At 58.0% G+C, this 55,420-nt stretch carries 57 protein-coding genes and 5 pseudogenes (1 of these 62 running past the window's edge); 30 read left to right on the top strand and 32 right to left on the bottom strand.

Going from position 1 to position 55,420, the window contains the following annotated elements; genetic code table 11:
• The 8 genes and pseudogenes from ACQZ5K_RS21950 to arsK form a co-directional block, all read left to right on the top strand.
• Positions 1–142, top strand: partial view of a putative bifunctional diguanylate cyclase/phosphodiesterase gene (locus tag ACQZ5K_RS21950; protein WP_448741396.1) — the 3' end only. It extends 2,084 nt beyond the left edge of the window; 142 of the gene's 2,226 nt are visible here — the last part of the coding sequence; its start codon lies off the left edge, out of view; the stop codon is at positions 140–142.
• Between the two features lie 605 nt (positions 143–747).
• Positions 748–981: pseudogene (locus ACQZ5K_RS21945) on the top strand (hypothetical protein).
• 247 nt (positions 982–1,228) lie between these two features.
• A pseudogene (locus tag ACQZ5K_RS21940) lies at positions 1,229–1,489 on the top strand (MFS transporter); the annotation flags it as partial.
• A 190-nt stretch (positions 1,490–1,679) separates the two neighbouring features.
• Positions 1,680–2,360 (top strand): YoaK family protein, encoded by a 681-nt coding sequence (locus ACQZ5K_RS21935; protein WP_374997392.1) that lies wholly within the window; start codon positions 1,680–1,682, stop codon positions 2,358–2,360.
• Positions 2,361–2,382: 22 nt separating this feature from the next.
• Positions 2,383–2,778 carry a DUF1622 domain-containing protein gene (locus ACQZ5K_RS21930; protein ID WP_374997391.1) on the top strand — a complete coding sequence of 132 codons (396 nt, stop codon included), beginning with the start codon at positions 2,383–2,385 and terminating at the stop codon, positions 2,776–2,778.
• A 71-nt stretch (positions 2,779–2,849) separates the two neighbouring features.
• A pseudogene (locus tag ACQZ5K_RS21925) lies at positions 2,850–3,920 on the top strand (LLM class flavin-dependent oxidoreductase).
• 520 nt (positions 3,921–4,440) lie between these two features.
• Complete coding sequence (locus ACQZ5K_RS21920) at positions 4,441–4,797, top strand: ArsR/SmtB family transcription factor (protein WP_374997390.1); 357 nt, start codon at positions 4,441–4,443, stop codon at positions 4,795–4,797.
• Entirely contained in the window at positions 4,790–5,998 is a 1,209-nt protein-coding gene (arsK, locus tag ACQZ5K_RS21915; protein WP_448741395.1) for an arsenite efflux MFS transporter ArsK, read from the top strand. The genes ACQZ5K_RS21920 and arsK overlap by 8 nt, the downstream gene beginning before the upstream one ends.
• A 4-nt stretch (positions 5,999–6,002) precedes the next feature.
• Here the strand turns inward: arsK and arsH are convergent, their stop codons facing one another.
• The 9 genes from arsH to ACQZ5K_RS21870 all read right to left on the bottom strand — a co-directional run bounded on the left by arsH (position 6,003) and on the right by ACQZ5K_RS21870 (position 10,830).
• Positions 6,003–6,779, bottom strand: a complete 777-nt coding sequence (gene arsH / locus ACQZ5K_RS21910) for an arsenical resistance protein ArsH (protein WP_448741394.1) — start codon at positions 6,777–6,779, stop codon at positions 6,003–6,005.
• Positions 6,706–7,131, bottom strand: coding sequence for an arsenate reductase (glutaredoxin) (arsC, locus tag ACQZ5K_RS21905; protein ID WP_374997387.1), 426 nt, complete (start codon positions 7,129–7,131; stop codon positions 6,706–6,708). The genes arsH and arsC overlap by 74 nt, the downstream gene beginning before the upstream one ends.
• A 2-nt stretch (positions 7,132–7,133) precedes the next feature.
• Positions 7,134–8,192 carry an ACR3 family arsenite efflux transporter gene (gene arsB, locus ACQZ5K_RS21900; protein WP_448741393.1) on the bottom strand — a complete coding sequence of 353 codons (1,059 nt, stop codon included), beginning with the start codon at positions 8,190–8,192 and terminating at the stop codon, positions 7,134–7,136.
• 1 nt (position 8,193) lies between these two features.
• Complete coding sequence (locus tag ACQZ5K_RS21895) at positions 8,194–8,721, bottom strand: arsenate reductase ArsC (protein ID WP_374997385.1); 528 nt, start codon at positions 8,719–8,721, stop codon at positions 8,194–8,196.
• A gap of 15 nt (positions 8,722–8,736) precedes the next feature.
• On the bottom strand, positions 8,737–9,174 hold the full coding sequence (arsN2, locus tag ACQZ5K_RS21890) for an arsenic resistance N-acetyltransferase ArsN2 (RefSeq protein WP_448741392.1): 438 nt from the start codon (positions 9,172–9,174) through the stop codon (positions 8,737–8,739).
• On the bottom strand, positions 9,168–9,521 hold the full coding sequence (locus ACQZ5K_RS21885) for an ArsR/SmtB family transcription factor (RefSeq protein WP_374997383.1): 354 nt from the start codon (positions 9,519–9,521) through the stop codon (positions 9,168–9,170). Before ACQZ5K_RS21885 ends, arsN2 begins: the two co-directional genes overlap by 7 nt.
• 241 nt (positions 9,522–9,762) lie before the next feature.
• Entirely contained in the window at positions 9,763–10,041 is a 279-nt protein-coding gene (locus ACQZ5K_RS21880; protein WP_374997382.1) for a hypothetical protein, read from the bottom strand.
• A gap of 146 nt (positions 10,042–10,187) precedes the next feature.
• Positions 10,188–10,349 carry a hypothetical protein gene (locus ACQZ5K_RS21875; protein ID WP_448741391.1) on the bottom strand — a complete coding sequence of 54 codons (162 nt, stop codon included), beginning with the start codon at positions 10,347–10,349 and terminating at the stop codon, positions 10,188–10,190.
• A 220-nt stretch (positions 10,350–10,569) separates the two neighbouring features.
• Entirely contained in the window at positions 10,570–10,830 is a 261-nt protein-coding gene (locus ACQZ5K_RS21870; RefSeq protein WP_374997380.1) for a hypothetical protein, read from the bottom strand.
• A gap of 924 nt (positions 10,831–11,754) precedes the next feature.
• Between ACQZ5K_RS21870 and ACQZ5K_RS21865 the strand changes: the two genes are divergently transcribed.
• From ACQZ5K_RS21865 to ACQZ5K_RS21855, 3 genes and pseudogenes are all read left to right on the top strand, one after another.
• A complete protein-coding gene (locus ACQZ5K_RS21865) occupies positions 11,755–12,210 on the top strand; it encodes a ParB N-terminal domain-containing protein (RefSeq protein ID WP_374997379.1) in 456 nt (151 codons plus the stop codon).
• Positions 12,211–12,705: 495 nt separating this feature from the next.
• On the top strand, positions 12,706–14,649 hold the full coding sequence (locus ACQZ5K_RS21860; RefSeq protein ID WP_374997378.1) for a methyl-accepting chemotaxis protein: 1,944 nt from the start codon (positions 12,706–12,708) through the stop codon (positions 14,647–14,649).
• A gap of 225 nt (positions 14,650–14,874) precedes the next feature.
• Positions 14,875–15,097, top strand: a pseudogene (locus ACQZ5K_RS21855) (type II toxin-antitoxin system RelE/ParE family toxin); the annotation flags it as partial.
• 206 nt (positions 15,098–15,303) lie between these two features.
• Here ACQZ5K_RS21855 and ACQZ5K_RS21850 read toward each other — a convergent pair.
• Positions 15,304–16,161: a LysR family transcriptional regulator gene (locus ACQZ5K_RS21850; RefSeq protein WP_448741390.1), complete on the bottom strand. Its 858-nt coding sequence runs from the start codon at positions 16,159–16,161 to the stop codon at positions 15,304–15,306.
• A gap of 99 nt (positions 16,162–16,260) precedes the next feature.
• Here ACQZ5K_RS21850 and gstA point away from each other — a divergent pair, with 99 nt between their 5' ends.
• Positions 16,261–16,893, top strand: coding sequence for a glutathione transferase GstA (gene gstA, locus ACQZ5K_RS21845; RefSeq protein ID WP_374997376.1), 633 nt, complete (start codon positions 16,261–16,263; stop codon positions 16,891–16,893).
• A gap of 348 nt (positions 16,894–17,241) precedes the next feature.
• Here the strand turns inward: gstA and ACQZ5K_RS21840 are convergent, their stop codons facing one another.
• Entirely contained in the window at positions 17,242–17,841 is a 600-nt protein-coding gene (locus tag ACQZ5K_RS21840; RefSeq protein WP_374997375.1) for a gamma carbonic anhydrase family protein, read from the bottom strand.
• 28 nt (positions 17,842–17,869) lie between these two features.
• Positions 17,870–18,253 (bottom strand): nuclear transport factor 2 family protein, encoded by a 384-nt coding sequence (locus ACQZ5K_RS21835; protein ID WP_448741389.1) that lies wholly within the window; start codon positions 18,251–18,253, stop codon positions 17,870–17,872.
• Positions 18,254–18,325: 72 nt separating this feature from the next.
• On the opposite strand from ACQZ5K_RS21835, the gene ftrA reads away from it, so the two are divergent.
• On the top strand, positions 18,326–19,333 hold the full coding sequence (gene ftrA, locus ACQZ5K_RS21830; RefSeq protein WP_448741401.1) for a transcriptional regulator FtrA: 1,008 nt from the start codon (positions 18,326–18,328) through the stop codon (positions 19,331–19,333).
• A gap of 80 nt (positions 19,334–19,413) precedes the next feature.
• On the opposite strand, the gene ACQZ5K_RS21825 is transcribed toward ftrA, so the two are convergent.
• Positions 19,414–20,673 carry an MFS transporter gene (locus ACQZ5K_RS21825; RefSeq protein ID WP_448741388.1) on the bottom strand — a complete coding sequence of 420 codons (1,260 nt, stop codon included), beginning with the start codon at positions 20,671–20,673 and terminating at the stop codon, positions 19,414–19,416.
• A gap of 127 nt (positions 20,674–20,800) precedes the next feature.
• Positions 20,801–22,006, bottom strand: a complete 1,206-nt coding sequence (locus ACQZ5K_RS21820; RefSeq protein WP_374997371.1) for an MFS transporter — start codon at positions 22,004–22,006, stop codon at positions 20,801–20,803.
• Between the two features lie 46 nt (positions 22,007–22,052).
• Between ACQZ5K_RS21820 and ACQZ5K_RS21815 the strand changes: the two genes are divergently transcribed.
• Together ACQZ5K_RS21815 and ACQZ5K_RS21810 are read left to right on the top strand one after the other, a co-directional pair.
• On the top strand, positions 22,053–22,682 hold the full coding sequence (locus ACQZ5K_RS21815; protein WP_374997370.1) for a GNAT family N-acetyltransferase: 630 nt from the start codon (positions 22,053–22,055) through the stop codon (positions 22,680–22,682).
• Positions 22,683–22,814: 132 nt separating this feature from the next.
• Entirely contained in the window at positions 22,815–23,840 is a 1,026-nt protein-coding gene (locus ACQZ5K_RS21810) for an alpha/beta fold hydrolase (protein WP_448741387.1), read from the top strand.
• Positions 23,841–23,959: 119 nt separating this feature from the next.
• On the opposite strand, the gene ACQZ5K_RS21805 is transcribed toward ACQZ5K_RS21810, so the two are convergent.
• From ACQZ5K_RS21805 to ACQZ5K_RS21790, 4 genes are all read right to left on the bottom strand, one after another.
• Entirely contained in the window at positions 23,960–24,364 is a 405-nt protein-coding gene (locus ACQZ5K_RS21805) for a c-type cytochrome (protein WP_448741386.1), read from the bottom strand.
• 78 nt (positions 24,365–24,442) lie between these two features.
• Positions 24,443–24,961 (bottom strand): MarR family winged helix-turn-helix transcriptional regulator, encoded by a 519-nt coding sequence (locus tag ACQZ5K_RS21800; protein ID WP_374997368.1) that lies wholly within the window; start codon positions 24,959–24,961, stop codon positions 24,443–24,445.
• A 48-nt stretch (positions 24,962–25,009) separates the two neighbouring features.
• Positions 25,010–25,489 (bottom strand): hypothetical protein, encoded by a 480-nt coding sequence (locus ACQZ5K_RS21795; protein WP_374997367.1) that lies wholly within the window; start codon positions 25,487–25,489, stop codon positions 25,010–25,012.
• A 381-nt stretch (positions 25,490–25,870) separates the two neighbouring features.
• The gene (locus ACQZ5K_RS21790; RefSeq protein ID WP_374997416.1) at positions 25,871–26,344 is read right to left on the bottom strand and encodes a nucleotidyl transferase AbiEii/AbiGii toxin family protein; all 474 of its coding nucleotides are present in this window, start codon (positions 26,342–26,344) and stop codon (positions 25,871–25,873) included.
• A 469-nt stretch (positions 26,345–26,813) separates the two neighbouring features.
• On the opposite strand from ACQZ5K_RS21790, the gene ACQZ5K_RS21785 reads away from it, so the two are divergent.
• A complete protein-coding gene (locus ACQZ5K_RS21785) occupies positions 26,814–27,200 on the top strand; it encodes a RidA family protein (RefSeq protein ID WP_060726621.1) in 387 nt (128 codons plus the stop codon).
• A gap of 36 nt (positions 27,201–27,236) precedes the next feature.
• Here the strand turns inward: ACQZ5K_RS21785 and ACQZ5K_RS21780 are convergent, their stop codons facing one another.
• The 6 genes from ACQZ5K_RS21780 to ACQZ5K_RS21755 form a co-directional block, all read right to left on the bottom strand.
• Positions 27,237–27,827, bottom strand: a complete 591-nt coding sequence (locus tag ACQZ5K_RS21780; protein ID WP_374997365.1) for an NAD(P)H-dependent oxidoreductase — start codon at positions 27,825–27,827, stop codon at positions 27,237–27,239.
• A complete protein-coding gene (locus tag ACQZ5K_RS21775; protein WP_374997364.1) occupies positions 27,827–29,233 on the bottom strand; it encodes an FAD-binding oxidoreductase in 1,407 nt (468 codons plus the stop codon). The genes ACQZ5K_RS21780 and ACQZ5K_RS21775 overlap by 1 nt, the downstream gene beginning before the upstream one ends.
• Before the next feature lie 3 nt (positions 29,234–29,236).
• Positions 29,237–30,553, bottom strand: a complete 1,317-nt coding sequence (locus tag ACQZ5K_RS21770) for a cytosine deaminase (RefSeq protein ID WP_375021721.1) — start codon at positions 30,551–30,553, stop codon at positions 29,237–29,239.
• The gene (locus ACQZ5K_RS21765; protein WP_374997362.1) at positions 30,553–31,347 is read right to left on the bottom strand and encodes an ABC transporter permease; all 795 of its coding nucleotides are present in this window, start codon (positions 31,345–31,347) and stop codon (positions 30,553–30,555) included. Before ACQZ5K_RS21765 ends, ACQZ5K_RS21770 begins: the two co-directional genes overlap by 1 nt.
• A complete protein-coding gene (locus ACQZ5K_RS21760) occupies positions 31,344–32,171 on the bottom strand; it encodes an ABC transporter ATP-binding protein (RefSeq protein ID WP_374997415.1) in 828 nt (275 codons plus the stop codon). The genes ACQZ5K_RS21765 and ACQZ5K_RS21760 overlap by 4 nt, the downstream gene beginning before the upstream one ends.
• 98 nt (positions 32,172–32,269) lie before the next feature.
• Complete coding sequence (locus tag ACQZ5K_RS21755; RefSeq protein ID WP_374997361.1) at positions 32,270–33,286, bottom strand: ABC transporter substrate-binding protein; 1,017 nt, start codon at positions 33,284–33,286, stop codon at positions 32,270–32,272.
• Positions 33,287–33,470: 184 nt separating this feature from the next.
• Here ACQZ5K_RS21755 and ACQZ5K_RS21750 point away from each other — a divergent pair, with 184 nt between their 5' ends.
• Complete coding sequence (locus ACQZ5K_RS21750; RefSeq protein ID WP_374997414.1) at positions 33,471–34,442, top strand: LysR family transcriptional regulator; 972 nt, start codon at positions 33,471–33,473, stop codon at positions 34,440–34,442.
• Here the strand turns inward: ACQZ5K_RS21750 and ACQZ5K_RS21745 are convergent.
• On the bottom strand, positions 34,430–35,227 hold the full coding sequence (locus ACQZ5K_RS21745) for a creatininase family protein (protein ID WP_374997360.1): 798 nt from the start codon (positions 35,225–35,227) through the stop codon (positions 34,430–34,432). The two genes, ACQZ5K_RS21750 and ACQZ5K_RS21745, sit on opposite strands and share 13 nt — an antisense overlap.
• A gap of 642 nt (positions 35,228–35,869) precedes the next feature.
• The gene (locus ACQZ5K_RS21740) at positions 35,870–36,769 is read right to left on the bottom strand and encodes a LysR family transcriptional regulator (protein WP_374997359.1); all 900 of its coding nucleotides are present in this window, start codon (positions 36,767–36,769) and stop codon (positions 35,870–35,872) included.
• A gap of 151 nt (positions 36,770–36,920) precedes the next feature.
• Here ACQZ5K_RS21740 and ACQZ5K_RS21735 point away from each other — a divergent pair, with 151 nt between their 5' ends.
• Positions 36,921–37,250: a nuclear transport factor 2 family protein gene (locus ACQZ5K_RS21735; protein ID WP_374997358.1), complete on the top strand. Its 330-nt coding sequence runs from the start codon at positions 36,921–36,923 to the stop codon at positions 37,248–37,250.
• The gene (locus ACQZ5K_RS21730; protein ID WP_374997357.1) at positions 37,247–38,026 is read left to right on the top strand and encodes an SDR family oxidoreductase; all 780 of its coding nucleotides are present in this window, start codon (positions 37,247–37,249) and stop codon (positions 38,024–38,026) included. Before ACQZ5K_RS21735 ends, ACQZ5K_RS21730 begins: the two co-directional genes overlap by 4 nt.
• 50 nt (positions 38,027–38,076) lie before the next feature.
• Here the strand turns inward: ACQZ5K_RS21730 and ACQZ5K_RS21725 are convergent, their stop codons facing one another.
• On the bottom strand, positions 38,077–38,538 hold the full coding sequence (locus ACQZ5K_RS21725; RefSeq protein ID WP_448741385.1) for a MarR family winged helix-turn-helix transcriptional regulator: 462 nt from the start codon (positions 38,536–38,538) through the stop codon (positions 38,077–38,079).
• 143 nt (positions 38,539–38,681) lie between these two features.
• On the opposite strand from ACQZ5K_RS21725, the gene ACQZ5K_RS21720 reads away from it, so the two are divergent.
• Positions 38,682–39,476, top strand: coding sequence for an alpha/beta fold hydrolase (locus ACQZ5K_RS21720; RefSeq protein ID WP_374997355.1), 795 nt, complete (start codon positions 38,682–38,684; stop codon positions 39,474–39,476).
• A 314-nt stretch (positions 39,477–39,790) separates the two neighbouring features.
• Here ACQZ5K_RS21720 and ACQZ5K_RS21715 read toward each other — a convergent pair whose 3' ends face one another.
• From ACQZ5K_RS21715 to ACQZ5K_RS21695, 5 genes are all read right to left on the bottom strand, one after another.
• Positions 39,791–40,993, bottom strand: a complete 1,203-nt coding sequence (locus tag ACQZ5K_RS21715; protein WP_374997354.1) for an alpha-hydroxy acid oxidase — start codon at positions 40,991–40,993, stop codon at positions 39,791–39,793.
• An 82-nt stretch (positions 40,994–41,075) separates the two neighbouring features.
• The gene (locus ACQZ5K_RS21710) at positions 41,076–42,584 is read right to left on the bottom strand and encodes a tripartite tricarboxylate transporter permease (RefSeq protein ID WP_375021723.1); all 1,509 of its coding nucleotides are present in this window, start codon (positions 42,582–42,584) and stop codon (positions 41,076–41,078) included.
• A 30-nt stretch (positions 42,585–42,614) separates the two neighbouring features.
• Entirely contained in the window at positions 42,615–43,076 is a 462-nt protein-coding gene (locus tag ACQZ5K_RS21705) for a tripartite tricarboxylate transporter TctB family protein (RefSeq protein ID WP_448741384.1), read from the bottom strand.
• Positions 43,073–44,035 (bottom strand): tripartite tricarboxylate transporter substrate binding protein, encoded by a 963-nt coding sequence (locus ACQZ5K_RS21700; protein WP_448741383.1) that lies wholly within the window; start codon positions 44,033–44,035, stop codon positions 43,073–43,075. Before ACQZ5K_RS21700 ends, ACQZ5K_RS21705 begins: the two co-directional genes overlap by 4 nt.
• Before the next feature lie 233 nt (positions 44,036–44,268).
• Positions 44,269–45,279 carry an ABC transporter substrate-binding protein gene (locus tag ACQZ5K_RS21695; protein WP_374997350.1) on the bottom strand — a complete coding sequence of 337 codons (1,011 nt, stop codon included), beginning with the start codon at positions 45,277–45,279 and terminating at the stop codon, positions 44,269–44,271.
• Between the two features lie 126 nt (positions 45,280–45,405).
• Here ACQZ5K_RS21695 and ACQZ5K_RS21690 point away from each other — a divergent pair, with 126 nt between their 5' ends.
• From ACQZ5K_RS21690 to ACQZ5K_RS21645, 10 genes and pseudogenes are all read left to right on the top strand, one after another.
• On the top strand, positions 45,406–46,455 hold the full coding sequence (locus ACQZ5K_RS21690; protein WP_374997349.1) for an amidohydrolase family protein: 1,050 nt from the start codon (positions 45,406–45,408) through the stop codon (positions 46,453–46,455).
• Positions 46,452–47,372 (top strand): SMP-30/gluconolactonase/LRE family protein, encoded by a 921-nt coding sequence (locus ACQZ5K_RS21685; RefSeq protein WP_374997413.1) that lies wholly within the window; start codon positions 46,452–46,454, stop codon positions 47,370–47,372. The genes ACQZ5K_RS21690 and ACQZ5K_RS21685 overlap by 4 nt, the downstream gene beginning before the upstream one ends.
• 41 nt (positions 47,373–47,413) lie before the next feature.
• Positions 47,414–48,121, top strand: a complete 708-nt coding sequence (locus tag ACQZ5K_RS21680) for an IclR family transcriptional regulator (RefSeq protein ID WP_374997348.1) — start codon at positions 47,414–47,416, stop codon at positions 48,119–48,121.
• Positions 48,122–48,267: 146 nt separating this feature from the next.
• Positions 48,268–49,281, top strand: coding sequence for an ABC transporter substrate-binding protein (locus ACQZ5K_RS21675; protein WP_374997347.1), 1,014 nt, complete (start codon positions 48,268–48,270; stop codon positions 49,279–49,281).
• Positions 49,281–50,102: an ABC transporter ATP-binding protein gene (locus ACQZ5K_RS21670; protein ID WP_374997346.1), complete on the top strand. Its 822-nt coding sequence runs from the start codon at positions 49,281–49,283 to the stop codon at positions 50,100–50,102. Before ACQZ5K_RS21675 ends, ACQZ5K_RS21670 begins: the two co-directional genes overlap by 1 nt.
• Positions 50,095–50,985, top strand: a complete 891-nt coding sequence (locus tag ACQZ5K_RS21665; protein WP_374997345.1) for an ABC transporter permease — start codon at positions 50,095–50,097, stop codon at positions 50,983–50,985. Before ACQZ5K_RS21670 ends, ACQZ5K_RS21665 begins: the two co-directional genes overlap by 8 nt.
• Before the next feature lie 188 nt (positions 50,986–51,173).
• Positions 51,174–52,130, top strand: a complete 957-nt coding sequence (locus ACQZ5K_RS21660; protein WP_374997344.1) for a hydroxyacid dehydrogenase — start codon at positions 51,174–51,176, stop codon at positions 52,128–52,130.
• A 24-nt stretch (positions 52,131–52,154) separates the two neighbouring features.
• Positions 52,155–52,826: an RraA family protein gene (locus ACQZ5K_RS21655; protein WP_374997343.1), complete on the top strand. Its 672-nt coding sequence runs from the start codon at positions 52,155–52,157 to the stop codon at positions 52,824–52,826.
• Between the two features lie 471 nt (positions 52,827–53,297).
• Positions 53,298–53,795 (top strand): annotated as a pseudogene (locus ACQZ5K_RS21650) (transposase); the annotation flags it as partial.
• 343 nt (positions 53,796–54,138) lie between these two features.
• On the top strand, positions 54,139–55,302 hold the full coding sequence (locus ACQZ5K_RS21645; protein WP_374997342.1) for an efflux RND transporter periplasmic adaptor subunit: 1,164 nt from the start codon (positions 54,139–54,141) through the stop codon (positions 55,300–55,302).
• Positions 55,303–55,420: the final 118 nt, after the last annotated feature.

The raw sequence follows: 55,420 nt of genomic DNA, 5'->3' as shown, positions 1-55,420 counted from the left end.
TCATCTTCAGGGCTTCCTGCTCTCACGGCCTCTGTCGCCGGATGCAACTCGCGCGCTGCTCTCGGCCCCTGATCCCGCGTGGACACTTCGAGGTCACGCGGATTTCCGGCCTGACCGACAGCAGTATACGGGAAGCCCTTGATCAACTGGCGCAATTAGTGGCATCGCCAGGGGTGGTCACGTCCTGCAAATCCTCGCCCCTCACTCCGAGCCGGGGCGGAGAGGAGGGGAGCCAGACGAGTCTGCTCCCCCGCTTGGGTCCGCCGCACTGATATGACAAAAGACGTTCTGCTTCTGGCGAAATGGCTTCGTTCGCCTCAAGATCTGTTAGCCAGCGTTGCGGGGTCTGATGTCCATCAAGAGAACCATGGCTGTTGGTTTCCGCGCGGAACTGAACCGGCTCAGTTCCGCGTAAAACCAACACATCATGTCTTCAGTCGTCGTTCCGAGGTCGGATAATGTCCGCGCGGGCAGACGCGTAACTGGCGAAGATCCTTTTGCCGCAGCCCAAGGTGCAGGCCAAACCGCCGCAGCAGGAATGATCTGACGGCTTCGGCCGCCGGCGGGGGATATCTGTTCCTGAGCCTGGCGACCGGTCTGGGGTTGTGGTCGAGCGGAGGTAGATAGGGGGCGTCTTCTTCTTAGAAATAGCAAATCCCTCCAAGCGACATCGGATCAGAGGTATCGGCCGTGGCCACATATCCACATAAGTGTAATGCGGGTTTTCCTGGTTCAGGAGCACGTCAGATGAGCGGATTGACGATCGACATAACGGATCAACAACATTAGAGCCTAAAGGTGCTGCTGGCCGCTTTGCAGGGCAAGACAATCAAGCAGTATGCACTTGAGCGCCTCTTTCCCGAGCCACAATTTTCCGTGAAACGGTGCTCTGAAGTTTGGAGCCACTATTGCCCAAACCCAACCGCCGCCGCGTCGCTTCACCGGGCGGCGCTTCAATGCGTTCGGCGGGAACGGCCATAGCGGTGAGCAATGTGGGCGTTCAGTGCAAGTGCAATATGGTTGATGAGTGAGCTGTCCGCCTGGTCCATTTCGATGAGAGGGAGGAGGGCGGCGCCGATGTCCCGCACCGTCGGGTCGGCCATGCCTCTACAGGTCGCCAAATCGTCAACGGGAGGTCCTCTCGTGTAATCTGCAAGTTCTGACAGGTGCTCTCTGGGAAGATGGATCACAAGTGCTTCGAGTGTGCCTCGAACGGCAATGGCTGCCCTTCCTGCATGCACTGGATGAGCTTTCGCAGGAACGTCGCCGCGATGGCGCCTATGGCTGGGGCGTGACGGAGGACTCCGCCGATCCGCAGAAGATCGTCGAATGGTTCATGGTGGAATCCTGGGCCGAGCATCTGCGCCAGCACAAGCGGGTTTCCCACGCGGATGCGGATTTGCAGGGCAAGGTGCTGGCTTATCATTCCGGGCTGGAAAAGCCGGTGGTGCGGCACTTCCTCACAATCAACCGGCCGGGAAAGGCGTAATCAATCCGCAACGGGCGACCTCATGGTCGTCCATTGTTTCATTTGTGGCAATTATATCGAAATTATTGATGCAATTGTTGGGTCGGGTCTTTCAAGCGAATATCACGTCATCCGATGGACATCAGGTCGCCGACGATACCGAGGCTGATGTCGAGCTCATCACCTGCTGCAAAAATCGAGAGAGATCCCCATGAAATTCCCCTCCCTTCCGATGCTCCTGAGTTTCAACGGCGGCTATGTCGACACGCTCGGCTTCCTGGCCCTGTCGGGCCTCTTCACCGCCCATGTGACGGGAAATTTCGTCACGCTGGGCGCCACGGCGGCGCTCGGTCTTGGCGGCGCGCTGTCCAAGCTGCTGGCGCTTCCGGTGTTCTGCCTCGTCGTCTTCCTCTCGCGCCTCATCTGCCTGAAGCTTCAGGGCGCTGGTCGCTCGCCGATCCGGCCGATGCTTCTGGTGAAGCTCGCCCTGTTTACAGGCGTGGCGATCTACGCGCTTTATCACGGGCCGTTTCATGCCGAGGAAAGCACGGTCACCCTCTTCGTCGGCATGGCGCTGGTTTCGGCGATGGCAATTCAGAACGGTCTCCACAAGTCCCACCTGGCCAAGGCACCGCCCTCGACCCTGATGACCGGAACCACGACCCAGATCATGCTTGATCTCGCGGATCTTCTGGCAGACCCGAAGGCTGAGGAAGTCGTCGCCGCCAAGGCGCGGATCAAAAAGATGGCCGGCGCGGTCGTTACCTTTGCGCTGGGCTGTGGTGTTGGCGCTGCGGGTTACATTTTCGCGCCCGCCGCCGCCTTCAGCCTGCCCGTCATCATCGCCGTCGCCGCTCTCTTCGCCAGCACGGCCGGCGCCGAAGCTAACTAGGTCAACCAGAGGGAACAGTGCAATGGATATCGGAAGCGAAACCGGTGGCCTGGCCAGTCTGATCGCCCCCATCCTGAAGCCGCTCGCATCGGGCCTCGAATTCTTCGGCGTCGGTGTCATCCTCATCGGCGTGGCCGTCGCCACCGTGGGCTATGTCAGGGATCTTGCGACCGATGACAGGCGAGAGGCTTATGATCGCTATCGCGCCAATCTCGGACGCGGGATCCTGCTCGGCCTCGAAATCCTGATCGGGGCCGATATCATCGCCACGATCATCGCGCCGCTCACCTGGGAAAGCGTCGGTCTTCTCGGATTGATCGTCCTGATCCGCACCTTCCTCAGCTTCTCGCTCGAAGCCGAGATCGACGGCCAGTGGCCGTGGTCGCGCAACGCACGGCGCGGCGCCAAGGGCGGCTGACGTCTTTCACACAGCCCCATCGCATATCCATCTCACACTTAACGAAATGCACAGATCAGACAGGTCACCCGATGACGGTAACTCTCGAATTCGGCCTCGACACGTTCGGGGATGTCACCACCGGAGGGGATGGGCAGCTTCTTGCCCAGCCGCAGGTCATTCGCAACGTGGTCGAGGAGGCCGTTCTGGCCGACCGGTATAGCATCGACTTCTTCGGGATCGGCGAACACCATCGCAAGGATTTCGCCGTATCGGCTCCGGAGGTCGTGCTCTCAGCCATCGCCGCCAGAACCGGGCGCATAAGATTGGGATCAGCGGTCACGGTGCTGAGCTCCGATGATCCGATCCGCGTGTTCCAGCGTTTCTCGACGCTCGACGCGCTGTCGAACGGGCGCGCCGAGGTCATTCTCGGGCGCGGTTCGTTCATCGAATCCTTCCCGCTCTTCGGCTACGATCTGTCGAAATACGAAGAGCTGTTCGAGGATAAGCTCGACCTCTTCTCCGAGCTCGCGACCAAGGATGTGATCAATTACGACGGTGATTGGCGCCCGCCGCTGGAGGATCAGATCGTCTATCCTCCGGTCGCAGGCGGGTAGCTGAAGACCTGGATCGGCGTCGGCGGCAGCCCGGAATCCGTGCTTCGGGCCGTCAGGCACGACATGCGACTGATGCTGGCCATCATCGGCGGCGATCCGCGCCGCTTCGCGCCTTATGTCGAGCTTTATCGGAAGGCGTCGGAGCAGGCGGGCCGCCCCGCCCGCGAGATCGGCGTGCACTCGCCCGGCTATGTTGCCGAGAGCGACCAGCAGGCCCGCCGTGACCTCTTTCCGCATTTCAAGAAGGTTCGTGACCGCCTTGGCCAGGAGCGTGGTTGGCCGCCTGTCACGGAAAAGGATTTCCAAAACGAGATCGAACATGGATCGCTTTACGCCGGCTCCCCGGAGACGGTTGCGAGGAAGATTGCGCAGCTTGTGGGAACGCTCGGGATTTCGCGCTTCCAGATGAAATATTCAGCTGGCCCGATGGAGCACGAGAAGCTGATGAACAGTATCGAACTCTACGGTACAAAGGTCATTCCGATGGTCCGTTCGCTGCTCTCTCGGCCTGAAGTCCAGGCATCGCCCGGGAACGAACACGTCTGAGGAATTTTCGCGGAAGATCCAGACCGAAAGCTGCAGATCGTCGATTCAGAGGATAAGGCCAGGATACAGTTGTCGGCGATTGAGGGAACGCCATCGGTCGAGCTTCTGAAGCCCGACGGCGCTGGTGCCGCCTTGCTCAAGCTCCGACGATGACGGCCGGCCATCGTTTTCTCTCAGCAACGTGGCACCCAGCGGCCCGACGGCCATTCTCGAGATCGATGAAAAGGGCGCTCATATCAAGTTCATCGAGAGGACGGGGCTTCGACCTGTCTCTTCCTGAACGGCAGATCGCCAACAGAATTTGAAACCCAACTCGCCCAGCAGGCGGCTTAGTTCGAAGCGCATCGCTGGACCAGCCCGGGGGGCTTACTCCATAACCGGCTCATCAGTTCTGCGTGGTAACCAACACCACCGCAAGCACATCGAGGAGATTGCCGAGACTGATATCTGTCGAAAGTGTCTTGTCGATCGCGTTCATTTGGGGTATCCCTACATACAATAGTTCAAGGATTATTGAAATATGGATGAGCGTCAAGCCCTTTCGTCATTCGCAGCACTGTCCCAGGAGACGCGCCTTGCCATCGTCCGGGCGCTGGTCGTCGCTGGGCCTGAAGGACTGGCCGCAGGGGTGATCGCCGAGCGCATGGGCGTTTCCGCAACGAATGTCTCATTCCATCTGAAAGAACTGGAGCGGTCGGGTTTGATCTCTCAGCGAAGGGAGTCTCGCTCGATCATCTACAGCGCCAGCTACGAGAGCCTTGCCGATCTGGTGAAGTTCCTGATGGAGGATTGCTGCGCCGGGCACCCTGCGATCCGGGAGAGTGTCGAGAAGGGCGACGGATGCTGCAATCCGGCTGGTGAGGTAGCAGGTGCATAGTCGACAGGTTCTCGCGGGCATCGTCTCCGCCCTCGGTATCACGCAGATCATCGGCTACGGCACTCTCTATTACAGCTTCAGCATCCTCGCTCCCGGCATGGCGGCCGATCTTGGCCTGTCGCTTTCCCAGGTATTTGGGGTCTTCTCCGTCTCGCTGTTCATAGGCGGCCTGTCAGCCACCTGTCTCGGCAAGCAGATGGATCGGGTCGGCGCGGCCACCATCATGACGATCGGCTCGGTTCTTGCCGCCCTGACGCTCACCTTATGCGCCTGGTCGCCCTCGGTCGCGGTGTTCGCCATCGCCATCATTCTACTCGAGGTCTCATCGGGGATGGTGCAGTATCAGGCGGCATTCGCGGCATTGGTCGAGAGCGATCCCCGCACCGCATCCCGGAGCATCACCTATTTGACGCTGATCGGCGGATTCGCATCGACAATCTTCTGGCCGATCTCGGCCGCGCTTTCCGGATGGATGTCGTGGCGTGAGATCTATCTGGTCTTTGCAGCGCTGAACCTGTTCCTCTGCATGCCCCTGCATGTCTGGGTCATGCGCGTCGGCAAGACGGGATCGAATGCGGAAGCAGCCGCCCGGCCTCGCGAAACCATAATCGGAGCAATCCCCCACGATGCCCGCCGCCGAAGCATGATCATGGTGTCGTTCGCCTTCGCGCTTCTCGGGTTTACGCTTGCCGCGATCCTCGCGCATATGGTGCCGATGCTCGGTTCCATCGGGCTGGATGCCGCGGCCGTAGTTATCGGATCTCTGTTCGGTCCGGCACAGGTCGCGAGCCGCCTGATCAACATGGTCTTCGGAAAGAACCTGTCGCCGCCGGTACTCGCGGTGGTGTCCGCAGTGCTGATCGTGTTCGGCATCCTGATCCTGCTGGCAACGGGAGACTGGCTGCCGGGGGCTGTCGCCTTCGCCATCTGCCTCGGGCTCGGTTCCGGCATCAACAGCATCGCGCAGGGAAGCCTGCCGCTCTATCTGTTCGGATCGGATGGATATGGCGCGATCACGGGCAAGATGGCGGCGGCTCGACTGGCGCTCGGAGCCGGTGCACCCTTCGCGTTCGCGGCCGCCATGGAGAACCTGGGCCTGAGCCTGTCACTAATTGGAAACGCATGTCTCGGTGCTGTCAGCATCGCGGCATTCGTTGCGGTGGCTGCATCCTGTAGGCGGCCAGCCATCGCAACGGTCTAGGCAGTCAGGTCGACTTCAGCGAGACCCGCTTCTCCAGCGCGGCCGCCTCTTCCTTCCGCTCGCTATAGCGGTCGGTCAGGTAGGACGATGCATCACGGGTGAGAATGGTGAACTTCACCAGCTCCTCGCAGACGTCGACGACCCGGTCGTAGTAGGACGAGGGCTTCATCCGGCCATCGGTGTCGAATTCCTGAAACGCCTTCGCCACGCTGCTCTGATTGGGGATGGTGATCATCCGCATCCAGCGGCCGAGGATGCGCAACTGGTTCACAGCGTTGAAGGACTGGCTCCCGCCCGAAACCTCCATCACCGCCAGCGTCTTGCCCTGGGTGGGGCGGACGGAGCCGAGCGACAACGGGATCCAGTCGATCTGCGACTTCATGATGCCGGTCATCGCGCCGTGGCGCTCCGGGCTGATCCAGACCTGGCCTTCCGACCATTGAGAGAGGTCGCGGAGTTGCTGAACCTTGGGATGGCTGACGGGTGCCTCGTCCGGGAGCGGCAATCCGGCCGGATCGAATATCCGCACCTCGCATCCGAGGCGTTCGAGCAGCCGACGGACTTCAAAGGCAAGGAGGCGGCTATAAGACACTTCCCGGAGCGATCCATAAAGGATCAGGATTCTCGGCTTGTGCGTCGAGAATTCTGGCCGCAGCGGTTCTGGCGCGATCGGCTGAAGGTGGTCGTCGTGCAGTGCGGGAAATGTCTCAGACAATGCGCTTTCCTTCCTGGTCGAGGACCTGTTCGCCGTCTTCCTTGGTGAACGGTCCTTTGAAGGCATCGGCCGGCAGGATGTCCAGCACCACCTCAGAGGGACGCGACAACCGCGTGCCCAATGGGGTGATAACGAACGGTCGGTTGATCAGGATCGGGGTCTGAACCATCACATCCAGCAACTGGTCATCGGTTAGATCAGGGGCGTCGAGGCCGAGTTCGGCGAAGGGCGTACCCTTCTCGCGGATCGCTTGACGCACTGTCAGGCCGGCGTCCGCAATCATCCCAACGAGTTGCTCCCGGCTCGGAGGACTCCTCAGGTATTCGATGACGGTAGGCTCTATCCCGGCATGCTGGATGAGCTCGAGCGTGTTCCGCGACGTGCCGCAGGCCGGGTTGTGATAGATGGTGACGTCCATAGTCAGATCCTTTCAGTGATGGTGTTGCGGGCGACAGCGGGCGATGCTTCGTACCAGCCCTTCGAGCGGTTCACGATCCAGACGACGGACAGCATCACCGGAACCTCGATCAGAACTCCGACGACAGTGGCCAGTGCCGCGCCAGACTGAAATCCGAACAGGCTGATGGCGGCGGCAACCGCAAGTTCGAAGAAATTGCTGGCACCGATGAGCGCTGACGGCCCGGCAATGCAATGACGCTCACCTGCCATGCGGTTCAGAAGGTAGGCCAGTCCGGAGTTCAGGTAGACCTGAATCAGGATCGGTATGGCCAGCAAGGCGATGATCGTCGGCCGCGCAATGATCTGCTCACCCTGAAATGCAAACAGCAGGACGAGGGTTGCGAGGAGCGCGACGAGCGACATCGGCTGAAGCTTCGCGAGCAGGCTATCGAGCGCACGCGTCGTACCATCGGAGGTCAGGCGGCTACGCAGCGCTTGGGCGATGATCACAGGCACGACAATATAAAGCGCAACCGACAGGACAAGCGTCGCCCACGGCACGGTGATGGCCGAGAGACCGAGTAGCAGGCCGACGATCGGCGCGAAGGCAACGACCATGATCGCGTCGTTCAAGGCGACCTGTGAGAGAGTAAATAGCGGTTCGCCTCGTGTCAGATTGCTCCAGACAAAGACCATCGCAGTGCAAGGTGCCGCGGCGAGGATGATGAGACCTGCGATATAGGAGTCGATCTGGTCTGCCGGCAGATATGGCCGAAAGAGCCAGCCGACGAACAGCCATCCCAGCAACGCCATGGAAAAGGGTTTGATCGCCCAGTTGATGATCAGCGTGACGCCGATCCCACGCCAGTAGGAGCCGACTTGCGCCAGCGACCGGAAATCGATCTTCAGGAGCATCGGGATGATCATCAGCCAGATCAGGATCGCGACGGGGATGTTGACCTTGGCAATCTCGGCGGCTCCAACCACCTGGAACGCGCCTGGTAGCAGATGCCCCAAGGCAATACCGATGATGATGCAGAGGAAGACCCAAACGGTCAGGTATCGTTCAAATGTCGACATGTTACTCGGCCTTCGCGGATTTGACCGATGCGCCTTCCAGCAAACCGATCTGGCGAACGTGCTGTTCGAGAGCCAGGCGGTCGATCGAGGCTATGGGCAGGTTGATGAAGGCGATGATCCGGTTCTTCAGGAACCGTGCAGCTTGAGCGAAAGCCCGCTGGATCTCGACTTCAGTCCCGACGACGGCTGCCGGATCCTCGACGCCCCAGTGGGCAGTCATCGGATGGCCGATCCAGACCGGGCACGCTTCGCCCGCAGCGCTGTCGCAGACGGTGAAAATGAAATCCATCTCTGGGCTACCCGCCTCGGCGAAGACGTCCCAGCTCTTCGACGAGAAACCCGTAGACGGATAACCGAGCACATCCAGTTCCTTCAGCGCGTGTGGGTTGACTTCGCCCTTCGGCTGGCTGCCGGCGGAATAGGCTTTGAACCGGCCGCCGCCCTCCTTGTTGAGGATGGACTCGGCAAGAATAGAGCGAGCGGAATTGCCCGTGCAGAGGAACAGCACGTTATAGGTCTTGTCAGTCATGGTCGTGGTCCGTGGTTAGGTCGGAGGCCTTTTGAGCTTCATGATGGTCGCCGACGAGGGGCAGAGGGAGGAAAGTTGGCGGGTCGCAAGTACGGCGGCCGGCACTTCGGCTCGCTGCACCTCGAAAAAACCGATGGTCGAGAAGAAGGGGGCAGCGCTCGTGGTTGCGAGGAAGACATTGCCGCGAACTCCTTGCAGCGTTTCCTCGACGATCGCTCGTCCCAGACCATGACCCCGATACGCCGGAAGTACGACAACGGATCGCAGCAGGTAATCGCCGCTGCACCGTTCGAGGCCGGCATAGCCGACAATCCCGTCGCCACCCGCAACGGCTTCGAAGAAGGCACGGTCTCCATCTTCGATATCATCGGTCGGAAGATCCGCGGCGCGGAGCGCTTCGCGGAGACGGACGTTGCTACCGGCCACTTCGTGCAATGCTATCGCGCTCAACATGGCTTCGCCTCCGGCGCGCAGCATGGCGTCAGTTCTGCGATCAGTGGAGCGCAAAGCTCCGACGAACCGCCACAACAGTCCTTCAGCAAGAATAGTGTCAGGTCGCGCAGGCCGTCGAGATCGGCCCGGTAGATGATTGATCGGCTCTGGCGCTCGCTCTTCACCAACCCGGCACGGGATAGCGTCGCAAGATGCGCTGACATGGTATTTTGGGGAGCGTCGAGTAGTCGCGCCAGCTCACCTGCCGCAATACCGTCGGGTTCGTGCCGGACGAGCAACCGAAATGTCTCGAGGCGGGTGTTCTGTGCCAAGGCCGCAAGGACCGTTATTGCGCTATTGTTTTCCATACATCCAGAATAATGGATATATTGGAGAAGTCAACTGCTTCCGGTCTGAGGCCAATCATGTGCAGCTGAAAGTCGGGGGATGCCCCCAAAGCAGGGCGATCGAGCCTGAGGTGACCATAAGTCCCCTTGGCTCTTCTTGCTTATACTCACCTCCGCATAAGCATGAATTCCATCCTTGGCTGGCTCATTGACCTTTGCCGACCGCCTGGGCGACATTGCCGTGGAGGTGGGCTGCGACCGGTTACCACTGAGACCGCCGGCCGAACACTGGAATGACGCGCTGAGAGCGCGGGAAGAAGAAAGAAGGAAAGGAAACCGAGGGCAGGAAGAGGAGGTCTGCCGCATGCCCGCCGGTCGCGTCAAGGGTAAAGCTTCGCCCGCTCGGCTGCGGCCGGCTGGCGGCGACGTCTTCTCGATGACGGTGCCCGGTGAGAAGCACACCGAACGCAAGGAAGCCGGTCGGATGCCGGCGAAGGAGATTTTGACCCTGTTCCAACTGCAGCAAGAGGGTGAGATCCATCTCGCGACAATCAGTGGCTTTGATCTCGTTTACAGGGCGAGCGGTTCGGCAAGGATGATGGTTATCGCTACGAGGCCGTGCTCCAGCGCACCGGTGCAGATTATGAGATCGATCGGGCCATCACGGTTACGCTGCTCGGTGCCGTCTCACGGCTGCAGCACGCTCTTGAAGGCTTCGGCGACGAACAGTACAATTATCGCCTCCGACTTGAAGACGCCGAGCGGCGATTGGTTTCCTGCCGTTCCCGAGACGGAGGCGCTTTCGCGTTCGAAGACGAGCTTGAGGAAAGCGGCTGAAGCTGGCCGCAATCGAGGCTCAACTGGCGGCAAATCCGGACGACGAGACCGTAGCGGCGTCTGCATGGCTGCGTTGCACAATAAATGTTTTCCTGCCGGTCAAAATTCAGGCATAGCGCCTTCAGCTGATGCACATGACGGTCACCTCTCAGTTCCGTCGCAGCAGCTGTTCCTCTCTGGAGGTTTTAGATCTCCACACTTCATGGGCCGCGGTTTCCGCAGGCCCATCTTTTTATTCTTTGTTCGCCTCATCCGACGATTCCGGGGAGTTTATGCCGAGGCGGCTTTTGCGCAGGCCCCGCCGTCGGGCAGCTTGAAGAGCGATTATATCAAGGTACCGTTCGCGCATGGCCTTCATGTCGATATCTCCGCGGGTCCATTCCTCCAGCAAGGCAACGAAGGCAGGATCCGTGTCGATCGGCATACCACGCGCTGCCGCGCGATCAATCGCACGCTGCGCGTTGGCTCTGCGGGTTTCGGAATCTGTGCTCATACTGCCTCGCCTGACATTTAGAAGGACAGGAAAATCTAACAGGGGGTAATCCAGATCGCGACTTGAAATTACTCTTCGTCAACAATATCTGTACATCACTTCCCGATGAGACGACGTCCTGCTCGCTGCAATCGCAGCGGCGTTTGATGTTGTCCCGGGATACAAAAGGAGGCGCTCCCCTCACGGGTCGAGCGCCTTTTTGTTTCGGAGGCGACCGCAAACGTGGTCCTGCACCTTGACCGAAGCCGCTTTGCAGACGAGACCTCAATCAAAACACTCTGTGGGAACACATGCCTTTTTTTCTCGTAACGCAGACATCGCTGGTCGAAGCTGAGGATGAGCGAGATGCCGCCCAAACGGGGGTCGACCGTCTCCGCTCCGGAGCACAGGTCGCCGTTTCGGTTAAATCCGATGAAACAACGATCACGCACATCGTCGTCCCTGCGGTGGTCGAAGAGCCCCTTCCAACCCCGCCCTCTGACAGCATCAATCTCTCGCCTGCTGCTGTTGCTGTCCCGGAAGCTGCCTTCGACTCACCGGAAAACAGAACTCTCATCTTGAAGCGTATGATGGCTGACGCGCTGGCCCTTCTGCGGCGTCGGACCTAGCCCCGTCCTCCAGGCACCGCTGCCACCAGCACTATCATATTCGATCGTCGGCTCGCATTGAGAAGAGAGGATTGAAAAAGCAGGAAGGATGAACCGGTCGCAGATCGGTCCTCCCGCCGACGCTCTCGCTCAACTGCCGCCTGCGCGATCCCAGCCGCTTGCCCTTCGCAGGGCTGTACTCCGCTGGTCCCGCACGGCAGGGATGCTCGGCCGCAGTTGCGACAGCCCGGCCGCTCGGCGGTCCCTTCGAGAAAAGATGAAGATAACAGGGGCCGTCAAGGCGCCGGTCAGGAACCTCTGGACAAGGACAAATCCCATGCAGATCATCAAGGTTGACGCGCGCGCTCAAGGAAAATCCCGACCGGATGCGTCAGTCGAGTCGTTGCTGCAGGCCGACGCGCTGATGTTGGCGACGATCAAGGCCGTCGGCATAGTCCAGCCGCCGGTAGTCGCACCGGAAAAGGATGGCGGAAACGGTTACGTCATCGACGCCGGCCATCGCCGCGTGCGCCTCGCAATCGCCGCCAGCCTGGAAGAAGTCGAAATCCTCGTCGTGGATGCCGCCCACGATAACGGCGCCATGCGTTCGTTGGTCGAGAACTCTGTTCGCGAGGCGAGCTCGCATGTGCGTCGGGGTAACGTAGCCACTAGCCATAAATGGCAGGACTGGCAAAGGCTTGGCGCTCTGGCTCGCACTCTTGTCGCATGTCGAGCGTTCACGTCCTTTCAAGTGCAAGACCGCGACAGTTTGTGCCGTTCGGACGGTCGCTAGCCCGGTCGGGAAACACGTCAAGTGCGAATAGTTCGTTCGAGCATTGTATGATCGCCTTCTGCCAGACAGACCCAAGGTGACAATCAGATTGTCGCCACGTGAGCAACGTTACCGAATGAGATCCGCAGCTCAACTCGACCGCAAGAACCACGATTGGCAGATTGAGCAAGAAGCCGAGCCGCTCTCCCGCCGACCGCTTCAGAGGCGCCCGACCTCGCAACCGTCGCCGCGCTGAAGCGCATCACTGGGCCTAGGGGGGCAGCAGGTGATCGTCAGTGAATGTGATTCTTAACGAATATAAAATATTATTATCCTATATTTCGTAACGCTGAAAATGAAACGGTAATCTTGATCGCCTTCAGCAGGTATTACGTCTTGGAGTAAATTCTCGTATATTCGGAAATCTTCTTCGTGCGTATGCCACCATCGGTACACCCGGCGAATGAATTGCTCGTGGTTCCTCCTGATAAACGTTAATTATTGCGAGAGCGGCACATGAAACACATTTCTATCGTCGGGAAATTTCTTATTATTATGGCATGCTTCGGCTTGTTCTCTCTCGGGGTCGCCCTTTATTCCGGAATCCAGATTGCCAGAGTTGACGAAGACTATGCTGGCCTGATGGAAGGCGAATCAACCGCCGCCTTGTATTTGGCTCGCTCCAACCGCAACCTCCAGGCAGCACGAGCGTCCATCGGGGAACTGTTGATGTCGCGCTCGGCAGGCCTGAACGAGCGGGCGGAAAAGGATATCAAGGATGCTGAAGCCGGTTTTGTGAAATACATGGACACCGTTGCTGGCGCTGTCCCGCAGCGCGCTGAGGTTGCTCTTCTCAAGGCCGAAGGCCTCAAGATCATGAAAGAGGTGTGTGGCCCGACCATTGTGGCAGCGCGAAACGCGACGACGGAGCAAGACATTGCCGCGTCACAGCAACTGTTCCTGAGCCAGTGTCAGCCGGCTTTCAGCGCGCTGACTCCAAAATTTACAGCTGAAACGAATGAAATCGTTGATGCTGCTGCGAAGACGGGTGAGGAGCTGTCCGCACACGCCAGCAGCACCGTTGCCACGACCATGACAGCTGTCATCCTTGGCTTGATCGTCGTTCTCGGCGTCGGCTTCCTTGCTGTCCGTTCCTGGCTGGTGCGCCCAATTCAGCGGATGTCCGCGATCATGAACGTGCTCGCCAATGGGGATCTCAGCGCTGACGTCGGCGGCACGGATCGCCGTGACGAAGTCGGAGGCATGGCGAGAGCGGTTCAGGTGTTCAAGGAAAACGGTTTGCGGGCAAGGGAACTTGAACAGGAAGCCGTTGCGACGCGCTCCGCCACCCAGGCAGAGCAACTGCGGATCGCGGAACGTGAGCGTGAGCGGGCCCAGCAGATGGCACAGGCGACGTCGGGCCTTGCGGAAGGCCTGAAGCACCTGTCGAGCGGGAACCTGACGTTCCGGTTGAACGAACCATTTGCCAGTGACTTCGAAGCATTGCGGTCCGACTTCAACGCAGCCGTTGGCCAGCTGGCGGACAGCCTGCGGTCGGTGGCGAACGCCACGGGATCAATCGACAGTGGCGCGCGTGAAATCAGCCAGAGTGCCGAAGACCTCTCCAAACGGACGGAGCAGCAGGCCGCGTCGCTTGAGGAAACGGCAGCCGCTCTCGACCAGATCACCACCAACGTTGCGAACTCATCCAGGCGCACAGAGGAAGCGCGTCATGTGGCAATCGAGGCCAACAAGTCGGCGCGCCGCTCGGGCGAAGTGGTTTCGAATGCCGTAATCGCCATGCAGCGCATCGAACAGTCGTCGAACCAGATCTCCAGCATTATCGGCGTCATCGATGAGATCGCCTTCCAAACCAACCTGCTGGCTCTGAATGCCGGTGTCGAGGCGGCGCGGGCCGGGGAAGCGGGTAAGGGTTTTGCGGTGGTCGCCCAGGAGGTGCGCGAACTCGCCCAGCGGTCGGCTCAGGCAGCCAAGGAGATAAAGGAGCTCATCCGAAACTCCGTGGATGAAGTCAGCACGGGTGTAATGCTGGTTCAGGAAACAGGCCAGGCGCTCAAGGTGATCGAGGAGCAGGTTGTTTCGATCAACACGCAGCTCGACGCCATATCAACGTCGGCAAAAGAGCAGTCGATCGGTCTCGCCGAGGTCAATACAGCCGTAAACCAGATGGACCAGGTAACACAGCAAAACGCAGCCATGGTCGAGGAATCGACGGCAGCCAGTGCTGCTCTTGCCAGCGAAGTGCAGCGCTTGCGCGAGATCATATCTGATTTCCGCGTCGGCTCCGAAGAAGGTGTGGAACCCGGTAGACCAACGGTGGTAAGAGCCGAACACAAGCCCGTCATTTCTCCCGCCCGCCGCATGCTTGCGAAAGTTGCCGGAGCTGTCGGCCGTGGTGGCGGTGCAGCGGCCGCCGCTGATCGCTGGGAAGAATTCTGACGTTCGGGAAGTACGCCGGAAAGTATCACCTGATCGTGACCGGGCTAACCACCCCGGTCACGATCCATATAGCGATCATGATTTTGGGCGGTTGGATGAGCGATGTGAACCGCCCCGAGTTTGCCGGAGACCTCAACTCGTGAGAAGCAGGGTCTATGACAAGCAAGGCGACGAACAAATTCTCTCCTGAAGTTCGTGCCCGCGCCGTGCGCAATGAGGTGCTGCCAGGTACGCCGCTCCGTCTCGGGTTTGGAGCGAAATACCGCAACCCTTGCCGAGGGCAAAGGTTCTTTCAGGGATATGAGTGCGCTTTATCCGGCGTTACGAATGGTGCGATGCACCACTACGTCTTTTGTCTGCCTCGAGAGGATGGCCCGCCCTCATCGTGGCGATTCTTCATGAACGAATGGATCTCATGAAGCGTTTGGTTGATCGTCTGATCGAATGATGTTTGGATGGAGGCGGGATTACCTGAGCGCAAGACCGACAAATCGTTGTTATCGTGTGGCCAAAAACGGGGGGCAGTTCTGTTCCCTTCAACAGCGAGTATTTTATTTGCGTGTTAGGGTACCCTGGCAATCTTCGACATGTAATGACGATGATCTCAACGGGGCTGGCGTGGACTTGAAGATAGCCACACCAGTTGGAAGGCCCTCATCCGCGGGCCAGTTCGATCAGCTGGCTTGCCGTCCGCCCAAGCTTGCGCCTGGGAGAGGCTGCCAAGCCAAAGCGGCGACACAATGACGGATCGAGCCGTGCCGTCCGCAGGCCTTTCCGTTTCTCGGGTAGGGTCGATTCCGGGACAAGGCTGACGCCCACACCTTCCCTTACCAGCGCGACCGCACTGGTCCAGTCCCGCACCTCCATTCGCACATCTGCGAGCGACAGGCCCGCCGCTTCGGCGAGGGTGCGAGCATGGACGTGGCACCCACCGGTAGCGAGCACGAAGGGTTCCGCGGCCAAGTCACCAAGCGAGATGGTTTCACGTCGTCCAAGGCGATGCGCCGTTGGTAGAACAGCGACCCAGGCATCCTGTCCAATCACTACGGCATCGCTGTCCGGTTGCGGATTAAGGACGACGCCGAGGTCGATGGATCCGGCCTCAAGCCAGGCCTCGACCTCCCGATCATCCGTTTCAAGTGCAATCAGTTCAATGCCTGGATGGAGGGAGCGGAAGCGTCGCAGGAGAGGCGGCAACACAGTGGCAAAAACACTTGGAAAGGCCGCGATCCGGACTGAGCCGACTTCCTCGCCGGCGGCCTCGGCAGCTTCCTTTCCGATGGCGTCCAGATGCGCCAAGGCAGCGCGGGCATGGTCTAGCGCTCGCTCTCCAAAAGCCGTGAGTTCGACACCATGCCGGTGACGCGCCAACAACTTCACGCCCAAGCTTTCCTCCAGCATCGCCAGCGCCTGGCTCATGCCGGACTGCGTGACGCCTACATTCGTCGCTGCCGCGGTAAAGCTTCCCGCCTCGGCGACCGCAATCAGACTACGGATTTGGGTCAGGTTCATAGTAGCAAAGCTTATATCTGAAATCTTAGGCAGTAATTTTTCTTGTTCCAGGGGATCTGTCAATATCCGCCAACAGCCGAATTAAAATGGAACCCTCCCATGAAACTCTATTTCGCCAGTGCCACCTGCTCGTTCGCTCCCCACATCGTGCTGCAGGAATTGGGGCTTCCCTACAATCTCGTCCGGGTCGACAACCAGACAAAGCTCATGTCAGAGCCTGGCGATTTCCTGACCATCAATCCGAAAGGCTACGTGGCGGCGCTCGCGCTCGACACCGGGGACGTTCTGACCGAGGGGCCGGCGATCCTCCAGTATCTGGCGGACCTGAATCCGGATTTGGGTCTGGCTCCAGCCAATGGCACCCTGGAGCGCGCCCGGCTCCAGGAATGGCTCAACTTCGTCACCAGCGAGATCCATGCTGGATCGAGTCCGCTGTTCAACAGAGACCTGCCGGAGACGGTACGTGACCTCTTCGGGGTAAGGTTGACCCGGCGCTTCGATCTCATCGAAACCGGCCTTGCGACGCAGGAGTATCTGATGGGTGACTGCTTCACGGTCGCGGACGCTTACCTCTTCACGGTCCTCGGCTGGATGAAGGGCTTTGGCATCGACCTCAGCCGCTGGCCGAAAGTCGCAGCTTACATGCGCCGGATTGAGGCTCGCCCTTCGGTCGCGGCGGCGCTGGAACGGGAAGCCGCAGTCCCGTTTATGACGCGCGCAACTGTCTGTTAGAACAGGCGAGGGACCGGGACGTGCGCCGCGCCGCCCTGTGGTGAGGACTGGAAAGCGCGGCCGTGATCCGGGAGGGCTCGTTCCAGAGCTTGAGCCGGGACCGCCGGGGCGGCGCGTTTTTCAGATTGCATCAGAGCGGGCGGGCGGTTGATGCCAGCTCTACTGGCCTGCGCGAACCGGGTCCGCGTTATGCATTGAGCGCCAACCCATCGGATGGAACCGGCACCCCGCCAGAGCAGCCTGTTATGGCGGCAGCGTCACCTGCCAGCCAAGAGACATGTCGACCCGACTGAGCCACGATGGTAGCTATGAGCCAAAACGAGCACTAACCGGTCGGGAACCGCGACTTCAACAACCGCTTTCGCTTCGATGAATTCCAAGAGCATCGGACAAGCGTGACGTAATCGTTTTCATCACGTCGGGCGCGCTTCTATCGACGCCATAGACGAAGCCAGGAAAATCCAGTGTCTTCTGGATTGCCCAGATTGCTTCGTGCTGATCCGGTGACAGAATCTGCGCGGGGTCCCCGACAGCCACCCATCCGATCGGAACGGTGGAGCCCGGTTCCAGCCGCGTTCGCAGATGCACGGTTCCGTTGATGCGGACTTCCGATCCATGTCCGATTTGCGCCCCGTGGAACACGGCCGCTCCGGTGGCGACGAAAACTTCGGCATCAATTTGGGCGCCGACCACATGGCTGTTCGGACCAACGATGCAGTGATCCCCTACGGAGCAGTCATGGCGACTGGTGGCGCGGATAACCGCGTTCTCGAACACGATGCAATTGCGTCCGATGCGGATGGCCCCCCCGGCTTCTGCCACCAGGCGAGCGCCATGCATGATCCTGCTACCTGCACCGATGGCAACATCACCACAGACCGTTGCGTCCTCAGCAATCCAGGCCTCCGGATCGATTGATGGCGACTGTTCTTCGTAAGACACAATCATTGTTTTTGATCTCCCGCTTCTATCCTGGTTACCGGGACGATGCCCGTATGCTTTCGAGATGCCATACCTTGGCAACGATCCGCCAGCCGTCAATGTCCCTCACGAAGCAAAGATGATCGACAAAGACATTCGCGTGAATCCGCAACCTCACCTTTACGGTGGCCGCAGCCGGCGAAAGCCAGTCAATCAGGATGATCTCGTCTTCGCGATCCTGCGAGCGGCTTGCGGGAGATTCACGCTTTGCGATCACCTGGCGATAGTCGGCGATCGGGTCGACCGCAATTGTACCTTCGTCCGCGTCGAACAGGCTGCAGGCGGGATGAAAGATTTTGTCAAAAAGCATAAGATCGCAGGCGTAGAGGGCATCGAAATAGGTTTGTATAGCGGCTAGCAGCTCGGTATCGCGGTTCATTGCGCTTCCTCCGTGGGTTTGTTGGCGAGTGATCGTGTCGCACGCCGACAACGCGAGTTGCCAGTGGCAGGATTGCCAGATAAGACGGCATTCATGCCAAAAAACGAGATCCAGTCCTTTCCTGCAAACAAGCGTGTGGCGAGCCTCGTCTATGATGGCCTCTGTACCTTTGAGTTCGGCATTACGGCCGAGGTTTTTGGACTGAGTCGTCCGGAGGCAGGACCCGACTGGTACCAGTTCAAATCGGTCTCGCTGGAGGGTCAGGTTCTTCATGCCTGCGGTGGTCTGGCGGTTACTGCGACAGGCACTGAAGTCGATCTGCATCAGGCCGGAACGATCATCGTTCCCGGTTGGCGCGGGCCCGATGCGCGTGTGCCCGACCAGATCTGCGATGCCCTGGTCCGCGCTCATCGGGGTGGCGCCCGGATTATCTCTATTTGTGGAGGCGCTTACGTGCTCGCAGCCGCCGGCTTGCTCGATGGCCGCCGTGCCGCAACGCATTGGCGTTTCGCCGAGCACCTTGCCCGCCGCTATCCTGCTATCAAGATCGACGCGAACTGTCTCTATGTCGATGAAGGCGACATCCTGACCTCGGCGGGCAGTTCGGCAGGCATCGATCTTTGCTTGCATATCGTCCGGGCGGATTTCGGGGCGGAGCTCGCCAACAGCGTGGCGCGTCGCCTGGTAATGTACAGCCATCGCCAGGGCGGCCAGTCCCAGTTCATCGAGCGGCCCGTGCCATTGAGGCGAGAGGCCGATCGGCTGTCGTCGATCCTTGATCATATTCTGGCCAACCTTCAAGATCCGCACACAATCAGTTCTCTTGCCCGCCACGTCGGTATGAGCGAGCGTACTTTTCAGCGCCGCTTTCAGTCCCTGACCGGTTTATCCCCGCTCAAGTGGATCCTTAGGGAGCGGCTCGAGCAAGCCCGCATCCTGCTTGAAACCGGCGCTACCGCACCCGATGAGCTTGCCAGGGTGACCGGACTTGGAAGCGCCGAAAACCTGAGACTTCAGTTTGGTCGATATTATGGGGTCAGCCCCGTGATTTACCGTAATCGTTTTGCCCAACGCCGGTAAGTGAGCAGACGCGCCACAAGCGTGCCAATCAAATTTCTCCAGCTTGATTGAAGTGAATACCATCCCCGCGACCGCACAATTCATGCGACAAGAAACGTGGTGCGAACATGTGGTTCGGCGGTAGCGCCCGGCGAACCCGGCGGGGATTGCCGTGCTGCCACTTTCGGCGGTGGCATGTGGGTGCCAACGGCAAACAAGATGGCGCTGAGCCCCGCAAAACCGGCAAACAGCAGGAACATGCCAGCTCCGCCAAAGGTGCCAAGCATGGCGCCGCCGAGGGTCGGTCCGATGAAGTTGCCGACGGTCGAGAACGAATGAGCACCAAAATAGCTGCCTCTGTTTCGGTTGTCCGCAATTCCGTCGACCAGCATGTATTCGCAGGGCACAACCAGAATCTCTCCAATTGTGAAGACAACCATCGAGATCGCCAGCCCCCAAAACCCGGCGGTGCTCATGAAGCCGATTTCACCCAAGGCAAACAAGATGCAGCCGATCACGAGGCCGTCGAGAGCGCCTGCGCGTTCGATGAACCTGCGGGCAAATGGATTCCCGATCAGGACTACTGTGCCATTGATCGAAACGAGAAAGGCATAAATCTCCATGCCTCCAGCGACATGGCTGGTTAGGTATGGAGCGAGCGTCGCTGACCATTGGCCATAAACCGCCATTAGCAGGGTGCCTCCACCGACAAAGAAGGCCAGCCGTGGATCGCGGATCGCAGCCCTCAGGCTCTCCAGCAATGGGACGGGTGCGGTTGCCTGAGGAACGTCATCACGTTGATAGATCGGTACGTGCAACAGGTGCAAGGCGACGGCGAAAGCGACATAGACTGCGCCTGCTATGATGAAAAGAGTGGTGGAGGCCGCACCCGCGGCAATGCCGATCAGCGGGCCGATGGCCCAGCCGGCATTCGTCGCGGTGTAGCGCCATGAGAAATATTTGAGGCGCAGCGGCTGCGGGCACACGTCGCTCATCAGCGCGCGCGATATCGGCTCATAGATCGCGAGCGCGACTGCGGCAACGACCTGGGCCAAGCAAAAGGCGACGACGGTTTCAGCCAATCCCATACCGATCAGCGCAAACGCCATCGAAAAAAGGGTGAGCGTCAGCATAGTCCTGCGACCGACCCTGTCCGACAGGGAACCAGCGAAAGGAGCCGCGACAGCCCCCAACAGCGGACCAATACCAAGCAGTGCACCGATAACGGCAGGACCGAGCCCGAACGACTGTTGCAGTTTGATGGCCAGGAACGAGAGCGTCATTGCGCGTGCAATGGTCACCAGTCCTGATCCTGCAACCAGAAACAGGACGTAGTTCAGTCGTTGTTTCTCCTGCTTCATTGCACCCTCATCAATATTGTTGTCGGGGCGGCATAACCGCATTCTTGAAACTTCCGGTCTCTTGGATCAAATGAAAGGGGGACTTTTGCAACGCAAAGCGTTGTGGTCTGGTTTGTCGCGAATGCGGTCAAATAATGCGCTCCTCGGGAGAGAATCGGGTCGCGAGCAGGATGAGCAGACCGACCCCGACAGCCATCATGACCCAGGCTTGTGACAAATCATCTGAACGACCGCGCAACCAACCGGCTGCAAAGGGCATGATGCTTGCGATCATGTAGCCGCCTCCCTGGACGAAGGCCGAGAGCCGACCGGCACTTGCCGGTTCGTCGGCGTGGTCGAGTGTCACGATCAACGACAGAGGAAACAGCGCGCCGATCCCCAGCCCAAGCAGGATCATCGCCGGAAGGGCCAAAGTCAGTGGCATGATGATAAGGCAGATCAGGCCCCCGAGGATGGAGCAGAGAGCGGCGGCCAGCGGTCCCCGCCGATCAGGAAAGCGGTTGATGAATGCCGATACAGCAAGACCGGCTATAACCTCCATCAGCGTAAGACCCGCGAGCACATAGCCGGCGACATCTTCGCTGCGCCCCAGTTGAACATAGAAGGGTGGCAGCCATGCCAGGACAAGCGTATAGGCGCCCGTGCCTACACCAAAAAAAACGAGCAGAAGCCAGGCTCTGCCGCTTCGTGACGGTGGTCGACCAACGGCTTGACGGAATACCGTCCGTCGCACGGAGGTATACGAAGACGATGTCCCTTGCCACAGAACAAGGGCAAGGAGCGCAGGCAGTCCCCACAGTCCCAGCATTGCTTCCCAGCCCACGAAACGGGACAACCCGGCGGCTGTCGCGGCTGCCAGGGTTGCGCCCCCCATGATGCCGGTTGAGTACAATCCCATGATGCGGCCTGCATCGAGCGGGAAGACCCGCTTGATGAACCCAGGCATCAACGCTTGAACGGCAGCAATGCCCAGACCGCTTGCCGCCGCACTGGCAAGAAGCCCGGCGCTGGAAAACCAGAAGAGCCGGGCTACGCAGGCAAGCGCGATGATCGCCACCCCGAAAGCAATGCCGCGTCCTTCTCCTACCCATCGCTGCAGGGAAGAGCCGGCGAGTGCGCCCAAGCCCATCAGAAAAACCGGAAGGGTCGTTAGCGCGCCCGCGCCGGTCGATGTAAGGCCCGATGCTGCTTCAATCCGGTCAAGGACTGGACCCAATGCGGCGAGAGCTGGCCGCAAGTTCAGGGCGACGGCGACAACGGCGATAATTGCAAGGGTGTTCGAGGTGAAAACCCGCTGAGCGATGTGTGGTTGATCGATGTCTGAATTGTGCATATGATATTATCTCAACAGAAAGAATCTTAATATCGAGATATCTCATATGGCAGAAGATTTCAAGGACTTGGATCGGGCAGCCTCCGCGGCATCGCAGTGGAGACGGGAGCGTCCCGATATCGACCCGTTTCCGATGGAGTTGCTGGGGCGCCCGGGAAACGTCCAGCCCTCACCAGCTTGCCCGAAAGTAAGTGAGGATCCGGAGTTGTTCCACACCGTCACAATCAGACAAGCGACCGCAGGCGATAGAGCATTTCTGTTTGGTCTTGCGCCTCGTCTCTATAGCGTGCCACGTCCCTCCTGGCACACGCTCGACACAATGAAAGACTTCCAGGAAAGATTTATGGCCTCGACCTTGGAGGAGGCCGCTCCGGGCTCTCTGACCCTCCTTGCTGTAACCACTGAGGATCGAGCACTTGGATACGTCCATCTGATCCCAGGCCGCGATGGGGTAACCGACGAAGCCTGCGGCCACGTCGCCATCATCGGCGTTGTTGAGGAAGCCGAGGGAACAGGTGCAGCTTGTCGACTGATCAATGAAGCACAGATGTGGGCGCGCCGGCAGGGATACAGGTTTCTCAGCCTGGATGTATTTGCCGACAATAAGCGCGCTATCCACTTTTACGAGCGTGAGGGTTTCGTGGCCGAATCTATTCGCATGGTCAAACCCCTATAAGCTCCCATTCCAGCCTATGCCGATGCCACCGTGTTCCGAGACCTGAGCTCTGAACTTCTTCGCAATATTATGTCCTCTGTCACGGAGCCGTATCATGGCACTGAAACTCGCTCGACCATTCCGCCGGTCTGTATGAAGCTCTCGCTCAAGCTCTTTTCCTTGGGCCTGGTTGCGCTGGTGGTTTTGCCGGTCGCGGTGGGCAGCACCTACGAGGTCGTGTCGCGGCATTGGGCCGAGGCAAAATACCCGCCCCCGGGCAGACTGATTGACGTCGGAGGACGCAATGTCCATCTCGATTGCCGTGGACAGGGGTCGCCAGCCGTCATTTTCGAGGCGGGACTGGACAGTTATGGGACGCTTTCGTGGGCAAAGGTACACGACAGCGTCGCCCGCGTAACCCGCGCTTGTGCCTATGATCGCGCCGGAATTATGTGGAGCGAGCCGAAGTCCTCGCCGCAACATGCCGATGCCGTGGCAGATGATCTTCAGGCCGTTCTGGTTAAGGCCGGGGAAAAGGGACCTTTCATTCTGGTCGGTCATTCGATCGGTGGACCTTACAGCATGGCCTACACCCGGAAATTCGGCGATCAAGTGGCGGGCCTGGTGTTTGTCGACGCCTCGCATCCGGATCAGGTCGCCCGATTCCCTGAAGACGCAAACGCCGCACTGGACTCCACCGGCAGAGCCATGCAGGTCGCAGCGGGCCTCGCATGGACCGGGATCATCCGCCTCATGGCGACGGCTGACGAAGCACAGGATGTGCCGGCACACGTTGCGGAGAAGGCGAAGGCCTTTATCAGTACATCGCTGGCGGCCGTGGTGTCCGAGAATTTGAATGTCGATCGGAGTCTGGAGGAGGCCGGCAGTCTCCGCACGCTGGGTGATCGTCCGTTGGTCGTGCTCACGGCAATGGCGCCGCTCAGCAATGACGCTCTAAAAGCAGGGAACATGTCGCGGCATGACGACACACGTCGTCGTGAAGTTTGGAGGAAGCTGCATGAAGACGAGTCTTCCTGGTCAACGCGCAGCCGGCACCAGCTGCTGGCGGATTCCGGACACTACATCCAGTTCGCTCGGCCCGATGTGGTGGTTGCCGCCATTCTCGATGTCGTGAACATCGTGCGGCTGGAAAACATCCGTGTGGACGATCTGCGTTGATGGTCAGTTGTCCTGTTGGGGGCTCACCTTTTCAGACGAAAGGGCGAGGACAGCATGTCAGTTAAACATCTTCCGGTTTTTGCACTGCTGGCGGCATGGGAATCTATCGATGAAAGAAATCAGTGCTCGAAGATCACCCTGGTCAGATACTCGTTCAGGTCCCGAAAATCGTTAACCGTCCACGCATGGGACGGTAGTTTTATACCGTTGGCTCGCAGGGTGTCAGGAATCAGATCTCCGTTCGGGCGGAGGATTACCGATGATACAATGACACCCGGGTAGTCGAACAGGCGCTTCCTGAACGTGGCAGTGGTGAGGTCTGGCGTAGGTGGAACACTTTTGTCTGCCAGCGGTCCCGTACCTTTGGCATCTGTTCCGTGGCATATGGCACATCTTTCAGAATAGAGCCGCTTCCCGTTTCCACCGTCGGCAGAAGCGGATGATCCCCCGCAAAGGAAGAGGGTTAAGGCAACTCCCGAAGCGACATATAATCCGAAAAACCGGGATCGGTTAATTGCAAACACTTTGGACTGTCCTTGCTTCGTTTGATCCCCGTCAGGAGAACGCGTGTATGACGTGGGCGCGGTGCCCGGATGAAGCGACTACGATGTTTTCAACCTCAAGCCCGCAAGCAGCTTGATCGACAGGGCATTGAGTTGCTGCTGCTCCGCCACCGTTAACCCCACCAAAGCGAGACGCTCGTTTTCGACATGTTTTGCAAGCATGGTATCGATCAACGAGATGCCTTTCGGCGTCAGCGCCACCAGTACGCCGCGTCGATCGGTCGGATGGCGTCGCCGCTCCACCAGACCTTCCCGCTCGAGTCGGTCAATGCGAGCCGTCATCCCTCCGGAGGACAGCATGGCGGATTCATAAAGCCGGGTAGGGGTAAGTTCGTACGGCGCACCTGAGCGACGCAGCGTTGCCAGAACGTCAAACTCGCCGCTTTGCAAGCCATGCTCCATAAAAAACGGAGTGAGGCGATCACGCATGATGAGCAGCGTGATTTCGCCCAGGCGCCCGAGTAATTCCATCGGAAAGGGATCAATATCCGGACGCTCTTTCCGCCATTGCTCGGCTGCTGCGGAGGCAGCGTCCAGATTGTTGATGGTATGACTCATTAGCGTATCTCGAATTCAAGAAGCCTGTTGGAAAGAGAGTAGCATGTATTAACGTTGTGCTCGCGCGGGTCGCAAGCCCGGCTTTCGTGAGCCCGGCTTCATGTCGTGAGGGCATTGCCCCAGGAACGTTGCTTCGACAATTGAGGAAAAGCTGTCCTCTTTACCATCAAGTCCCGTGAACAAAACAACGAATGCGTACCGGTAGTGTTTCTGAAAATCACCGTCATACATCACGGTGAGCTTTGTTTCGCCCGTCGCGGGGGAGTGGCAGGTCGCTCGCAATTCCCCGGCTGCGCGGTCCGTTTCGCTGTCGGTTGTTTTGCACTCCTGCTCAAATCCCTTCCAGAAATCGGTGTCTATAAAGTGGGTGTTTGTATCGTCAACGCAAAGAGAACCGTTGATGAACGGATTGTCCGGAGATTCGAACGCCCACAGGCCCGATTGCCGCTTTGGCAGTTCGGTAGCGGTTACTCCAGTGACGACACACAGGGTCGCAGGGACGCAATATGCAAGGGTCTTCAAAAGCATGCTGATTTGGTCCGTTGGTTCATACTCGGCCAACGCTCTTTTTTGATGTTGCCCTTCAGAAAACTTTCGATGCCTTCAATCATGCATATATCTTGATGTCAAGAATCTTTTCAGAAAGTGAATTATAGGGTGCTCCGGCTTCAAGGTGTGCTGCGCGAAACCTGACACCCGACCTTTACTTCCAGAGTGCTTCTCACAATTGCCGTCGTTGCCATCGCGCCGAATTTGCGGCTGGCGCTTGCCTGGACAATGCGGCCTTAAGCGTTTCTTCGGTCAGAGCCTTGGCGAGATCTGTCGGAAGCAGCGGGCCCATGTCGGTGAAGAAGCCCGGATTGACGAGTTTCTGGAACATGCGCTGTTGCGCTTCGGCTCTGGAAATCGCTACCTCTCCTTTTCAAGGTAGAGCAGAAAACACTCGACGATCCTGGCCGAGTTCAGCCCCTCGAACACTCTGAGCGCGTAGTCGAGGTCGAACAGATCGCGGCCCCTGTTGCGTTGAAGCAAGGCACGCAGCTTGGTCGCCAGCATTTCTTCCCGAGAGAAGGTCGGGATTGCGGCCTTTCCGGTGAACCATGGATTTTCGACACCAAAAGGAATCTCGATAGGTGGATCGTAAGCTTCACGCACGCGCGTGTTGATTTCGATCTTGACTTTTATCGGACCGGGAGAAGCCTTGTCTTCGGCTTCGACAGCGTATTTAAGTTTGGGCGCAACCGGGCTTTGATCGAAACGCGGCTTGCCCAGCCACGGATCGAGAACGTCCTGCAGATGCTCCAGTAACGGGCGGATAGGACCGGCAGTCGTCCTCACAAGGTCAATGTCTTCCGAATAGCGCAGTGGCTTGGGGAAGTGCAGCTTGTTGAGCGCAGTGCCGCCACGGAGGCGCAGTTCGTCCCGCAGGAACGGATCGGAGAAGATGGGGACAATCGCACGGCTGATAATGAGATCCTGCTCGACTTGCCGTTAACTCGCCCACGGCACCACATCATTCCAGGCGGTGATGTAGCCCTGCGGGATCATTCGTCGATCTCCGGCGGCCGGCGATTAGAAATGGTCATTCAAATAGGCCTGCCAACCGTGGCAGATTAACGATAGGGTCGGTGGTTCTGATCTTATCAAGAGCGTGCGCCTTAAATTACCTCGTCGGTCGATATGATGTTGCCAAGACGATCCGCCATGCATATTTGTTTTTCGCAAGCGATCGACCGCAGTTCGATAGCAAACTCGACCAATTGAGTATTATAGCTTCCGTCCGACTGACGTGGATTGAAGTATGGGATAAGCCGAGCTGGCTTTGTCTCACCATCATCAAAAGAAGTGCAACATGAAGCGTGTTTTCAATCCTCCCTGCGTGCGCCAACCATTCGGCGCTTATAATCACGGATTGCTGGTGGAGCCCGGTGCGAGTCTGCTTGTCACATCCGGGCAACTGGGGATTGGCCCGGATGAAAGGGTTCCACCAGACGTCTCTTCACAAGCAGAACTGTGCTTCAAGGCGATTGGCGCCATTTTGGAGGAGGCGGGCATGACATATGCGGATGTTATACGCATCTCCGGTTTCGTTACCAAGCGCGAGGACTTTCCAGCCTATATGGCTGTTCGTGATCGTTTTACCCTTGATCCTAAGCCGGTTTCGACCTTGCTTGTGGTAGGCGGTTTCACCCGCGAGGAATTCCTTGTTGAGGTAGAGGTTACTGCCGCCAAGGTTTAGGGGATGTTCAAAAGGTCATAATTTTTAACGCATTTTCTAGAGACGCCGCATTTCCGCACGGACTTTTGCCAAAAATCTGGTGCGGCTCTGAACAGTGCAGTTATTCATGTCATAATGCGCGAGATAGGTGACGCCCCTTGCCGGTCTGGCGACCGCGCGCAGCACGCGCGTCGCCATCTTGCGAGGCGGGTCGCCAGCAAGTAAAGCACGCCAGCGATTTCCCCCATAGGTCGTCACCACAACGATTTTCTTGATGTTGGTCAGCTTGCGGGTGAGTTTACCCCGGTCGCCTTCATCCATATCGAAGGTGACACCCGGCAGCCAGACGCGATCAAAATAGCCTTTGAGAATAGCTGGCCATCCGAAGTTCCAGACGGGTGTCACAATCACCAGCGCATCGGCGGCGCGCAACCGTTCGACATATGAGCGCACCGGCTCGATATTCGTTGGCACCGTGTGGTAGCCAAGGCGCTCATCGCGTGTCAGCACGGGGTCAAAGTTTTCCGCGTAAAGATCACAATCGTCCACCTCATGTCCCGCTTGGCGCAGAGTGTGAAGGGCCTCGACATGCAAGGCCGAGCCGAAGCTTGATTCAACCGGGTGAGAGTGGAGCAGCAAAATCTTCATCAACCACCCGCTTCTGCCAAACCGGGGAAGAGATAGTTCTTGCCGCTTTTGAAGTCGAAGTCGGGATTTTCCCAAGCGATCATCTTGCCAGGGTTGAGCAGGCCGTTAGGATCGGTTTCCTTTTTGAAGGCGAGCTGAACCGTGTCCGTCTGCTTCATCCCGCCTTCCTCCAGCGTGTAGCGGTGTGGATTGAAAATCGGGCAGCCATTGTCCTGATGGATCCTTATTATCTCCTCCAGCCGCTCCTCCGTGGTGAAGCGCACGAGCGGTAGGCCGGAGCATTGGATGCGACCGTCGAATTTGAGGAACTCCAGGTGCCCCGGAACTTCATCGCCGAAAATCCCGGTCATCTTTTGAACTTTGGCAACGTGATCGGGACCCGGATATTGCACCTGAAGATAAGTGAAGCTCGGGTCAACCTTCAGAGCGCGCAGCGTTGTGTGGTTCCAAGCGAGTTCATAGGCATGAGGGATGCCTTTCATGCTTTCAACCTTGTCGGAACGGAACAGTATTTCGCCGCGTTGCCGTTCGGTGAAAGCGGCAAAGGCATCCATGGATTGGGGTGCGACCATGAACACGCAAATCGACTGGCCCCGATGGCGAATGAATGGTTTGTGTCGCGGAAAATAATCATAGGGGATGGGTGCCGCAATCGGCGCAATTTCCTTGACCAGAATACCGTTTTTATGGGCAACAGCATCGCCAAGCCGAACCGCGTCCATGTAGTCGTCGTAGCCGACGAGAACGTCCACCCAGTCATAGGCCGGGGCCAACGGCATCTCCACTTCGACGATAATCCCGTTTGTGCCATAGGCATGGGTCACTTTTTGGAGGTCCCAAGCCGTAAGATCAAGTACGCGGGGCTCGGCTTCCATGGTGACGACGCGCAAGCGAAGGATGTTACCCAGGTCACGTAACCCACCCCAATGGATGGAGCCGACACCGCCGGAACCTCCAGCGATAAAGCCACCGATCGTCGCTGATTGGGCAGTGGACGGGTGGAAGCGCAGTTCCTGATTGGAATGCGCTCTTGTCTGGCGATCCAGCTCAGCGATGACAATGCCAGGTTCTGCGATGACGCGGCCGCGATGGATTTCCTTGATCGCATTCATATTAATGAGATTGAGGACGATACCACCTGAAAGCGGCATGGCCTGGCCGTAATTGCCGGTACCGGCGCCGCGCGGCGTCACGGGTACGGAATGGGCGTAGGCAACCTTGAGGGTCTGGATGATCTCCTCGACCGATTTCGGTGAAACGATCAGGTCGGCGGTAACATTGTCGAGCTGCCGTTTCAGAACGGGGGAATACCAGTAAAAATCCCGACTTTTCTGGCGTACGAGGGCAGGATTGTCTTCCGTTGCAATGCCTTCGAGTTCTTTCTTGATCTGCGCATAGTCGGCCATATGTCACTCTTTCATAAGAATGGGATCTAGGTCTCGGTAGTCCGGTAGGCGGCTGTCGATGCTCTTGCCATTGCGCATCACGATGCGGTCTCCCTGCGGACGGGATAGAAATTCGCTCCAACGGCGAGCCGTAAACAGGACCAGATCGGCGGGAAGGCCAGCACCAATGCGGCCAACATCCCGTCGACCCAGGATGTCGGCAGGTGTCGTGGTCACGACGCGCGCAACGCCATCGATCGGATGGTCGAGATGGAGAATGCGCACCGCTTCTCGCAGCACCTCGACGCAGTCGAGGTCGCCATAGGCATAGAATGGATCGCGAGTGTTATCGGAGGCGACGGCAATGGCCACGCCGGCGCTTGCGAGTTCTTTGAACAAAGTCGTGCCACGCCAGCGCGGGGTGCGGCCCGCATGGCGGTCCTGGAGATACATATTGCACATGGGCAATGACACGACCGAGATGTTCGCCTTGGCGACCTTGTCGATGACACGCTTTACCGTGTCATCATCTTGGCGCGCCAGCGAGCAGCAATGACCGACGACGACGGAACCCTCAAAGCCGAGACGAAGTTTAGCGTCGGCAATGCCCTCCAGCGTCAGGACCTCGCGATCCTCTGTCTCATCGACATGCAGATCGATATCGAGGCCATTATCGGCAGCACTGCGAAACAGGATGTCGAGGATTTTATCGAAATCCGGCAGGAGGCGCGTCGCGCCGCCCAGCAGACCACCGTATTTTCTGGTGGTGGCGACGACGCCGTCGAAAACCGGTTTGTCTAGCACGCTCTCCAGTGGCAACAAGGCGACTGCCTGCAGGGCGATGCGATCTTTCCATTCCTGTCGAACCTCAGCGAACAGGGGAAAGGAGATATCCGTCTGCGGGGGAATGCTGTCCAGATGCGTTCGGATCAGCTTCGTGCCGTGCGCGTAAGCTGCCTTCAGTGAAAACTCCATGCGCGCACGAATATCGTCGTGCGACCAGTGAACCACGCGGTCGGCGCGCACATTGTCGAGGGCGCCCATGAACGTACCATCGGGGTTTGGCCTGCGATCCCAAACATGTCCCTTGTCCAAATGGGTGTGCATGTCGACAAAACACGGGAAGACCATGCCGCCGCGAAGGTCGGCCTGCGGCATGTCAGAGGGAGTGTCGCCCGCCGGTAAAACTACCTCGATCTTGCCGTCGGCGATCACGATGTCTGCGCAAACAAGGCCATCCTTCGCCTTACCTTGAAACCCTTCGACCGTCACCGAAGGTAATGTGGCATTCCTGAGTGCAAAACGATCCGCTTGAGGCAGCGCCATAAATGCATTTGTCATCAATTTTCTCTTTTCAGGCTGCTCTCGTGCCACCGGTGCAGGAAAAACCAGGAAATAGAAGAGGTTATGCAGAAGATGACGACGCCGAGCAGCGATAACAGCACCAGTGCAGCGAACAGTCTTGGAATGTTCAGCCGATATTGCGCCTCCAGAAGGCGGAACGCGAGGCCAGACCCGGCGCCTGCCGAACCCGCTGCGAATTCGGCGACGACAGCTGCGATCAGCGCAAGGCCGCCGCCAATTCGCAGACCGGTCATGAAGTAGGGCAGCGCTGACGGCAGTTTGAGGTGGATCAACGTTTGCCAGCGTGAGGCGCCGTAGAGGTCGAACAGGTTCAAGAGATTATGATCAACACTTTTCAGACCCTGCGCCATGTTCGACAGGATCGGAAAGAACGCGACGAGAAAGGCGCAGATCAGCAGAGCGATCTGGGTCGTCGGCGTGTAAATGAGGATCAGGGGTGCGATGGCCACGACGGGTGTGACCTGAAGAATGACCGTGATCGGATAAAGCGCGATCTCGATCCATTTCGACTGCACGAGAATGATCGCGATTCCCACGCCGCCGATCAGTGCCAGTGCCAGCGCCTGAAGAGTAATCTTGGTAGTCACCAGCAAGGCGGGGGACAGAGTTCCCCAGTCGTTATAAAGCGATTTTCCCACAGCAATCGGGCCGGGCAGAATGTATTGCGGAATTGCATAGGCGCTGATGATGGCTTGCCATATCAGGATCATCACGATTACCACGGCGACGGGTATTGTGAGACGTAAAGCCATATCGCGGTTGATAATCATGAGTGTCCTCCACCGTCCATGGCTTCGATCAGCATGTTGGACACCTTTTCGCAAGCCTGCCGATACTCTTCCGAGGTGCGATAATGGGCGTCTCTTTCCAGACTTGTGACGAGTGGAAAGTCCGCATGAACGCGGCCCGGTCTTGGCCGCATGATTACGATCCGATTGGAAAGGTAAGCGCTTTCAAAAACCGAATGGGTAACGAAGACGACGGCTATCCCGGTCTGCTTCCACAGGCGTAGCACGTCGTCATTCAGCTTTTGCCGCGTGATCTCATCAAGCGCGGCGAATGGTTCGTCCATCAGCAACAATTTTGGTTTCGTGACGAGCGCGCGCGCGATCGAAGTACGCATCTTCATGCCGCCGGACAATTCGCGTGGGTAAGCATCTGCAAAATCGCTCAGCCCAACGGTTTCAAGCGCTTTGGCTACGTCGTCCTTGGCAGCATTTTTGGAAATGCCTTTCAACTTCAATGGCAGATGGACGTTGCCGAACACCGTCTGCCAGGGCATCAGTGTCGGTTCCTGGAAGACGAATGAGATGTCGCCATCCGGCAGGCCTTTGGAATTGATGCGCGAACTCGGCCAATCGATCGTGCCTGATGTGGCGCTTCCGAGACCTGCGATGATCCGCAAGGCCGTAGACTTTCCACAGCCGGAAGGTCCAAGCAGGCTGACGAACTCGCCATTCTCAATGGTCATTGACACGCCTGACAGCGCCAGCGTTCCGTTCGAAAATTGTTTTGATACGTCCTGCATGCTGACCAGCGGCCGCTTGCGGCCTTCTTTACTGGCGGGCATTTTCGAAACTGGCGGTAATGTCATTGCATGGCCTTGGCAAACAGGGGCGTCTCGAATTACGGACAAACAGGATGACCACGGCTCACCCAAATGGGTGAGACACGTGATCCAATGGCTTCATGTCATTTCTTGAGAGCCATCCCAACGCCCTTGCACACGAACTTCGTCGTATAGGCCTGCTTGTAGTCGAGGTCGGCCGGTTCGACGCCAATCGCCACCATCTGATCAAAGAACGCCTTGTATCGTTCGTCCGTCATGCAGCCGATACCCTTCGTGGCTGCTTCGCCGGACTCGAGGATGCCGTATTCTTTCATCTTTGCGATAGAGTATGCGATCTGGCCGTCCGTCATCTCCGGATTGTCTTTTTTGATTAGATCATTGGCGGCCTTGTTGTCACCATAGAGGTAGTTGTACCAGCCCTCCAGCGTGGCATCGACAAAGCGCTGGACCATGTCGGGTTTTTCATCGACCGTCTTTTGCATCGCAGTGATCATTGTCGAATAAGGTGCATATCCCGAGTCGGCGAGCAGAAAGACCTTGGGCTTCCAGCCCGTCTGCTTTTCGATTTCATAGGGCTCCGATGTCAGGTAACCCTGCTGCGCGGATTGCTTGTCGGCAATGAACGGCGCGGGATTGAAGGTGTAGGGCTTGTACTGCTCTTCTTTGAATCCCGGGTAATTCTTCTTCATCCACTCGAAATAGGTGGCAAACCCTTCCTTGCCCATGAACACAGTGGTGAGCTTGCTCATATCCCCGAACGTCTCCACGCCAGTATCGGGGTGAGCCATCAGGACTTGTGGGTCCTTCTGGAAGAGGGAGGCGACACTAACGACGGGAATGCCTTCCTTTCGTGCATCCATATCGCCCAATTGGCCGCTCATGTAGAAATCGACCTTTCCGGCGAACAGTAGAGCGCGATTGGCGGCGTTGGGGCCACCTTGCACAATCGTCACCTTGAGACCATGCCGTTCATAGGTGCCATCGGCAACCGCCTGATAGAAGCCGCCATGTTCAGCCTGCGCCAGCCAATTGGTACCGTAGCTGACTTCGTCAAGCGCCGATGCCGGCTGTGCGTATAAAATTGCAGCACCCAGGCCCAATGCGACCAGATAGCTCTTTGTATCTGTGAATCTGAACATTTCGATCCGTTCCCCTGTTAACCGGCATTGTAGGCGTGCCAGCTCTCTTTCTTTCATTTGAGCGGTTGCCATGATCTTTGAAAAGCATCAAAATTCGTGCACATTGATGCCTTTACGGCATCGCTCGCCAATTGGGCCGCTGAAAATGGCAGCGCGCCTTAGAATTGAGCAAAGGACGGTCGACGTGCTTCATTCGAGAAAACTGCGTTACATTGATGAGATCGCCAGATGCGGGTCGATCCGCAAGGCCGCTGCCAGATTGAACGTCGCGTCATCCGCCATAAACCGGCAAATTCTGGCGTTGGAGGAGGAGTTGGGCGCGCCCATCTTCGAACGCATGCCGCGAGGATTGAGGCTAACAGCAGCGGGAGAATTGTGCATCGAGCATATCCGCGAAGTGCTCAAAACCTATGAGCGGATGGAAGCACGCATTCGCGGACTCAAGACACCGCAAGCTGGCAAGGTCTCGATGGTTGCGACGGTTGGACTTTCGGCTGGGCCGCTTCCGGAGATCATCGCGAGTTTTATCGCGCAACATCCGCGGGTGCATGTCCATCTGCGTAATGACGGCCCGTCGACCACGATTTCACCGGTATTGGCTGGTGAAGTAGATATCGGCCTCGGCTTCAACATTCCTGCTACTCCCGGTATTCGTACGCTCGCCAATTTCGATATACCGATTGGAGTCGTTATGCCGCCAGGGCACCGCCTTGCCGGAGAGGGGCCGATCGATCTTGCCGATGTCGCCCAGGAGCCTTTAGTTCTTGCACAATCGGGCACGAGTCTTCGTAACGTCATCAATCTCGCATTCGCCCCGCTTTCCGTCGCTGTCCAGCCCGTCGTGGAAAGCAACGCGTCCGATATGCTCAAGCGGCTGGTCAAGCTCGGAAGTGGGCTGACGCTGCTTAATCCGCTCGATGTTCAGGCAGAGTGCGAGCGCGGGGAACTTGTTTTCCGGCCATTGGCCGGCTCCCATTCCCGGCATCAACCGATGAAACTCTTCGCACGCTCTCGCACTTCGCTCGACACGGTTACAAGTCTTTTTGTGGAGTTTATATTGTCGCGACTGGTAGAACTTGTGGCGGAACTTGAAGCCAGGGGTCACGTGCCGCCACAGCGCCAACCGGACAAAGCCGAGGGCAGTCACATCACATAGAGGTTGTCCAGCGGATAGTCGGACAGGTCGCGCAACAATTCGATGAAACCTGTGACCTGATGGCGGCAGATGGCCGCGCCCTTGGCTGCGGTGCCTGCTGCCGCATTTCCGACTACGCCGTGCGGATTGAGATCATGCGCGATCCACGCCAGGGAATGGGGCGGTAGTGGCTGCAGCAGCCGCGACTGTTCTTTCATCCATTCGGCCTTCGACGTGAAATTCTGGGAGTGTTCCATCCGCACGAGATCAGGTCGAAAATGAAGCATCAACGATGTCTCGACATCTCCACCGTGAATGCCGAATTTCTGCTCATGCTCAGAGATCATGCCTTCGGGATTGCCGAAGCGGCCCCACTGAGTGCTAACGACCGCCATGCGATGTTTAACACGCAATTCGCGGGCAACAATGCTCATGACATCGACATTGCCGCCATGGGAATTGACGATCACCATCTTGCGAACACCCGCCTCAGCAACTTTCGTACCAATCGCCGTCCAGGCCTGAATGAGGATTTCTGGGCCTAGAGACAGTGTGCCGGGACCATAGACATGCTCGTTGGCCTTGCCGATTTCCTGCGTCGGCAAGACAAGGAAATCGATATCATCCGGTCGTAGAGCCTTCAGTTCCGCCAACATGCCGTTGGCGATTGCAACATCGGTGGCCACTGGCAGATGAGGGCCGTGTTGCTCGGTCGAGGCGATTGGCAATACCGCGATCGTTCGGTCTTCGGACAGGCTCGCAAAATCGAGCGTATTCAGTTCATTCCAGTAAAACGGCTTTGCCATTCTCGTCCCTGCTTTCGTCTTTTCCGACACAGGCGTAAGAGATGCACGGAGGCTCGAAAAGCATTAATTTCAGTCTGCCCTGATGCCTTTTTGTGTGCGCAGATACTCTGACCTGTCGGAAATCTGGAGGTTTCGGTTTTCGACCGGCGTGATAAAAGTAGTTTCGCGTATTTCTTCTTGGCGCCCCGCTCCTGCAGCCACGCATCTTTCAGCTTGGATAGTTGGGCCTCGTCTCCCCCAAGGGAGCTCAGCAGCAAAAACTGACACCCCAATCTCGGTGTGGCAGTAGGCGGGTTAGCCACCCACTACGCGTTTGCACGCGACCTGGGGTGCTTTTTTATGTCGCCTGGAATGCTCATTTTGCCTGCAGATAACGTACAGGCCATCAGGAGCCATTCAGGAATCCAGGCCGGGTGGAAGCAAACGACGCCATCCAGCGGCAGTGTCTACCGATATGGGAAGTTTGGCCCAGCTGCCATGCCGGGAGGCGATCATGATGAACTCATTAAGTTGGCACAGCGGCAACTCCAGCGAGAAGCTGATGCCTGGGAATTTTTAGCGAGCGCCAATCTCTAATTACGGTTCTTGGGTACATATCTGTTCAAGAACTCGAGCAGCCGATAGATAACGCGATCTGCCGAACTAGAAGCCCTTTGCGAATTCGCGAGCAGCTTGGATGAACGAGGTGAAGGCGGCCGGCGGGTTTTTTCTGCCCGGGTAATACAGCGCCAGCGGGGCCAACGCGGGTGTCCAGTCCTCCAGAACCCGGACCAGCCGCCCGGCTGCAATATCTTCACGCACGTCCGCCTCCATGACGTATCCGAGACCTACGCCGTTCTGCGCCGCGATCCTGACCAAACTCGACTCGTCAAGGGTGATCGAGCCCTGCACGTCAATTTGGACGGCTTTCCCATCCCTCTCGAATTTCCATCGGAACAGCGCGTTATTTGGAAGGCGCGCGCGGATGCATCGAAACCGGTAGAGGTCAGCCGGAACAGCCGGCCTTCCATGCGTTTGCAGGAATTCCGGCGATGCGACGACCGCATTGCTGCGCGTCAAGCCCAGAGGTACGGCGATCATATCGGCCGGGACGAGATCGGCCGGCCTGAGGCCGAGGTCGAAGCCGGCTGCGACGATATCGACGATCCGTCCCTCGGTGACCAGGTCGATATGGACCTGGGGATAGCGCTGTATGAACGAAAGGATGAGCGGCTCCATCACCTCGCGCGCTGCCGTGGCAAAGGCGTTGATGCGTAGCGTGCCGGTCGGGACCTCCTGAAGAGATTGAGCGGCCAGCATCGCATCGTGGATGTCCGTTACCGCCGGACCGACCCGTTCGACGAAGGTTTTTCCCGCATCGGTGAGCGAGACGCTCCGTGTCGTCCGGTTGAACAGGCGGATGCCGAGACGCTGTTCGAGCTTGGCGATGGCATTGCTCAAGGCCGTTGTGGAGATGCCGAGATCGAGCGCGGCCGCCCGAAACGATCCGAGGCGGGCGATACTAAGAACGGCATCAAGGTCAGCAAGAACGGATCTGGTCATGGTGTCACGCCATTGTCCCTCTTTTCGTAATTCCTCATCCTCATTTATCCGGATTATCCTGTCAATGATGATGGTCTACCTTTCACTCAGTCGATCTCAGGCGGAGGTCGAACGGTCGCCAATGAGGCCGCGAAAAGGACTGGAGAATCGAATGATGATCAAACTACCGAAGGCCATCGAAGCCTATTTCGAGGCAGACCGGACAGGCAGTCCGGATACGATTGCTGCCACCTTTACCGAGAACGGTATCGTGAAGGACAAGGGCAAGACGCACCGCGGACGCGACGCCATCCGTGAATGGATGGCTGATGAGGCCCAGCAGTACAGCTACACGGTCGAGCCTTTCCTGATCACCACGGAGAACGGCAAGACCCAGGTCACGGCGCACACTGCTGGCGACTTCCCGGGCAGCCCGATCGACTTGCGTTTTATCTTCGCCCTCGCGGGCGACAAGGTTGCTGAACTGGAGATCACCGTATGAGCGCGTTTCTTAATTTGGAGAGCCGTCGTACTCTCGTCACTGGCGGCACCGCGGGTGCTGGCGCAGCAACCGTGGCGCTGTTCAAGGAGTTTGGCGCGCGCGTACTTGCGACCGCTCGCAAGAAACCGGCAGACTTCTCCGGCGCGGCGTTCGTCGAAGCCGACCTGACCACCGTGGATGGTGTGCAGACAGTCGTCGATGCTGTTCACCAGGAGCTTGGCGGGCTCGATATCCTCGTGAACGTGCTAGGCGGCTCTTCGGCACCTTCCGGCGGCTTTGCGGCATTGACCGAAGAGGAATGGGAGAAGGAATTCAACCTCAACTTCTTCCCGGCTGTCCGACTCGATCGTGCTCTCGTCCCCGGCATGATCGCGCAGGGAAGTGGGGTCGTCATTCACGTGACGTCGATCCAGCGGGTTCTTCCGCTGCACCAGGCGACTACCGGCTATGCATCAGCCAAGGGCGCGCTCAACACCTACAGCAAGAGCCTTTCCAAAGAGGTTTCTCCCAAGGGCGTGCGGGTGGTGAGGGTTTCTCCCGGCTGGATCGCCGATTCGGGCTCCAACGGTCTCGCACTACGGATCGCGGAGGAAGCCGGCATCAGCTATGACGACGCTGTGCAGACGATCATGAACTCGCTGGGCGGCATACCGCTCGGACGACCGGCCAGGCCTGGGGAAGTCGCTGACCTGATCGCCTTCCTGGCCTCGGACCGAGCGTCATCGATTACGGGAACCGAGCATGTGATCGACGGCGGCACTGTCCCGACAGCGTAAGGGGATGCGGTGTTCTGGACGGTGGTCTCGCTGAAGTAGACCATTGCGGATCAGGCGGGTGGTTCCCACCCGCCGATCTGCGAATAGATCGCGTCGCGCAGAGACCGTACGTCGTGGTTCAAGGCAGCGAGTTGCGGGGGCGTTTGGGTCGAGGCTGCAAGCAAGGTATCGCTGAGGCAGCCCGCCTTGTGCCGCAAGGCCCGACCCTGGTCTGTCAATGCCACCAGAACCTGACGTTCGTTGCTCGGATTGCGGGTCCGGCGCACAAGCCCAGCGGCTTCGAGACGCTTCAAAAGAGGCGTCAAGGTGCTGGAGTCCAGAGCAAGCTGGTCGGCGATCGACACGACCGTCTGATCGTCTTGCGCCCAAAGGACGTTCAAGACGAGATATTGCGGGTATGTCAACCCAAGCTCGTCGAGGAGCGGCTTGTAGGCGCGCTGGATTGCAATGCCCGCTGTGTAAATCGCGTAGCACAGCTGGTCGCGCAGGGGCGGGGGATCATTGTGGGACATTTCGAACTCCTGTGAGGACCCTTATAAGTTAGATTATTGCAAAAACCAATATCGCGATAATAAAAACGTTGACGAGCACCGGTAAATATGGAAGCTTAATGTTATCGCAATAATTATTTCCGCGAAAATTAAAGGAGTGTGCCATGACAGGCAAAAAAACCATAACCATTACCGCGATCGCAGCTGCAGCCTCCCTGTCCGCCGCCTTGCCCGCAATCGCCGTTGACGCGCTGCCACAGGACCAAACCGTCAGAAACGTCGTTCTGGTTCATGGCGCATTTGCGGACGGGTCCGGCTGGAAGGGTGTTTACGACAACCTCACAAAGCGCGGTTATCGCGTTACGATCGTGCAGAACCCCCTGACGTCGCTGGCAGACGATGTTGCCGCTACAAAGCGTGCGCTCGAGCGGCAAGACGGTCCGGCCATTCTCGTCGGGCATTCCTGGGGCGGAACCGTAATCACGGAAGCCGGCATCGATCCCAAGGTTGCGGGCCTCGTCTATGTCTCGGCGCTTTCTCCCGATGCTGGCGAGACGACCGCTCAGCAATACGAGGGATTTGCGCCCGCGTCGGAGTTCGTTATCGAGATCACGAAGGATGGTTTCGGCTATGTCAGCCCGGAAAAGTTCAAGGCTGGCTTTGCGCACGACGTCAGTGATGCGGATGTGGCATTCATGCGGGATACCCAGGTTCCGATCAACATGTCGGCGTTCGGTACGAAGCTCGAACATGCAGCCTGGCGCACCAAGCCCAGTTGGGCTGTCATCGCAACCGAAGACAAGGCTTTCGACCAGTCCATGTTGATCCATATGGCCGAGCGGATCAACGCCAGGATCACCAAGGTGTCGGCAAGCCATGCCCTGTTTATGACGCAGCCGGCGGTCATTGCCGATACCATCGATCAGGCAGCAAAAGCCGTCTCTGCCGAAACGAAATGAGCCAATCAGGAGCCTTGGCAGGAAACATCCGGTCCTGCCAAGGTGTCTTACTACTGTCGTCCAAGGCTTCTGATACGTACTAAATTTGATGTGGCATCAGCGATGGTCGTCATCGCCTCGCGCTCTGCCTCGTTCAATGTTCGCGGCTTCACGTCGATAACATGGAACCGAGCATGAAGCCGTGCGGATCGTGAACCGGAGCGCCGGCATAGAAACGAAAGCCGAACGGCCCGACAGCGTTGGGTTCTCTGCAAGACCTTCGCTAAAGGTCCTCAAGCATTGTGAACTCATTGGCTATAGGATTAGACGTGAAGTTATCCGACCGCGGAGAAAAGATGCCTTATAGGTTGTTCATCGACAATTCCTTGGATTGAGGTCATCCCAAGCAAGCCCATGTCGCGTCGAAGTTCATCCTGCAAGATCGCGACCGCTTTTGCCACGCCCGCCTTACCATCCACGGCGGCTGCGTAGAGGAACGGCCGTCCGACGAAAACGAACTTCGCGCCCAAGGCTAGCGCTTTGACTATATCGGTTCCCCGTCTCACTCCGCCGTCCAACATCACTGGCACGGCGCCTTGCACTGCCTCGACGATATCGGGCAAGGCCACAAGCGGTGCTATGGCGCCATCCAACTGGCGTCCACCATGGTTGGAGACAATAATGCCATCCACCGCTTGCTCGACCGCTATTTTTGCGTCTTCCGGATGCAGGATACCCTTTACGACGAGGTTTCCTCCCCATGTCGCGCGAATTCGCTTCACATGCTCCCAGTCAAGATGTTCCTTCTTGCCGAAATCACGCATGACGTTCGAGGCAATGATAGGCGCGCCGCGCGTCGCATAAGAATTCTCGAAATGCGGAATGCCATGCATGAGGATGGTTCGCATAAAGGTCCCGATCATCCATGTCGGGTGGCTTATTCCTTCCCAGGCGAGATTAAGGCTCGGGCGTAGCGGCGTCGAGAACCCCGCCCTGACATTGTTTTCGCGATTAGCCAATACGGCGGTGTCCACAGTCAGGACCAGTGTTTTGAACCCTGCCTTGGCAACGCGCTGGATGAGTGGATCGATTTTGCCCTGTTCGCCCGGCAGATAGGCCTGGAACCAGGAGTGGGGAGCGGCGGCCGCCACATCTTCCAAAGGGATAAGCGAAGAGCCGCTCATGATCATCGGAATGTCGGCTTCCTTCGCCGCTTCTGCAAGAATCAGGTCACCGCGATAGGCCATCAAAGCGCTGATCCCCATCGGCGCAATACCGAATGGCGCTTTCCACTCTTCTCCAAACAGGGTGGTTGCAGTTGTACGGGCTGCGACGTTTCTGAGAACGCGAGGCCTAAAGCCCATCGCTTTGAATGAATCTGCGTTCATTTGAAGCGAGGCATTTCTTTCACTGGCACCCGCGATATAGCCGAACAACGGCTTTGGAAGGTGGCGCTTCGCCAGAGCTTCAAAATCATCAAGGCAAAGGACGCCTTTGAGCCGGCGAGCGGAAAGTGTCGGAAACATCGGGTATGCCATTTGCCGTATCCCAGGATTTTAGAGAAGCAGGTGCTCCTCAGACTTTTCTGAAAGGACAAGGGCGCCTCACGGCGCCCCTGCTTTAGTCTTCGCTTGCCTCGAAAGCGGCTTTTCTGTTTTTACGGATCGTTGGCAAAATCAGGGTCAACAACATAAGGACTGTGACTGCCAGAAGCACGGCGCTGATCGGACGTTCGAAGAATACCAGCCAATCGCCCTGCGAAAGCAGCATGGCGCGGCGTAGATTCGTCTCAAGCAAAGGCCCAAGAACAAATCCCAGGAGGAGAGGCCCCGGTTCGCACTTGGCCTTGCGCAAGACGTAACCCAAGATCCCGAACAGGATGACCAGCGCAACATCGAAGCCGCGGTTGCTGACGCTGTAGACACCAACGCAGCAGAACAGCAGGATGGCTGGATACATAATGCGGTATGGGATTTGCAGCAGCTTCACCCATACACCAATCAGTGGCAGGTTGATAATGAGAAGCATCGCATTGCCGATCCACATCGAGGCAACCAGACCCCAAAACAGTCCCGGCTGGTTCTGAATAACGGACGGTCCGGGTGTGATACCGTGTATCGTCATCGCACCGAGCATCATGGCCATGATGGAGTTGGAGGGAATTCCCAGTGTCAGAAGAGGTATGAACGAAGACTGCGCACCAGCATTGTTCGCCGCCTCGGGTCCTGCAACACCGGCAATTGCACCGTGACCAAACTTCTCCGGCGTTTTGGACATGCGCTTTTCGACCGAATAGGCACTGAACGCGCTCAGTGTTGCGCCGCCGCCCGGCAGTACGCCAAGGATGGTGCCGACGCCCGTCCCGCGAAGAACGGCGCCCCAGCTCTCCCTGAACTCCTCACGCGTCGGCCAAAGGCGACCGATCTTGCTTTGGAGAACGCCCCGAACCTCTTTCGATTCGAGATTGGTTGCGATCTCCGCAATGCCGAAGAGACCGACGGCAATGACCACGAATTCAATACCGTCGTAAAGATCCGTCGATCCGAACGTCATGCGGGGCGAGCCACTATTGACGTCTATACCGACCATGCCAAGCACGAGGCCAAGGCAGACCATGCCAATCGCCTTGACAACGGAGCCATGCGCGAGAATCGTTGCCGCAAGCAGGCCGAAGATACACAGCGCTACATATTCCGCAGGCCCGAACGACAGAGCAAAGGATGAGAGTGTAGGACCCGCAACGGCCAGCGCAATCGTCGAGACAGTTCCCGCAAAGAACGAACCTAATGCCGCAATCGCCAGTGCCGCACCAGCCCTGCCTTTTCGGGCCATCTGGTATCCATCGATCGCGGTGACGACAGCCGAGGCTTCGCCGGGAAGGTTGACGAGGATCGCTGTTGTCGAGCCACCATACTGCGCACCATAAAAGATACCAGCCAGCATGATCAGCGCGCCAAGTGGCGGCAGGAAGAATGTGACGGGCAGAAGAATCGCGACGGTGGCCGTCGGGCCAATGCCAGGCAACACGCCGATCAGGGTGCCAAGAAGCGTCCCGATGAAGCAAAACATCAAATTTGTAGGTGTCAGTGCTTCGGAAAAGCCGAGCATCAAGACGTCGAGAAATGCCATCGAATTAATCCGATCAGAACAGGACGGCGATCACAGAGGCCAGATAGGCATCTGAACGCCAAGTCCGTAGATGAAGAGAAGCGCGCCGAGCGTGGTCAGGATCGCGGTCGAGACAAAGATTTCCCGCCATCGTGATTCAGGGTCAGCAAGACTTCCGACGACAAGAAGCCAGACGGTTGCGACGACGAAGCCAAGGACTTCAGCAGCGAAAGCAAATCCCGCGATGCCCACGACCAGAATGATGAGCGGCTTGGGGTTGACGGCGTCGAGCGCTTCGTGGGGCTTCATCAAAGCCTTGATGAGAACAATCGTCCCGATCAGTGCGATTATGATGCAGAGCGACCTTGGCAGAAAGCCCGGCCCCATCGTCGCCGGTGTGCCGTATGACAGGTCACGCCCGGCCCAAAGGCCAAGCGCTCCCAGAAACATCATCACACAACCGGCAAGAATATCGGGAAAGTCCCGGCTATTGGTTGCAGGCTTCATGCTCATTGCTGCACCCATGGGGTCTTGTTCCAGATTTCCTGGAAGCGGGCGAGGCGGTTTGGCATTTCCTTTTCCCACTCCGGGCCGCTCAGGTAAGCCAACGGCAGTGCCATTTGCTTGGCCTGCTTCTGGAACTCGGGATTGTCGAGAGTTGCCTTGACCGCCGCAGCAAAGCGATCGGCGATTTCAGCCGGAACCTCGCGGGGTGCAGCAATGCCGCGTTCGGATGTCATCTCAACGTTGAGGCCGGATTCGATGGCCGTCGGCACGTCAGGAAGCTGCGGCGAACGTTCTTTGCCGAAAGTGTTGATCATGCGCAGGCCCGACGTGTCGTTGCCAGCAAACTCGCTGACGTTCAGGCCGCCGCCAGTCACTTGAGATCCGAGGATCGCCGTGCGCGTTTCGCCAGCTCCATTGAACGGAACATGTGTGACCGTTGTGCCGGACTCCGCGCCAAGAAGGATTATCGCCAGGTGGTCGTCGGTACCGATACCGGAGGAGCCATAGGATACAGCGCCGGGCTTTGCCCTGGCAGCAGCTATGTAATCAGCAAGCGTTTTGATTTCGGAGGCTGCCGGCACGACGATTGCTGCCGGATCGTCAACGATACGCGCGACGGGCTTGATCGTCTTTGGGTCATAGCCGAGCTTTCTCTGTACCTGCATGGAAAGGAAGCCGGGCGTATTGATGTAGGAGAAGGTGTACCCGTCAGGCTTTGCCTTCGCGAGCGCCGTATATGCGATTTCACCAGATGCACCCGGACGGTTTTCAATGACGATATCGGCGCCAAGTTCCTTTTCGAGGAACGGCTGCATCGCGCGCGCCATGACATCGGTGCTGCCGCCGGGTGCGAAGGCCACGATCATCTGGATTGGACGATCCTTGGGCCATTCGGCGTGGGCGAGTTGGACCGAGGCGCTAAGCGCCGCAACGGCGAGCGAGACAGCGAACAGGTTTCGTTTCATATCCAGTCCTCCTTTGGATGGTGGCCGCCAATTGGTGCGAAGGCGTGTTTCGCCTGCGGGCGCCTGGCGACCGGTCAAGAGCTGCTTTGGTAGTGGTTGAACAAAGGAACGGGCGCCTTGCGCGTGAGCACGTACATCCGGCGCCGATATTTTTGAGAGTTTCTCAGACGTCGCGTCGATCAGTTGAAGCTATGTGCCGAGACTTCGCGTTATGCGTTGTCGCTGGTCCAATCTCACGTGCCCTGGCCCGTTGCGACAGGTTCAAAGAACACGTCTTGCCACCGAGCCAGTTTCGACTTCAACAGGCCTGTTTCAGTCATGAAGTCTGCGAAAATCATCACACCTTTAGGGTGGACACCCCACTCGTCTTTTACCGTCTCCAGCATTTTTTGGATCTGATCGGCATTCAGAGGCGATTTTTCCGAACCGAGAAATATGTCGGCTGCTTCCTTCGGGTTCTCGCGGATGAAGTTGTCGGCCTCTTCGATCGCTGCGACGATGGCGAGTGATGCATCCTTGCGCTCGTCGATGAACTTGCCTGTGGTTGCGAGCAATCCGCTCGTAACCTTCTGCCCGAGATAGTCGGAGAAGTTGAAAAGCTTGTGGATCCTGGAGTGGGCTTCAAGGGCATCGCTATAAGGATGTGGGGCAACATAGGCGCTGATGGTTCCACCGGCGAGAAGGCCGCTGGTTGCATCCGGATGTGGCAACTGCACCATCATCGTATCGAAGTGCTTTGCGTCCCCGAATGCCTTCTTTGCTGCCATTCGCACGAGCAGACCCTGCTGGCCGGTCGTCGATGTGACGGCGATCCGGTCATTGGCCCCGAGATCCTTCAGATCCTTGATTTCGGACTTGTTGGTGTAAAAGCCGTTGTCACCTGCGACGAGAGCTGCAAGTCCGCGAATCTTGATTGACGTCTTGGTCTTTTCAGCAGCGATCAGCATGCCGGGCAGACCGTAGGCGCCGATGTCGATGGTGCCGCTGATCAACGCGTCATTGATCGCCGGCGCCCCGCTGATTTTTTTGATTTGCACGCTTGTGTTGATGCCTTTGGCAGCCAACTGCTTCGAGAAGAAGCCCTTTTGATCCGCGACGACAACAGGCAAATAGGCGTAGCCATACTGGATCGCAATCGAGATCGGTTTTTCTTCCGCGGCTCTCGAGACATTGGGTAAAACTGTGAAGATCGACAACGCGGCGATGGCAGCCAGAGCTGCTCGCCGATGAAGTTTCTGTTGCATACTTCCTCCCGAAGTGCTTTTTGAAACGGCGTTGCAAAAATAATGAAGTCATCTCGACTGCGCTGTCAACCGCTTTTTCACATCACTAACGATTGCAGCAGCCGCTATTGAATTCGAGGAGGAACGATGGCTGGACATTCACCCCACATTGCCGTGCGTGAGGACTGGCTCTCACTGGAACAGGAAGAAGTTCTTTTCCCGGAGATGCCGATCGTCGATCCGCATCATCATCTTTGGGACAGGCCCGGTCAGCGATATCTGTTTGACGAACTGCTTGCCGATGCCCGGCAGGGCCATCGCATCCAGGCAACGGTTTTTGTTCAGAGCAGGTCCATGTACAATGTCGACCAAAAGGATGATCTTCTGAAACCTGTGGGCGAAGTCGAGTTTGCCAACGGCGTGGCCGCGCGGTCCGCTTCGGGTCTCTATGGATCATTCAGGGCTTGCGCGGGGATCGTCGGGTCGTGCGATCTGATGGCCGGTGACCGGATCGAGGCGGTTCTTGATCGCATGACGGCTGTTGCCGGAAAGCGTTTTCGAGGCATCCGCAATCAGACGGCCTGGCACGGGGATCCGGCGATTGCGACTAATCCTGTTCCACCGGTGAAAGGCCTTCTTTTGGACCCGGCTTTTCGCGACGGCGCTCGACGTCTTGGAGTGCGGGGTCTGACATTGGATGTCTGGGCCTATCATACCCAGCTCGCAGAATTCGAGAATCTGGCGCGCTCCTGCCCGGATACGACGATCATCCTCGACCACCTTGGCGGGCCGCTCGGTGCGGGACCCTACAAAGGACAGCGCGCCGAAGTGCTGGCCGACTGGTGCGCTTCCATGGAGAGGATCGCGGATCTGCCGAACGTTTGCGTCAAGCTGGGCGGCCTGGCAATGGGAGCTGGCGGATTCGACTTCCATCTTTCCGAGCGGCCGCCGTCCTCCGAACTGCTCGTGGCGGCTTGGGACCCGTATATTTCCTTCGCGATCGAACGCTTCGGCACAAAACGCTGCATGTTCGAGAGCAATTTCCCGGTAGACAAGGGCATGGTTTCCTGCCGGTCGCTGTGGAACGCCTTCAAGCGCTTGTCCCAAGATTTTAGCGCGTCCGAAAAGCAGGATCTCTTCTTTTCGACGGCTGCCCGGGTCTACGATCTTGCCATCGAACCGGAAGGAGAGTTCTGATGTTCTTTGCACCCCCTCCAACCATTAATACGGAAATCTTTTCACGAATGCCGGATCGCTTCCGGCAACCGCGCGAGACGCGCTGGGCTGACGTCAACCGTTCCGGCATGGCGATTGATTCATTCCTCGAGGGGCCATGTTTCGATAGCGAAGGCAATCTGTACGTCACCGACATTCCGTTTGGGCGGATATTCCGGATCGCGCCCGACGGAGAGTGGGATCTGGTCAGCGAATACGATGGTTGGCCGAACGGCATGAAGTTTCATAGTGAAAACACGATCTATATCACAGATTACAAACGCGGAATTCTTCAGCTCGACGTCGCAACAGGTGGAGTATCACCAGTCATTGAAGAGTATTTTTCAGAGGGCTTCAAGGGCGTCAACGATCTGGTCTTTGCTGCCAATGGTGATCTCTATTTCACCGATCAGGGGCAGAGTGGCCTGCATTCGCCAACCGGTCGGGTTTTCCGCTGGTCTTCGGCGGGGAAGCTGGACTGCGTCCTGTCCGGTATCCCCAGTCCGAACGGAATCGTCATCGCCAGAGACATGGGTTATCTGCTCGTTGCAGTCACGCGTGCACAGCAGATCTGGCGCGCTCCTCTGCATGACGGCATCGCAACCAAGGTGGGCGTTTTTCTGCAGTTGCATGGTGGCATGGGCGGACCGGATGGTCTTGCTCTGTCGGAAAACGGCGAACTCTTCGTTGCCCACACTGGATTTGGCTCGATTTGGCATGTGTCCGGTGTGGCAGAACCGCTGCATCGAATTAGGTCCTGCGCCGGGATGTCGACCACCAACCTGGCCTTCGACCCGAAGGATCGCCATGTCGTCTATATCACGGAATCGCAGACCGGCAGTATCTTGAGGGGAAGGCTACCGGTTCGGGGCGCGGAATTGTACATGGCCCGTGGGTAGGCTAACGATGGACTGAAGGGTTCATAAGGAAGATGGTGCACATGGACGACGAATATGAGCAACAGTTGCCTCGAGTAAAAGGCGTGGCCTCCGCCGATCGGCTTCTCACCGTCCTGTCCGCATACCGGCGGGGCGATGATGCGCTGGAGTTGACCGAGCTTGCCGAGCGGACAGGCCTGGTCAAAAGCACGATCATGCGCTTGTGCGTCTCGCTCCAAAGTTTCGGCTTCATAGAGCGAATGCGGGACGGTCGGTATCGTCTTGGGACTGAGATCGCCAGGCTGGGTTCCGTTTACCTGCAATCCTATGCGCTTGAATCTGAGGTTATGCCGGTCCTGGAGCGGCTTGTTGCGATATCGGGCGAGACCGCCTCGTTCTATATCCGGCGCGGCGATCAACGTCTCTGCCTGTTCCGCCACGATTCGCCATCTCCGTTGCGCATGCATGTACGGCCCGGCGATCTCAGACCCATGGACGAATCGTCAATCGCGCAGGTTTTACGTGCGTTCGAAGCAGGCCAGACCGCGAGCGTCAAAGATATTGCGCTGCCAATCTATTCCAACGGCGTGACGGATCCACACGTTGCCTCGATGGCCGCCCCCGTATTCGGAGCAGGCCAACGTCTGCTAGGAGCGCTCGCGATCACGGGGCCAGCTTCGCGGCTGACTGCGGAAAAGTCGGCGCAGGTTGCCCAGCAACTGCTCAGTCTCGCGGACGGGCTGACGAAGTCACTCGGAGGCGAGCAATAAAATTGAAACGGCGTTGCATTTTTTATTTGCAACGCCGTTTCGAAATGCTAACAAGTTGCTGCTCATCGGGAGGATGGGTACGCGCTCATAATTGTCGTGAACCCTCCGAGAGCCTGTAGCAGATGGCGAAACTCGTGGAGGAGTTCATGATCAATCTGACAAGACGTCAATCTCTGGCCTTTGCCGGGATTGGCCTGTTTGCGGCCTCTGGAGCGCCTTTGATTGCGAAGGCGCAAGAGAAAAAGACTATCAGGGTTGCTACGCAGTACGGTACCAGCCATCTAGCGACGACTGTCGCGGAAAAGCTGTCACTCTTCCAGAAGCACGCAGAGAGCAATGCAATCGCCGGAACCGAATTTCAGGTTCAGCGTGTCAGCGGCTCAACCGTCATCAACGACGGCATCTTCAGCGGCAGCCTCGACATTGGTGCCTATGGCTCCACTGCCCTGATTGCAGCCTGGGCCAAGACCAAGGGCTCCTACGACCTGAAGGGGATCGTGGCGTGTAACGAAGCGGTTTTGACCCTTTACACCAACGATCCGTCGATCAGGTCAATCAAGGACATCAAGCCCACTGACCGCATTGCGGTGACCGGTACGACCTCGCCACAAGCCATCATGTTGCAAATGGCGGCCGAGAAAGAATTCGGCAAAGGGGAGGCGAAACGCTTTGACAAACAGATGGTCCAGTTGCCGCACCCCGACGCAACGACCGCTTTGATATCCGGAAACGGAGTTACACTCTATTTTGCCGCGCCACCGTTCATCAGCGCACTTGAGGCGTCCGGGAAATGCTTCAAAGTCACCGATGGTCGAGAAATCATAGGAGGGCCTTTTTCCGGCGCGCTCTATGCTTCGGCCCAAAAATTCGCGGACGCAAATCCAAAAGCGTTGGCAGCATTTGTGGGGGCGCTGAAGGAAGCGATGGATTTCATCCGGAGCGATCCGGGTAAAGCCGCCGAGATCTATATGGCTGCCGAGAAAACAAGCCTCTCCGCAGCTCAGGTCGAAGAAGCGATCCGTGGCCAGGCTTTCGCGATTGAACCACGAGGGATGCAAAGCCTTGCGGACTTCCTGGCAAGCACTGGTGCTATCAAGCAGGCACCTGCCAGCTGGCGTGATATGTTCTTCGAGCCCGTCAGCAAGGGAGATGGTAGCTGATGGATATGAACACACAATCGGCAAATGGCACGCAGGGCATGCCCGCATCCTCGCCCTTGCTCTCGGTCAACGGCGTCACCCTGCAATACAAAACGGGAGCAGCCATTCTCACCGCGACTTACAAGGTCAGCTTCAACGTCCAGAAGGATGATCGCTTTATTTTGCTTGGCCCGTCCGGCTGCGGAAAATCGACGCTTCTGAAAAGTGTTGCGGGCTTCCTCGCACCGGTTGAGGGCGACATCAATCTGGCCGGTAAACCGGTCCGAGGTCCCGGGCCCGACCGCATGATGGTGTTCCAGGAATTCGACCAGCTGATGCCGTGGATGACGGTGATCGACAACGTGATGTTCCCGATGCGCCGGTCTGGACGTTTCCCGAAGTCCGAAATCCGCGACAGGGCACGGCGCGTGATTGCCAAGGTAGGGCTCTCGAAGTTCGAGAATTCATATCCTCACATGCTTTCCGGCGGCATGAAGCAACGTGTGGCGATCGCCCGTGCTCTTGCTATGGAGCCGCAGATGCTTCTGATGGACGAACCCTTCGCGGCCCTCGATGCGCTGACCCGTCGGCGTATGCAGGAAGAACTTCTGGAGCTCTGGGATGACGTGCGGTTTACGCTGCTATTCGTCACCCACTCGATCGAGGAGGCGATCATCGTTGGCTCCCGGATTCTCGTCCTTTCTCCGCATCCCGGCCAGGTTCGCGCCGAGCTCGATGCGACCGCCTATGGGCATCAGCATCAGGGCGATGCGGACTTCATGGCGTTCAACAGAAAGATCAACCAGATGCTCTTCGGCGATCAGGAGGTTGCCCATGACTGAGGTTCTGACGGCGCGGCCGACCCCGTCCCCCAGGCCCGACCTGGAGTATAAAACTGTCGATATCGCGCAGATTGGCAGCATCAAGCAGGATGTTGGCTTTTGGGAAGGCCTTTTTAACATTACCGGGTTTCGGCGCGCGCTGGTGCTGATCGGTTTGTGTGTCATTTGGGAGGTCTATGCGCGTTATCTCGGCAACCCCCTGATGTTTCCTTCTTTCAGCGAGACGGTGACGACGCTTTGGGCCGATATCATTTCCGGACGGCTACCTTCTGCAGCGATAACGTCGTTACAAGTTCTCGTCACAGGTTACGCAACCGCTATCGCGCTTGCGGCAGTCATGACGACCCTTGCGATCTCGACGAGGTTTGGTACGGACCTGCTGGCCACCTTGACAGCCATGTTCAACCCCCTGCCAGCAATCGCTGTCCTGCCTCTTGCACTTCTATGGTTCGGGCTTGGCACCAGCAGCATTGTCTTCGTAATTGTCCACTCGGTTCTTTGGGCCGTGTCGCTAAACACATTCACGGGCTTTCTGTCGGTCAGTCAAACCCAGAAGATGGCCGGTCGGAACTACGGTCTTGGCGGCTTGCGCATGGTGTTCTTCATCCTCATTCCGGCAGCCTTTCCGTCGATCCTCTCTGGCTTGAAGATCGGCTGGGCCTTTGCCTGGCGCACTCTGATTGCGGCTGAACTGGTTTTCGGGGTTTCGGGAAATGCTGCCGGTCTCGGCTGGTACATTTTCGAGGCTCGCAATGCGCTCGAAACCTCCGGTGTGTTCGCAGGGTTGCTGACCGTCATCGTCATCGGCCTTGTGGTCGAAGGGCTTGTCTTCCGGACGATCGAACTTCTGACAGTTCGCAAATGGGGAACCCAGAACGGCTGATGGCGGCGTAAAAAGGTAGCCGGCGCGGAATAGATTTCGGCGGTCGGCCAATCTCAAAGACACGGGGATATCAGGCAACCTGCGGCGCAGGCCGGGTGCTCTTTCCCGAATTTTCCGGCAAATGGTACAGATGAGGCGCACATATGACTGCGACGAATGAAAATGATGGACAAAGTCAGGGTCGAGTGATGGTTACTGGAGCCCAGTTGGTCTCCGAAGCCATGCAACTGCTGGCGGATCATCGGCTGTCCCCGATTTTCGCTCCGGCCTATTCGACACCGGCCGATCTGGCGGCCATAGCGCGCGATAATCATGTCGATGCAATTCTGGTGCGGCAGGGATCGATCGACCGGTCGGTGATCGCTGCATCGCCAAGATTGAAGGTGATCGCGAAGCACGGCAGTGGCGTCGATAATATCGACCTTGCGGCTGCTACCGAAATCGGTGTTCCGGTTCTGCGGGCTCTTGCCGCCAACGCCCAATCGGTGGCGGAGTTGGCAATCAGCCTGACGGTCAGCCTGATGAAGGATGTTCTGCCGCTCGATGCTCAGGTGAAGGCGGGCGGTTGGCCGAAGACGAAGTATGTGGGGCGTGATCTCGCCGGTGCGGTGTTCGGTGTCGTCGGTTTCGGAGAGATCGGTCAGCGCGCCGCCGCCCTTGCCCGCGGCCTCGGCATGAAGGTCATTGCCTATGATCCGTTTGCCGCGGATACGTCGGAGGTTACGGTCAGTCGCGATCTCCGCGAGATCCTGAAAGCTGCTGACGTCGTCAGCCTGCATTGCCCGCTGATGCCTCAGACGCACCATCTCATCAATGCCGAGCGCCTGTCATTAATGAAGCCGGATGCCTTTCTGATCAATACGGCGCGTGGTGCGGTGGTCGATCAGGCTGCACTTGTCGCGGCGTTGCAATCGCAAGCGATTGCCGGTGCCGCCCTCGACAGTTTCGAGGAGGAGCCACCGCCGGCCGACAGCCCGCTCTGGGGACTTTCCAATCTCGTCGCGACGCCGCATGTCGGCGGCGCCAGCCGCTCGGCGCTGCGCAACATGGCGGTACAGAGTGCTACTCACATCATCGGCGTCCTGGAAGGACGAGGCTATGACAACCAGGCGCTTGCCAACAAGAACCTCACTTCTGCCGCCTGAACCTATCGACATTGGAGAATTGACATGATCGGATTTCGGATTTGTGCGCGCGACCGAAAGGTAGATGCAAAATGGATAGATGCGTTTCGCAGCCTGCCAGTTGCCAACATCAGCGACGTGATGAGCCGCATGACAGCTGGCGGTGCAGCACTTCGCCCGTATTACATCGGCGGCATGATGGTCGGTCCGGCGATCACTGTGAAGGCGCGTCCGGGCGACAATCTCATGGTCCACAAGGCGCTAGATATCGCCGAACCGGGTGACGTCGTAGTCGTCGATGCTGGCGGGGATCTGACAAACGCCATCATCGGCGAGCTGATGGTGGCGCACGCAATTCAGCGCGGTCTCGGCGGCATCGTTATCAACGGCGCCATCCGCGACAGCGCCGAATTGTCCGCCGGATCATTTCCGGTGTTTGCCCTCGGCGTCACTCACCGCGGTCCCTACAAGGATGGTCCGGGCGAGGTGAACGTGCCGATCTCGATCGGCGGAATGGTAATCAATCCTGGCGACCTCGTATGTGGAGACGCAGACGGCTTCCTCAGCGTGCACATGGACGAGGCCGAAGACGTTTTTGCAGCGGCGATAAAAAAGCATGAAGCCGAGATGAAGCAGATGGAAGCGATCCGCGCGGGTAAAAATGACAGGGCCTGGGTAGACGCCGCCTTGACGAAGCTGGGCTGCATTACAGCATGAAAAAACCCCGGCCGCCGCACAACCTGGCGGCGGCTGACCGTATGGCGTCGGAAGAGCCAACCGAGCAATTTCCAGATGGAGTATTTATCTAGGGCGCGGCCCGTTTGATTCCCTTCAAGAGCATAACCTCACAAACTGTCCGCATCGCTGCCCCCGGCGTCTGGTACCCTCCGCCACCTTGCCGGATCACGCGATTTCGAGGCTTTCGAATTGCTTCAGGACACCCATTCCCTCCGCAATTTGAGCATGTCCTCTGGGTCAAGCCAGCTTTGGGCCGCGTACCGCTATCCAAGCCGGCCCTGTGATCGTGGCTCGACGGAATTCGGTCAAAAGCGGGCTTGATCGACGCGATACGGTGGCTCTGTCGTCACGCCGCCAATGTTCGTGAACGCCTGCACGGCCTTGCCTGGTTGCGAGAGCCGCAATCGGCGATCAACCAAAACGATGGGTGCCCGTGAGGTATGATGCTTCGTGTTCATAGACGAGACCTGGACGGCAACCAATATGGCTCGCACTGCAGGAAGGGCGAGCGGTTGCGAATGGAGTTTCCTCATGGTCACCGCAAGACAACCACACTGGTTGCGGGCCTGCGCAGTACGGGAATGGTCGTACCGCTCGTCATCGACGGGCCGATCAACGGCGAGTGGTTCGAGGCCTATGTCGCTCAGGTTCTGGTGCCGATATTGAAACCGGGCGACGTTCTCATCCTTGATGATCTGTGGAGCCACAAGAGACCGGCGGCGCGGGAAGTGATAGAAAAGGGGGCGCGAGACAATGATGTTTCTTCCGCCGTACAGCCTATACTTCAACCCCATGGAGAAGGCCTTCTCCAAGCTGAAGGCACTCCTGCGGAGGACCGCCGAAAGAACTGTCACCGGGCTATGGGACAGGATTGGAAAGATCATCGATCTGGTCGAGCCGCAAGAGGTGACCAAGAGGGCCAGCGTGGCGATTCTTGCAGGCGGCTAGCCCCGGGTGCAGGGATGTCGCCGCCCATGTGGTTCGCACGGTCAGGGCGCCCGGCCTCGGCCAGAACCTCCCATTGGACATCCGTAGCGTTTAGCGGAAGGCATGGATCGCTGTACGCGAGGTTTCGATGCGCCGGCAGGTTGGCGTTTCTGCGAAATATTTTGACCGTATTGCGCAATGACGCCAGCTAGAATTCCCGATAATTTATGAGAACTAAAGTCCAGATTTTCTTCCCCATTGGAAATCTGGATGCGCTGGTGTTTGACCCTGACCCCAGTCTCAAACACCGGCGCCCATTTGTCCCCACCGCGTACTGCGGTATTGAAACCTGCTGGACCGTCGAATGAGCATTCTAGTATCTGATTTTGCGCAAAGGCTGCTCTATGCTGCCGTGCTTACCTCCCTTCTTTCCAGTTCATCTCTCGCGCAGGAGGCTTCAGCCATGCCTCCCCCCGCGGTGACCGTCGTGGAGCTGACGCAGAAATCCGTCGCCTTGAGCTATCAGTACTCGGCACGGATTACCGCTAGCCGTGATGTTAACGTGCGCGCTCAGGTCGGCGGTATTCTTCTAAAGCGTAACTTCACAGAGGGGGCCCATGTCAAAGCCGGGCAGCCACTGTTTTCGATTGATCCCGCTCCATACAGGGTCGCACTCGCGCAAGCCAATGCGCAATTAAAGCAAGCGGAAGCTCAGCTTAACCAGGCTCGGCGAGAGGAACAGCGCAGCGCGACCCTTTTCGAGAAAAACGTTGGAAGCGAGAAGTCTCGTGATGACGCGATTTCAGTGCGAGAGCTTGCAGAGGCGGCAGTTGCAGTCGCCCAGGCACAGGTGGCTGCCGGACAGCTCAATCTGGATCATACATCGGTGGTTGCCCCGGTTGACGGGCTAACCAGCATGGAGCAGGTGTCTGAAGGAAGTTTGATTGGCACGGATGGCGATGCAGGATTGTTGACAAAGATCACGCAGCTCGACCCCGTATACGTCAATTTTTCGTTTTCCGACAATGAGACAGCGGAGGTGCAACGTCTGATATCCTCCAAGGCGGCGACGGGAGATAAGCCGGAGCTTCAAGTCGCTGTCACTTTTGCCGATGGTTCCGGGTATGAATATACGGGCATCGTCGATTTCACATCGCCCACGATCGATAAAAAGACCGGAACGCTGCAGGCCCGTGCAGTTGTGGCGAACCCGGACCGAAGATTGCTTCCAGGCCAATTTGTCCGCGCGCGGATCACGGGAGTTTCGATGGACAACGCCATTACGATCCCTGACATGGCGCTGATGCAGGGACCGCAAGGGCAGTTCGTCTATACGATCGATGGGGAAGGGAAGGCGAAAATCAGCCCGGTCACCCTTGGACAGAAGATCGGGAAGGAGTGGCTCGTGACCTCCGGTCTTTCTGCCGGCGACAAGGTTATTTCAGAAGGCATCATGAAGGTGATGCCCGGAGCGCCTGTACAGGTTACAGAAAGTATAAACGCCTCGACAAAAATTGCTAAAAACTGAGAGGGCCGCGCGTTCTCAACCGGACGCGACGACCAGTTTGAATAGAGTGCCAAGCGCCTGTGTGCGCGGGATGCGCGCGCAACGCCCTTTTGCAACGGGGTTCGGGAGACCGACGCGC

This window comes from Agrobacterium sp. 22-226-1, from assembly GCF_053522345.1.
The sequence above is the reverse complement of the archived record's forward strand: the minus strand, read 5'-3'. Positions and strand labels throughout refer to the sequence as shown.

Bases quoted from the DNA above. Each gene is read 5' to 3' on its own strand.
- ACQZ5K_RS21935 (WP_374997392.1), top strand. From the start codon at position 1,680: ATGAAATTCCCCTCCCTTCCGATGCTCCTGAGTTTCAACGGCGGCTAT.
- ACQZ5K_RS21930 (WP_374997391.1), top strand. From the start codon at position 2,383: ATGGATATCGGAAGCGAAACCGGTGGCCTGGCCAGTCTGATCGCCCCC.
- ACQZ5K_RS21920 (WP_374997390.1), top strand. From the start codon at position 4,441: ATGGATGAGCGTCAAGCCCTTTCGTCATTCGCAGCACTGTCCCAGGAG.
- arsH (WP_448741394.1), bottom strand. From the start codon at position 6,779: ATGCCTTCAAAGGACCGTTCACCAAGGAAGACGGCGAACAGGTCCTCG.
- arsC (WP_374997387.1), bottom strand. From the start codon at position 7,131: ATGGACGTCACCATCTATCACAACCCGGCCTGCGGCACGTCGCGGAAC.
- arsB (WP_448741393.1), bottom strand. From the start codon at position 8,192: ATGTCGACATTTGAACGATACCTGACCGTTTGGGTCTTCCTCTGCATC.
- ACQZ5K_RS21895 (WP_374997385.1), bottom strand. From the start codon at position 8,721: ATGACTGACAAGACCTATAACGTGCTGTTCCTCTGCACGGGCAATTCC.
- arsN2 (WP_448741392.1), bottom strand. From the start codon at position 9,174: ATGTTGAGCGCGATAGCATTGCACGAAGTGGCCGGTAGCAACGTCCGT.
- ACQZ5K_RS21885 (WP_374997383.1), bottom strand. From the start codon at position 9,521: ATGGAAAACAATAGCGCAATAACGGTCCTTGCGGCCTTGGCACAGAAC.
- ACQZ5K_RS21880 (WP_374997382.1), bottom strand. From the start codon at position 10,041: ATGGATCTCACCCTCTTGCTGCAGTTGGAACAGGGTCAAAATCTCCTT.
- ACQZ5K_RS21870 (WP_374997380.1), bottom strand. From the start codon at position 10,830: ATGAGCACAGATTCCGAAACCCGCAGAGCCAACGCGCAGCGTGCGATT.
- ACQZ5K_RS21865 (WP_374997379.1), top strand. From the start codon at position 11,755: ATGCAGATCATCAAGGTTGACGCGCGCGCTCAAGGAAAATCCCGACCG.
- ACQZ5K_RS21860 (WP_374997378.1), top strand. From the start codon at position 12,706: ATGAAACACATTTCTATCGTCGGGAAATTTCTTATTATTATGGCATGC.
- ACQZ5K_RS21850 (WP_448741390.1), bottom strand. From the start codon at position 16,161: ATGAACCTGACCCAAATCCGTAGTCTGATTGCGGTCGCCGAGGCGGGA.
- gstA (WP_374997376.1), top strand. From the start codon at position 16,261: ATGAAACTCTATTTCGCCAGTGCCACCTGCTCGTTCGCTCCCCACATC.
- ACQZ5K_RS21840 (WP_374997375.1), bottom strand. From the start codon at position 17,841: ATGATTGTGTCTTACGAAGAACAGTCGCCATCAATCGATCCGGAGGCC.
- ACQZ5K_RS21835 (WP_448741389.1), bottom strand. From the start codon at position 18,253: ATGAACCGCGATACCGAGCTGCTAGCCGCTATACAAACCTATTTCGAT.
- ACQZ5K_RS21825 (WP_448741388.1), bottom strand. From the start codon at position 20,673: ATGAAGCAGGAGAAACAACGACTGAACTACGTCCTGTTTCTGGTTGCA.
- ACQZ5K_RS21820 (WP_374997371.1), bottom strand. From the start codon at position 22,006: ATGCACAATTCAGACATCGATCAACCACACATCGCTCAGCGGGTTTTC.
- ACQZ5K_RS21815 (WP_374997370.1), top strand. From the start codon at position 22,053: ATGGCAGAAGATTTCAAGGACTTGGATCGGGCAGCCTCCGCGGCATCG.
- ACQZ5K_RS21810 (WP_448741387.1), top strand. From the start codon at position 22,815: ATGAAGCTCTCGCTCAAGCTCTTTTCCTTGGGCCTGGTTGCGCTGGTG.
- ACQZ5K_RS21800 (WP_374997368.1), bottom strand. From the start codon at position 24,961: ATGAGTCATACCATCAACAATCTGGACGCTGCCTCCGCAGCAGCCGAG.
- ACQZ5K_RS21795 (WP_374997367.1), bottom strand. From the start codon at position 25,489: ATGCTTTTGAAGACCCTTGCATATTGCGTCCCTGCGACCCTGTGTGTC.
- ACQZ5K_RS21785 (WP_060726621.1), top strand. From the start codon at position 26,814: ATGAAGCGTGTTTTCAATCCTCCCTGCGTGCGCCAACCATTCGGCGCT.
- ACQZ5K_RS21780 (WP_374997365.1), bottom strand. From the start codon at position 27,827: ATGAAGATTTTGCTGCTCCACTCTCACCCGGTTGAATCAAGCTTCGGC.
- ACQZ5K_RS21775 (WP_374997364.1), bottom strand. From the start codon at position 29,233: ATGGCCGACTATGCGCAGATCAAGAAAGAACTCGAAGGCATTGCAACG.
- ACQZ5K_RS21770 (WP_375021721.1), bottom strand. From the start codon at position 30,553: ATGACAAATGCATTTATGGCGCTGCCTCAAGCGGATCGTTTTGCACTC.
- ACQZ5K_RS21765 (WP_374997362.1), bottom strand. From the start codon at position 31,347: ATGATTATCAACCGCGATATGGCTTTACGTCTCACAATACCCGTCGCC.
- ACQZ5K_RS21760 (WP_374997415.1), bottom strand. From the start codon at position 32,171: ATGACATTACCGCCAGTTTCGAAAATGCCCGCCAGTAAAGAAGGCCGC.
- ACQZ5K_RS21755 (WP_374997361.1), bottom strand. From the start codon at position 33,286: ATGTTCAGATTCACAGATACAAAGAGCTATCTGGTCGCATTGGGCCTG.
- ACQZ5K_RS21745 (WP_374997360.1), bottom strand. From the start codon at position 35,227: ATGGCAAAGCCGTTTTACTGGAATGAACTGAATACGCTCGATTTTGCG.
- ACQZ5K_RS21740 (WP_374997359.1), bottom strand. From the start codon at position 36,769: ATGACCAGATCCGTTCTTGCTGACCTTGATGCCGTTCTTAGTATCGCC.
- ACQZ5K_RS21735 (WP_374997358.1), top strand. From the start codon at position 36,921: ATGATGATCAAACTACCGAAGGCCATCGAAGCCTATTTCGAGGCAGAC.
- ACQZ5K_RS21730 (WP_374997357.1), top strand. From the start codon at position 37,247: ATGAGCGCGTTTCTTAATTTGGAGAGCCGTCGTACTCTCGTCACTGGC.
- ACQZ5K_RS21725 (WP_448741385.1), bottom strand. From the start codon at position 38,538: ATGTCCCACAATGATCCCCCGCCCCTGCGCGACCAGCTGTGCTACGCG.
- ACQZ5K_RS21720 (WP_374997355.1), top strand. From the start codon at position 38,682: ATGACAGGCAAAAAAACCATAACCATTACCGCGATCGCAGCTGCAGCC.
- ACQZ5K_RS21715 (WP_374997354.1), bottom strand. From the start codon at position 40,993: ATGGCATACCCGATGTTTCCGACACTTTCCGCTCGCCGGCTCAAAGGC.
- ACQZ5K_RS21710 (WP_375021723.1), bottom strand. From the start codon at position 42,584: ATGGCATTTCTCGACGTCTTGATGCTCGGCTTTTCCGAAGCACTGACA.
- ACQZ5K_RS21705 (WP_448741384.1), bottom strand. From the start codon at position 43,076: ATGAGCATGAAGCCTGCAACCAATAGCCGGGACTTTCCCGATATTCTT.
- ACQZ5K_RS21700 (WP_448741383.1), bottom strand. From the start codon at position 44,035: ATGAAACGAAACCTGTTCGCTGTCTCGCTCGCCGTTGCGGCGCTTAGC.
- ACQZ5K_RS21695 (WP_374997350.1), bottom strand. From the start codon at position 45,279: ATGCAACAGAAACTTCATCGGCGAGCAGCTCTGGCTGCCATCGCCGCG.
- ACQZ5K_RS21690 (WP_374997349.1), top strand. From the start codon at position 45,406: ATGGCTGGACATTCACCCCACATTGCCGTGCGTGAGGACTGGCTCTCA.
- ACQZ5K_RS21680 (WP_374997348.1), top strand. From the start codon at position 47,414: ATGGACGACGAATATGAGCAACAGTTGCCTCGAGTAAAAGGCGTGGCC.
- ACQZ5K_RS21675 (WP_374997347.1), top strand. From the start codon at position 48,268: ATGATCAATCTGACAAGACGTCAATCTCTGGCCTTTGCCGGGATTGGC.
- ACQZ5K_RS21670 (WP_374997346.1), top strand. From the start codon at position 49,281: ATGGATATGAACACACAATCGGCAAATGGCACGCAGGGCATGCCCGCA.
- ACQZ5K_RS21665 (WP_374997345.1), top strand. From the start codon at position 50,095: ATGACTGAGGTTCTGACGGCGCGGCCGACCCCGTCCCCCAGGCCCGAC.
- ACQZ5K_RS21660 (WP_374997344.1), top strand. From the start codon at position 51,174: ATGGTTACTGGAGCCCAGTTGGTCTCCGAAGCCATGCAACTGCTGGCG.
- ACQZ5K_RS21655 (WP_374997343.1), top strand. From the start codon at position 52,155: ATGATCGGATTTCGGATTTGTGCGCGCGACCGAAAGGTAGATGCAAAA.
- ACQZ5K_RS21645 (WP_374997342.1), top strand. From the start codon at position 54,139: ATGAGCATTCTAGTATCTGATTTTGCGCAAAGGCTGCTCTATGCTGCC.